The organism is Enterococcus mundtii (genome assembly GCF_002813755.1).
GTDB lineage: Bacteria > Bacillota > Bacilli > Lactobacillales > Enterococcaceae > Enterococcus_B > Enterococcus_B mundtii.
This window is the reverse complement of record NZ_CP018061.1, coordinates 2,246,444-2,304,114: the sequence shown is the minus strand read 5'-3', so window position 1 is coordinate 2,304,114 and position 57,671 is coordinate 2,246,444. Positions and strand designations below refer to the sequence as shown.

Here is a 57,671-nt window from a genome sequence, read left to right as displayed (position 1 = left end):
TGATGGAGGCAGAGGGACGTCCATTCTTTACGGATTCGATCACCGCTGATGTAATGGACGAAATCAAGCAACCGCTAGTAGCAGATGAAGTTTCCAGAAAACATGTCATTGATTATAAAGTCGGTACGACGGGGAATGAAAAGGAACAACAAGCAAACTTGATCGTTGTAAAAAATGAAGCAACGATTTCGACGGATCGCAGTTTTGCAGTCTATGCAAAAGATGTTCGGATGAGTTTATCTGATGCCAATGCGTTGACGTCTCAACAAGAGTTGAATCAACGAACACTGGCACAAGTAATCTTAGCCGATGGCAGTGCGAATCAAGTACCAACGTTGACAGACACAACGTTTTTAGCAATCAAGGATACGACAGAAGCGGAAGTTTTAAAAAATGTTTCAACGACGTATAGCTATCGACTAAATGGAATAACGACAGAAAAAATAGTCAATGTAGCGATTACAGGGACTTTAGAACTTAAAGAAGTCCCAAACACGATGAATTTCGAGACACAAAAAGTTAAGACAACAACTCAAACGTACTGGCCACTGATCGAAGGTGGTTTGATCGTGAAAGATACAAGAGGTTCTGAACGGGACAATTGGCAATTGACAGTTACTGAAAAACAACCTTTGACTTCTGGGACAACCGAACTTTCTAATGCACTTTCATTTACAGACGGTACAACGAACACAGTACTCGGTCCAAATGCAGTGATCGTGGAAGAAAAGACACTAACGACAAATGGGGAATATCTTGTCAATCAAGAGTGGGGACAAGCGAACAACAAAGGAATCAAGTTAACTGTTCCTCCGGAAAAACAAAAAATCGGAAGTTATCAAGGAACGTTATCATGGTCATTGGTTGCAGCACCCGGTAACCCATAGAAAAACACGACGATAGAGAATAGGTGAGAAAGATGAAGAAAAAAAGGTGGAAGATCCTTGTGTTGTTAGGATTTCTTTTTACACAAACGCCAATTGGTTTAGCAGAAGAAGAGCAATCGTTTAAAAGTGAGGGTGTCACAGGATTTTATGGCACCTATGAATATCCTGAAGCTGGAAGTAGCAGTTCTGAAGAAGGAGTGGGCGAACCCACTTTACCCAACTCTACTCAAGACGATCAAACGCCCTCTGGAAAAAATGGAACAACTGTGGATCAGCAAGAGGCGATACAAGGGGATAGTAAACAGTTACCAAAAACTGGAGAATACAGGAGTAAACAATTTACGATCATTGGAAGTTTCCTTCTTTTGATCGTGTTGATAATAATTGGTATAAAAAGGAGAAGAAGAGAAAAATGAAAAAGACAACATTGTTAACAGCTGGAATTATTTTATTTAGTACATTAGTAGGAACAAGCACAGTATTTGCTGCGGATGAAACTGCAAGCTATGAGACAAATGGTGTGATCGCATTTGAAGCAGATACCGATCCAACAGATCCGGTTGATCCAACTGATCCCACAAGTCCGGTAGTACCAGTAGATCCAACTGATCCAAATGGGCCAAATCCAGGCACGAACGGACCATTATCAATTGATTTTGCTTCAAGTTTCCAATTTGGTAAACAAAAAATCACTACTGTTACTAAAGATTACTATGCGCAAGTCCAAACATTCACAAATGGTACAGACGGACCTAACTATGTACAAGTAACAGACAAACGTGGAACACAAGAAGGTTGGAGCTTATCTGTCAAGCAAGATACGCAATTCCAAACTGCCGCAGCAGAAGAGTTATCAGGTGCAGTACTATCCTTAAGTAACGGTGCAAGTGCATCGATCATGGATGATCAATACAAACCAGATCTAGTGACACAAAATACATTGACTCCTGGAAATGAATCAGTCTTGATGACTGCTGATGCAGGTAAAGGGATGGGAACGTGGATCTACAAATTTGGTACAGATGCAACAGAAGGCGCAACTGCTGTAAAACTTAACGTGCCAGGTAAAACGGTCAAATTAGCGAAAGAGTATAGCACCACATTGACATGGAGCCTAAAATCTACTCCAGCGCCATAAAAGAAACATGTGAAAAAGGAATCACTTTGGGGGATCGTATGAAAAAAACAGTAAGTGGTTTAATGATCATTAGTCTTTTGACAGGAGTAACGGGGACCGTCCAAGCCGTCGATCAAGCCAAGTATACAAGTAATGGTACGGTCAATTTTATACCTGATACGGAACCAACCGATCCAGTCAATCCAATTGACCCTGATCCAGATAAACCGGTTCATCCAACTAATCCAGATGGAACGGACCCAGAACCAGGAACAAAAGGACCACTATCAATCGACTTTGCTTCAAGTTTTGATTTCGGCATGAATAAGATATCGAATAAAACAGAAACCTATTATGCTAAAGCACAGACTTATGTAAATGACGATGGCACATTTTCGGATCTAGTTACGCCAGATTATGTCCAAGTATCTGATCACCGAGGCAATAATGCTGGTTGGACATTGAAAGTATGTCAAAACGGTCAATTTAAGAACGATGACACATTAAACAAAACGTTGACTGGCGCGGTAATAAAATTGCAAGATCCGGTAGTCAAATCAAATGCAGAAGGTGTGGCTGCACCGACTGCGACCACTGAAATCAGCTTAGATCCAAACGGTGCAGAATCGATTGTTCTAAGTGCTGGACAAGATGCAGGTTCTGGCACATGGATCGAAGCATGGGGTGACAAAGTGGAGACAATCACAATGAAAGACCAAAAAAATAAAGACGTATCCTCAGTGGTTACGAAAAGTGTTTCATTGACCATCCCAGGTAAAACACCGAAAGATGCAGTTACGTATTCAACAATATTAACTTGGAATCTATCCGATACACCAGGAAATTAAGAATGGAGAAAATAAAAATGAAAAAATCACAAATGATCTTATTATCAACAATGTTATTAGGCGGAGTATTCAGCACAGTTAGCGTAGCGGCAGCTGATGGTGGGGAATATACTTCAAACGGTGTGATCAATTATGTACCGAATACAGAGACGACTGATCCAGTTGATCCACTTGATCCAGAACAACCAGTAACGCCAGTTGATCCAACAAATCCTGATGGTAAGCCAAATCCAGGTACAAATGGTCCATTATCGATCGACTTTGCTTCAAGTCTAGTCTTCGGTGAACAAAAAATCACGTCAAAAACGCAAACATACTATGCTGCAGCACAAAAATATAAAGATGCAAGTGATGTTGAAAAAGAAGGACCAAACTTTGTTCAAGTATCTGACAACCGCGGAACTGAAACAGGTTGGACATTGAAAGTAAAACAAAATGCACAATTCAAAACAGCGGAAGACCAAGAATTGACAGGTGCAAAAATCACATTATCAAATGGTAATGTCGTGACTGGTTCACAATCAGCAAAACCAACAGGCGTTGCAACTTTCAGCTTAGATCCAAGTGGTAGTGAATCATTAGTGATGAGTGCGAAAAATGGTGAAGGTGCTGGAACGTATTTGATGGATTGGGGAAATTCAGTGGATACTGCGAAAAATAGTATTGCATTAGAAGTACCAGGCTCAACGACAAAATACGCAAAAGCTTACCAAACAACGTTCACTTGGACGTTAACAGATGCCCCAGGAAACTAATATAAAACAATCTGGTTAAGGCAAGAGTGAAAGAACTTTTTGTCTTGACCTCAAAAAAATTGGTGCAACGCAGTGATATTGGTTACCTTTGAAGGGATAGAACGCTTCTGTCATAGCCTTGCCAACATCTAATTTATCAGGGAGTTAAAAATATTATGAAAAAAAGATTTATCCTTATTGTCAGCCTCATTGTTGCGATGCTAAGTATGGTTCCAGTCCAATCAACTTTTGCATCAGAATTTAATTTTGCGGTTACCCCAGTCATTCCCGAAAATCAAATCGATAAACAAAAAACATATTTCGATTTATTAATGGAACCGGACAAACAGCAAACAATCGAAGTCCAATTACGCAATGACACAGACAACGACATCACGATCGAAACCACGATCAACAGTGCAACAACTAATTTGAATGGTGTGGTGGAGTATGGTGAAAATAAAATTGAACCCGATAATAGTTTGGTTTACAATTTAAAAGATTATGCGAAAGCAGAGCCAGAAGTGACGTTACCAAAACATGCGGAAGTGACAGTGCCAATCACAGTCACTATGCCAGCAGAAAAATTTGATGGCGTCATGGCAGGTGGGATCACTTTTAAAGAAAAAACGGATGACACCCAGGACTCTTCTTCAGAAGATAAAGGCTTAGCCATCAAAAATGAGTACTCTTACGTAGTTGCATTATTGATCCGTCAAAATATGACAACTATCAAGCCTGATCTCAAAGCAACGAAAGTGGAACCGGCACAAGTCAACGCGAGAAATGTGATCAATGTACATTTGCAAAATCCTCAAGCGGTTTACTTGAATCAATTGAACGTAGCAACAACGATCACGAAAAAAGGATCAGCTGAAGTGCTCTACGACAGCCAAACGGAAAGTATGCAAATGGCCCCTAATTCTCACTTTGCTTACCCCATTTCTTTGAACGGTGAAAAGTTGGAAGCAGGGAAGTATACGATGAAGATGACTGCTTACGGTGAAAAAGCTGCAGATGGGGAATACAAAGTTAAAACTTCTAGTGGCTCTGAAGAAATCTATAAATATAAATGGGAATTTGAAAAAGACTTTGAAATCAAAGGTGAAGTTGCTAGGGAATTAAACGAAAAAGATGTGACGATTGAACAAGACAATACGTGGATGTATCTATTATTCGGTATCCTATTATTATTGATTCTTTTATTTCTACTTATTTTTTGGAAAAGAAAAAAACAAAAAGATGAAGACGAATCTGAAAATAAATAATATCAACCCCTGATAAAACAACGTCTGACTGATCAAATAAATAAGATCAGTCAGACAATTTTTGCTTGGAAACGTAGGGTTTCACTTACTTAAAATGTCTAATCAAAAAAGGGGGAGAAAAGTGAAAAGACAAAAAATCGCTATATTAGGAACACTTCTGTTCGCTGCAGTCTATTTTGAATCCTCCATCTATATATATGCAGAAACGATCATTTATGATCCGTTGAATCCAACAGAAGAAATCCAAATTCAACCAGTTACTCCCCAACGACCAGTAACGGATGAGAAAGAAGCAGAGGTTGGACACACCGAACAATCACAAGATACTGCAATCATAAATAACGAAAAGCAGGAAGTTGAAGAACAAGCACAAGCCAAATTACCTTATCAAGATTCTTCAATGCCTAAAAAAAAGCAACCAAGCAAACCCAAATCATTGGATAATCAGGGCGATATTATTAGCCAGATTGCTAGTACATCACGTAAAATAACCTTAGATGATCAATTTTTTTCTGATGATCACTCTCATAGCCAAGTGATGTTGCCACAGTCGAGTGGTTCTGGTTCTGCTAGTTCAGATAATAGTCAGATGGCAGCAATGAGCTACTTATTTTCAGGTACGATACTCTATGGAGAAAAACCAGAAGGTAGAGGAAATCAAAATGTTCAAACTATTTTTAGATAAGCCAGCGCAACGAAAGTTAGAGTTGCTACGTTATTTGGAAGCAAAGCCACTTTTAATTGAAAATCATGAAAAAGTGGTGGAAGAATTGGATATCTCTTATTTTTTGCTGAATAAGTCAATGGAAGAATTGTCACATGATTTTGTGGACTATGGGCTAACGGATGAATTTCAACTGTTTTTCGAAGGAAATAACGTCCGACTGATTGAGAGTGGTCGAGGGAATTCGACGATTTTAGGTGAAATGTATGTCCGCCATTCCTTTGGTTTTTTAATGTTACAAGAAATATTTTTTGAAACGTTCGAATCTGTCAATGATTATGCGATCAAAAATTATATCAGTCATCCCCTCGTTTACCAAAAGCTGAAAGACATGCGTACGAGATTAGCAGATAAAGAACTGACAGTCACAAAAAAATTCTTACTAAGTGGGGAAGAAGGCTCTGTACGTGGATTGGTGACGTTTTATTTCACCAAATTATACGGACGGGCTTATTCGGTTTATCCAACAGAAATCACAGAGCAAGTAGAAGAATTGATTCGATTCCTTGAACCGAAATTCGCTGCTTCATTTACAGGTTTTAGTGAAACAAAACTCCAACATTTTCTTTCAGTCAGCTTGATTCGAATAAAGCAAGGTTGGCGAATGTCCGAGAATAAAAAAAGTCAATTGACATTCAATAAAAAAATGTTACAAACAAATGATTTCTTTCGAAGCATATTTTCCTGGCTTGAAAAAGAGGCAAAAATCGATACGGAAAAAGAGCTATATAACGAAGCGCAACAGATCTTTGCTTATCTTGTTGTCGAAGGAGCAATCAATGAGCCGGAACTTATTGAGGAAGTGACGCTAAAGGAAGTAATCGCGTTGAATGACTTGTTTCTTGAAGAACTTGGGCAAGCATTCATTCTCTCAGAGAATCAGCTAAAAGAAATCAGGAGACAGCTGACAGTCTTGCATTTGAAGATCAAATATTTCAAAGAAGAAAATATTGATGACAATAACAACCTGGATGTCACTTATTTTTATGAAATGTATCCGGAATACTTTTTGTTTTGCAGAGATTACATCCAAAAACAAAAAAAGAACAAGCAAATTTGGCTCGCAAAAGAATTTTTATTTTTTCATTATGTGCTAGTGATGATGGATATATTACCCATCGATCAGCAATTGAAACCGCTCCGTATTTGTATTGATTTTTCCTTTGGACCACAATTTAATGCGTTGATCAAAAATAATATCCAGAAAATCTCAGACTTGAATATCATCTACCAAACGAAGGCAGATGATGAAACAGATCTACTCTTGACAGATAAGGAAATCTGTTCTTTTGGAGACTTGTTCCAAATCATTTGGTTAGTTCCTCCAAGGGCGGTCGATTGGGCCAATTTTACGAATCAATTATTAAAGATTCGTAGAAATAAAATAACTAAAATGAATCCAAATAATTGAGTGCGGAGGGTGAGTGTAATTATCACTCATAACAAAAATGCTTGAGATCCCATTGGTTTGAATGAAAAAACATGATACACTACAGATATTGTTTTTTTGAAAGGATCAGTGGATATGAAGGGTGCAATATTTGATTTAGATGGACTATTAGTTGATACAGAAAGAACTTATCGTGACGGTTGGCTATGGGGATTCAAGCAATTTGATATCGAAATACCTCAAGAAATCGTTGATACATGGGGTGGGAAAAATTGGAAACAAAGCTATGATTTGTTGATCAAAATGGCGGGAACAGCGGAGATGGTACAAAAGGTTCGTGAAAAACGCGAAGAATATTTTTACCAACAACTGCATAGTGGCGCTATCCAATTGAAACCTCATGCCAAAGAAGTGTTGAAAGAATTGAACGACCAAAAACTCATTCTTGGTCTAGCAACGACGACGGTCACAAAACGAGCAACCAATATCTTGGATCAATTTTCTTTGAAGCCTTATTTCCATACATATACTTTTGGGGATGAAGTGTCTGAAAATAAACCTTCACCAATTCCTTATCTAACTGCGCTAGAGCGGTCGGGATTGACAGCGTCAGAAGCCTTTGCAGTGGAAGATTCTTTGGTTGGTGCGACCGCCGCATCACGAGCAGGAATGGGTGTTGTTTTGATTCCAGATTCAAGCTTTGATCGGGCTTATACCGAAAGGGAAAAAGCAGATTTATCGATCTTAGCGGAAGGTACCGATCTTTTGATCGTGTTGGAGATGTTAGAAAAAGAAAAAGGAAAAAAATAAGCGGCTGGAAATCCAGTGCCACCAACGATTTTTTTATTGATCAATCGACTGAGTGCTTATTTTTTTAAATTTCTTGCTTGACTTTTTGTTTTCAGTTAGATAAAGTGTTCTCAACAACAAAATATGGATTCGTTGATAAGGAAAGTAAACTTGGAAACTTCAAAGAGAGGCTCTGGTTGGTGGAAAGAGTCAAGTAAGAAAAGTTGAAAAATGGCCTTGGAGGATAACTTGTCGATAAGTAGGCAAGTTCGGAAATGTCTGACCGTTAAAACGGACAACCAATCTCTCGTCAAGAGATGTTGGATTGAGGGAAGGAAACTTCCGAATAAAGGTGGTACCACGATACGTCGTCCTTTTATCAGTAGATTTATGCTGATAAAAGGATTTTTTTTATATTTTTTGCGTTGAAATAGTAAGTACAAATACATAAACCTTTAACAGAGAGCTTCGGTAGCTGAGAAGAAGCAAGGCGGCATATTTGGAAAATGGCTATTGAGCAATTCACCCCGAGCAAAATTGTGAGATGGTGACGGTCGCAACCGTTAGCTTGCTAGAGTATGTTTGTACTCGAAGAGGAGTTACATGTAAGTGTAACTTGAACATGAGGTGGTAACACGCAAAAAGGCGTCCTCAAGAAAGTGATGAGTCATTTTCTTGAGGATGCCTTTTTTTATCGTCAAACCGAAGGAGGAGTAAAAATGATTGAATTACAAGCAATAAATGTTTCTTTCCAACAAAAAGAAAAGACGATCCAGGCAGTGAAACAGGTGGATCTTTCGATTGCTAAAGGGGATGTTTACGGTATCGTAGGTTATTCAGGTGCTGGGAAAAGTACGTTGGTTCGTGTCATGAACCTGTTACAAAAACCAACAAGTGGCAAAGTCATCATCAATGGAACAGAGTTAGGGAAACTATCCCCGAAAGAATTACGGAAAGAACGAAAATCGATTGGGATGATTTTTCAACATTTTCACCTAATGGAAAGTCGCACGATTTTTGACAACGTCGATTTCTCGTTGAAATATACGAAAAAATCGAAACAGGAGCGTCGTCAAAAAGTCAATGAGCTTCTAACATTAGTCGGGTTAGAAGAAAAAGCAACTGCTTATCCAAAACAACTTTCAGGAGGACAAAAGCAAAGAGTTGCTATCGCTCGTGCATTAGCTAGTGATCCGCAAGTGTTACTTTGTGATGAAGCAACGAGTGCCTTAGATCCAAAAACGACTCATCAGATTTTAGCTTTGTTGAAAAAATTGAACCAGCAATTAGGGTTGACGATCGTTTTGATCACACACGAGATGCAAGTCGTTAAAGAAATTTGCAACAAAGTAGCCGTGATGGAAAACGGGGAAGTAATCGAACAGGGAAGTAGCGTTCAGATTTTCAGTGCACCAAAAGAAGTTTTGACGCAAGAGTTTATCCGAACAGCCACCCACGTTGACCAAGCATTAGAAACGATTCGCTCGCATCGTGCTTTTGCAGATCAGTTGACCAATAAATGGTTAGTGGAATTGAGTTATGTGGGCACACAAACAAATGAACCGTTGATCGCACAACTTTATAGCAAATACCAAGTGAGTGCGAATATTTTATACGGCAATGTAGAACTATTGCAAGAAACCCCATTAGGACGATTGATCGTTACTTTATCAGGAGAGATCCATCAACGAGAAAAAGCCTTGGCTTATCTCATTGAATCCGGTGTACAAGCAACGATTTTACAAAAAAATGGAGCAAGTAAGGAAATGAAAGTGATTCAAGGAGGACGCTGATATGACCCATTTCTTAGAAACCTATTTACCCAATGTCTATTCGATACCTGATGAATTTATTGAAGCGACGAAGCAAACGTTGTATATGTCTTTTTGGACCGCGTTGATCGGAGGTGCAATCGGTCTCGGTTTTGGGATCATATTGGTTGTGACACGGCCCCAAGGATTGCTTGAAAATCGCTTACTTTATGAAGTGCTAGACAAAGTCATCAATGTTGTCCGCTCGATTCCCTTTATCATTTTACTTTCTTTACTGGCATTGACGACTCGCTTTTTAGTTGGTACTACGATTGGTGCGAAAGCTGCTTTAGTCCCTTTGATCTTTGGCGTTGTGCCATTTTTCGCTCGACAAGTAGAAAATGCGTTGTTAGAAGTAGATCCTGGAGTGATTGAAGCGGCCGAATCAATGGGAACCAGTCCATTAGGGATCGTTTTTAGAGTCTATTTGATCGAAGGATTGCCAGGGATCATTCGTGTCTCTGCATTGACGATCATCAATGTCATTGGCTTGACTGCCATGGCAGGAGCGGTTGGCGCAGGAGGATTAGGAAACCTAGCGATCTCTCGTGGGTACAATCGTTTTCAAACAGACGTGACTATCGTCGCCACTTTGTTGATCTTGATCCTTGTTTTCTTAAGTCAATGGATCAGCAACTTATTGATCAAAAAAATATCACATTAAACTGGAGGAATCATCATGAAAAAAATCATTCGTTATACAGTACTCGCTTTTGTTGCACTTATTTGGTTGGCTGGCTGTAGCCAAGGAAATGCCGAAACAGACACAAACAAACAAACGACAGTAAAACTTGGGATCATTGGAGAGGACACTGACGTTTGGGATGATGTCAAAGCACGTTTAGCAAAAGAAGACATTGACTTAGAATACGTGAAATTTACCGACTATAATCAACCGAATGCTGCATTAGCGGATGGCTCGATCGACCTCAATGCTTTTCAGCATCAATTCTTTTTAGACAATTACAATACGGAACACGGAACGGATCTAGTCTCGATCGGAAACACAGTGAATGCACCTTTAGGAATCTATTCCAATACGATCCAATCCATTGATGATATCAAGGATGGCGCAAAAGTAGCGATTCCTAACGACGTCACAAACGGCGGACGGGCATTGCTATTGCTACAAACAGCTGGTTTGATCAAAGTCGATCCAGCGAAAGATCAAACACCGACTACTTCAGATATTACTGAAAATACAAAGAACCTAGACATTTCTGAACTGGATGCCTCACAGACAGCTCGTGCATTGAATGACGTGGATCTTTCAGTGATCAATAGTGGTGTCGCAGTTGATGCAGGATTGAACCCAACGAGTGATGCGATCTTTTTAGAACCTGTCGATGACAGTGCCAGACCATATGTCAACATCATTGTAGCAAGAAAAGAAGATGAAAATAACGAAATCTATCAAAAGATCGTTGACACTTATCAAACGGAAGAAACAGCAAAAGTGATCGAAGAAACATCAAAAGGATCAAGCGTACCTGCTTGGGAAACATTTGGTAAAAAATAAAAAGCAAAATGGAGGAAGCCAATATGACAACATCTACTTTAACAACACATTCTTTTAAGGAAGCAATCCACCAACGATTGGCTGAATATCAAGAACTAGCACTAGATATCCATGATCATCCAGAGGTCAGTAACTATGAGTTTTATTCGTCAGATGCCTTGATCAAACAATTAGAAAAAGAAGGATTTTCTGTGACAAAAGATGTAGCTGGTCATCGAACAGGATTTGATGCTCGTTACGCTTCAGGAAAATCAGGACCAACGATTGCTTTTTTAGCAGAATTTGACGCTTTACCAGGAATCGGTCATGCTTGTGGACATAACTTGTTTGGTACGTATTCTGTCTTAGCTGCCAGTGTCTTGCGCGAACGAATTGCTGAAATCGGTGGAGAAATCCGGGTATATGGCACACCTGGCGAAGAGGGAGGCGAAAACGGATCAGCTAAAGGAAGTTTTGTACGGGAAGGCTTTTTTGAAGATGTGGATGCTGCCCTTTGTGTCCATCCCGCATACCGTTACGGCAAAACGACAGAATCATTAGCGAACGATCCGGTGGACATCAAGTTCCATGGTGTTGCTTCCCATGCAGCCGCCGCACCAGAAAAAGGAGTGAATGCCTTAGAAGCGTTGCTTCAAGTGTTTAATGGAATCAATGCGTTGCGCCTGCAATTGCCAAAAGACGTTAATATCCATGGCATCATTACGGATGGTGGGGTCGCTGCAAATGTGATTCCTGAATATGCGGCGGGTCGATTTTACTTGCGAGCAAAAAATCGCCAGACATTGAATGCGGTGTATCAAAAAGTCGAAAATATCGTGAAAGGTGCGGCTTTGAGTACGGGAACAAGTTATGAATTTGGGTTGTTCCAAAATTCGGTTGATGATGTGATCGTGACGCCTTCATTTGATGCGCTGTTCTTCCGCCATGCGGATGTAGCAGGTGTACCTGATGAAGAAATCGAAACAAAAGAACAAACAAGTCTAGGCTCTTCTGATGTTGGTAACGTGAGTCATGTGATTCCGACGATCCAACCAACCGTCTCGATTTCTGATGAATATATTGCCGGTCATTCTGAAGAATTTAAAGCAGCTGCTCGCAGTGAAAAAGGACTAGCTTCGATTGCAATTGCTGCTGAACTATTGGCAAATACTGCCTTAGATCTATTTGAAAAACCAGAACTTCTAGATAAAATAAAGCAGGAGCATCAAGCAATCCTTGCAAAAAAATAACGGGAGATGATGGATGGGTGAAAGGATTAGATCGTGATAAATCAAAACATTTGTTTTCAGAAAAAATACATTTAGATTGACAAACTGGACAGATGCAGGTAAACTTCATGAAAGTTCACTTTTCACCCAGTAGTAGTTTTGGTGTTTTGTTCAGAAAGTCGGTGGTTGCTGCGAACCGACCAAGCCAGTTCTATGAATTACAGGAAAAGTTTTAACAATTAAATCATTCAAATCAAAGTGAAAAACAGATCTGTTTTTAATTAAGGTGGTACCGCGGAGAAATTCGTCCTTAGTTGAAAACAGATCTTTTTGTCTTTTTAGGGAGGAAACACAGATGAATTGTGGCGGAGTCATTCGATATCGAAGCTTTTTTAAGACGTAACAAACTTAAAAAAGGAGAATGGATATGGAAAAAATAAAAAAACCTAGTTTTATAGAAGCAGTGAGTGTATTAATAATTATCGTTGCAACGATAGCAGCCGGAGTAGTTGGCTTTAAGATTTCACCGAATATCGCGATTTTGATTGCTATTGGTATGGTCATGGTCTACGCAGTAGTGAAGAAACAGCCAACCGATCGATTACATGAAGGAATCATCAATGGCCTCAAACCGGGGATCATCCCGATCTTTATCTTTATTTTAGTCGGCGCATTGATTGCGGTCTGGATCCAAGCGGGCATCATCCCAACGTTGATGGTTTATGGTTTTAAAATTATTAGTGTCCCGTGGTTTGTGCCTTCAGTTTTTGTTGTGTGTGCCATCGTCGGCAGTGCAGTCGGTAGCGCCTTTACCGTCATGTCAACGATCGGTATCGCCTTTTTCGGTATCGGCACAACGTTGGGATTGAATCCTGCATTAGTTGTCGGTGCCATTGTTTCTGGAGCAGTTTTTGGAGATAAGATGTCGCCATTATCTGAATCGACAAATCTGGCAGCAGCAATTGTTGATGCTGATCTATTCAAACATATCAAACATATGATGTGGTCAACACTTCCGGCATTTATTGTTTCTTTGATTTTGTTTGCATTTTTAGGACATACAGATAAAGGTGCTAGCTTGACAGAAATCCAAAATGTAACAACCATTTTAGAAAACAACTTTACGATTTCAATCTGGTCTCTAATACCTTTATTCTTGATGCTGGTTTGTGCTTGGAAAAAAGTTCCAGCGATCTTAACGATCCTGTTGAATATTGCCGTAGCAGTTGGAATGATATTTATCCAAGATCCAAGCACTTCCTTCTCAGGACTAGCGACAGTCCTCGAATCTGGTTTTCTATCTGAAACAGGAAACGCGCAAATCGATGCGTTACTTAGCCGCGGTGGGATCGAAAGTATGATGCCTACAGTTTCCTTGATTATTCTGACGCTTTCATTAGGTGGTTTATTGATCGAATTTGAGTTGATCTCTACAGTTATGGAAGTGGTATCGAAGAAAATGACGACGACACCTAAACTGATTTTTACGACACTGATGACAAGTATTGGCGTCAATCTGTTTATCGGTGAACAGTTCTTATCTGTGATCTTACCCGGAAATGCGTTCAAAGAAACATACAAAAAAGCAGGACTTGATCCAACTGTTTTGAGTCGTACTTTAGAAGATGGAGGGACAGTCATCAATTACCTTATTCCTTGGGGGATTGCCGGTAGTTTTGTTGCCAGCACGTTTGGGATACCAACGATGACCTACTTACCATTTGTATTCTTTAGTTTGCTTTCTCCCGTCTTTTCGATGGTCAGTGCCATTACTGGTTTAGGTATTGCAAAAAATAAAGAAAAGCAGGAACAATTGAACGTTGCGAAGGAAACGATATAAACTCAAATAAATAGTCACCCGATCAGCGGGGGACTATTTTTTTTGGATAATCAAGGGTTTGACTCATCAATTGAACGTATCGATGAAGTGAAACAACAACTATTCAAGTATCGTTGCAAAAAATGAGGGTGATCTTTTTTGACGAATGGGTCATCCAGGCTCAAAATTCTCTAAAAAGACTAATAAAAACCAGCTAGAAAGCTCAAAGATCTATCAAGTGATCTCGTATTTTCTAGCTGGTTCATGGGGAAGTTTTAGTTATCTATCTTTATCATCAATCAAATCGAAGAAAAAGGCTCATTTTTTATCGCAAAGACATCTTTTTTCTTTTGATAGCTAAAGAAAATCACCGCATATAACAAAGCTGTCAAGACCGTTACACCAATTGAATTTGTCATGAGTATCCCAATCAAGATCAAGCTTAACGCGATCAAAGCAAATAAATTAAAGCTTTTGGCTTGCCAAGTGCCTTTCTTCAATGCTAAACGAAAAGCGGCAGCGCTGATCATTAGCCAAATCACGAGTACCGTATAAGAAAGGGAACCGGCTAAGTAACCAAAAAGTTTGTCACCTACGAAATAGGAAAGAATGACACCTAGATATAGCACGCTGGTACAAAATAATACAGCACGTTGTGGCACATAATGTTTGTTCAACTTTGCCAGTTTCTTGGCGGTGCCTTTTTTGTCTTTCAAACGGAAAAACAATAGACGGGAAGAAGCATAAACGCCAGAATTGATCGATGAAAAGAGTGCCAAGACAATGACGAAGTTCACGATATCACTAGCAAAAGGGATATTCATCTGTTCAAACACCAAGACGAACGGGCTAACTGCAGAACCAGCTAAAGTGTTCCAAGGGAAAAGAATCAGCAATAAGAAAAGCGGAATAATATAGAAGGAAACAATTCGGCCCATGACCCCTTTTATCGCTTTTGGTATGGCTTTTTTAGGATCGTCCGCTTCACTGACGGTGATTGCAATCAATTCCGACCCGCCATATGAATAGATAACGACAAGTAATGAACTAACGACCCCTTTTAATCCATGGGGAGTAAAGCCACCGTGATCAGTCAATTGACTTAATGTAGGAAAAATTCCAGTTCCTAACATTTGTTGTCCGACGAGATATATCCCGAAAAGAATCATCAAGATAATGACACTGATCTTCGCAAAAGCCAACCAATATTCGGTTTCAGCAAACAAGCGGACAGAATAAAGATTGATCAGAGTCGTTAAAATAGCTAAAAGTAAGATGAAACACCATGCAGGTACATGCGGGAACCATAATTGTAAGAAGGAAGCTGCTGCTACAGCCTCGGCGATGATATTGATCATCCACATGGAATAATAGACCCAGTCGACGAAGTCCGCAGAATGATTACCTAAATAAGGGCGAATCAAGCCAGATAATCCATGTTGTGTATCCCCACCGTCTAAAACTAACTTACCTAGACCACTCATAACAATAAATAAAATACCACCACCGATCAAAAAGGCAAGCAAAACTGCAGGACCAGCGATCCCAATTGCTTCACCACTTCCTTTGAATAAACCAGCACCAATTGCACCACCCAGAGCAAGCATCGTGATGTGTCTAGAGCTTAGCTGTTTTTTTAATTTTGTTTGTTCTGTACTTTCCATCAAAAACCCTCTTTTCTAAAAACATAGCTGAAAAAACAAATAGGTTATAAAATAATATTCTCTATAATAACAAATTGTCTGACAATTACAACTATTCTGAAAACTTTTTTGTAATTTTTAATGAAACAATCATAGAACTCTTATCTGTTTTGATAATTATTGTTATATTTCTATAAAAAATAACTTGAAACGAAAGCGTTTCATTCGCTTTTTCCTTTCATGCAGGGCTATTATAAGAGGAAACCCATACTTAATAGGTTTGTTTTGAGTAAGTAAAAATAAGGAGTTGATAACTATGAGCCAACACGAACGATTGCTTATAGCGAAAAATAAGGCGTTATATTTTTTCCCATACGTACAAACAATGGACGTCATCTCAGCAAAAGATTTGATGGATGATTCCTTTATGTCATCGTTCCAACAGCAACTCGATCAATATAAACTAATTATTTTTTTAGATTATGGTTTTGATGTGGCATTTGCTTCTCGCATTCGACCGTACACAAATGCGAAGATCATTCTCTTCTTTTGGAACCATTTCAAAGAAGAACACCTTCAGTTATTGAAGAAAGCAGAAGCAGAACCAGCAATTGATGACATTTACCATTTTGATATTTTAGAAGCAAAAGAGTTAGGGATTAAGCATAATAGTTCGTTTTATTCAAAAGAGATGCAATTACCAAAAGCTGAAGTCACGACTGATCTCTTCTTTGGCGCAACTGATAACGGCAGAAAACAACGAGCAGATGATTATCAAGCCACATTTGAACAGTTAGGTATCTCAACAAATTTTTTTATTTTACCAAGTCGTGGAAATGATCAAGAAGGGTATCTGACCTATACAGAATATTTGCAAAAGACGAATGGTTCGACAGGTATTTTAGAATTGTTGCGAGAAGGTCAAAGTGGTGTGACATTACGAACATTTGAATCGATTTTCTTCCAAAAGAAATTAGTCACTGATAACAAAGCGATTTCCGGGTATCGTTTCTACAATCCACAAAATATTTTCTTGTTGGAAGAAAGGAATTTGGATGAACTTCCTGCATTCTTAAATAGCCCTTATCAAACCGTCGATCGTGAGATCATCGAATTTTTTGATGTAGAAAATTGGTCACAGCGGTTTATCGATTATGATCCTGAAGTATTTTCTATCTATGAATATAGCGGTATTGAAGCACGTTAGATATGATATAGTTAAAGAAAAACACGTTGTTCAATCATCACAGAAAAAGGAGTCTCTAAATGAAATTACTTGCAGCAATCGATTCGTTTAAAGGTAGCGCATCGTCTATTGAACTCAACCAAGCAGCATTGCAAGGCTGGGGGGAGGCGGAACAAACAGTCAATCAACCTATCGCAGATGGTGGCGAAGGAACTGCTGAAGTGATTTACGCTACTTTAGGCGGGGAATGGCGAACACTTTTTTGTCCGGATTTGCTCTTTCGGAAAAAAGCATGTCGTTATTTACTGACACAAAAAAAGAACCGTAAGTTAGCCATCATTGAATCGACGGAAGTTATTGGATTGGACTTGTTGACCGAACCGACAGATCAAACGATCCGGTTAGCTTCAAGTTTTGGTTTAGGAGAGTTGATCAAAGATGCTTTGAATCAGCAAGTAGACGAAGTTATCGTAACATTAGGTGGTAGCGGTTGTTCTGATGGAGGCTTGGGTTTATTGCAGTCATTAGGGGCGAAACTAAATGGTGTGACAGAAGGGAATCCTTTGTTATCCATCGAGACAATCGACGTCTCTCAATTAGAGCGAATCGAGCAACGATTGACGATCGCAGCGGATGTTACGAGTCCTTACACTGGCAAACAAGGTGCGACTCAGCTGTTCGGCAAACAAAAAGGTGGTTCACCAGAAACACTAGCATTTTTGGAAGCACAAGCAGAAAAGGTCGCTGAACAAATCAAAGAACGCACAGCAATCGATTTGAATAAACTCCCTGGCAGTGGCGCAGCTGGTGGAATCGGAGGCGCTTTAGCCATTGTCGGAGCTACGATGAAAGCGGGATTTATGACTGTTTCTGAGTTAGTAGACTTAGAGAATAAAATCAAATCAGCCGATATCGTGATCACAGGAGAAGGACGGATTGATCAACAGACAATTCATGGGAAAGTGCCTTATGGTGTGGCTTCTTTGGCAAAAAAACACAACAAAAAAGTTGTAGCAATCTGTGGGAGTCGGGAAAAAGATTTAGGTCAATTAACGACGATTCTTCCTAGTGTATTTAGTATCCAAACTGGCCCAACTTCTCTTGATAAGGCATTGGATCATCAAGAAACACTAGAGAACGTCAGAATACTTTCACAGGCAATCAGTGGCTTGTTGCAATAATTTATTGGTTGACAGTCTTAAAACACCTATGGTAACCTAGTGGCAAATAAAGACAAAGTGAGGGATCCGCGCATTGAAAAAGTAAGTCAATTTGTTGAAGCTGCATTTTAACTATACCTTGTTCGTTCAAGGGGATAGTATGCAGATTTTCAGAATTGGCTGCTTTCAATGAGTGGGTCTCTTTTTGTACTCATCTTCTTTGACCAGTTCTGAAAATAGGACTGGTCTTTTTTATAACGAGGTGAAGATAAATGTCTAAAATCGAAATCAAACAATTGACGTTTGGCTATGACAGCCAAGACAATCTGTTATTCGATCAAGCAAACCTAAATATTGATTCCACATGGAAATTAGGACTGATTGGTCGAAATGGTCGTGGCAAAACGACGTTATTAACTATTTTGCAAAACAAACTACCTTATCAAGGAAAAGTGACCCATCAACAAGAATTTGTCTATTTTCCACAACAGGTCAGGGAAACGAATCGACTAACCTATGATGTGTTGTTAGAAGTTTCAGATTGTGAGTTATGGGAGATCGAGCGTGAGTTGATGCTGATGCAGGCAGATCCGGAAATTCTCTGGCGCCCTTACGATTCCCTTTCCGGCGGAGAAAAAACAAAAGTATTGCTGGCTCTCTTATTTACCGATGAGCAGCATTTTCCACTGATTGACGAACCAACAAATCACTTAGATGTGGTTGGGCGTCAGCAAGTAGCTGAATACCTGAATAAGAAAAAACAAGGGTTTATTGTTGTCAGTCATGATCGTCAGTTTATTGATGAAGTCGTTGACCATCTTTTGGTCATCGAAAAAAGTCAATTAGTGATTTATCAAGGAAATTATTCCGTCTACGAAGAACAAAAGCGTAGAAAAGATGAATTTGAGTTAGCACAAAACCAAAAAATCAAAAAAGAAGTCGGACGTTTGAAAAAAACCGCAGCTGAAAAAGCGGAGTGGGCTAACTCTCGAGAAGGAGACAAAACAAAAAAACGTGTTGGCTTTATTGATACCGAAGCACGGCGTGTCAATCGTGGCGCAATTGGAGCGGATGCTGCTCGTACAATGAAACGTTCAAAAGCGATCGTCAATCGGATGGAAACTCAAATTAGTGAGAAAGAGAAATTATTGAAAGATCTAGAGTCGATCGATTCATTGAACATGTGCCCAAATCAGTCGCATCATAAACGCTTATTGACAGTAGAAAATCTACAATTAGGCTATGAAGAGATGTTATTCGATCCTATCAGCTTTAGCATCGAGCAACAAGAGTGTGTGGCAATAACTGGACCTAATGGTAGTGGTAAATCATCGATCATCCAGTATTTACTTGGGGAATTTACTGGTCAATCCAAGGGGGATGTCACGCGTCCGGCAACAATCAGCATCAGTTATGTTCGCCAAAACTATGAAGATAACACCGGAACATTAACAGATTTTGCGCAAAAGAATCAGCTAGACTTGGAACTCTTTTTAAATAATCTTCGTAAATTAGGAATGGAAAGAGACGTGTTTCATACCTCCATTGAAAACATGAGTATGGGGCAAAGAAAAAAAGTGGAATTAGCCAAATCATTTGCACAATCCGCAGATCTTTATATCTGGGATGAGCCATTGAATTATCTGGACGTGTTCAATCAAGAACAAATCGAGCAGCTTTTATTACAAGTCAAACCAGCGATGTTGATCGTCGACCATGACCAGCGATTTTTAGAAAAAGTCGCAACGAAAAGAATCGACTTGAGAAGAAGAGAAACACACATTTGAATCACTAAGGCTAATCGAACGTCGTCGATTCCAAGCAGATGATCCATTTGGACTGAAATTGTATGATAAAATTGAAAGAGCATAAAATAAAGGAGAGTTATCTAATGTTATATATTACTAGACATGGCGAAACGACTTGGAATGCTCAAGGCTTAGTTTGTGGCCATGCAGACATCGAATTAACAGAAAAAGGGAAACAACAAGCAGAAAAACTCGCTGAAAAAGTTGCAAACTTGGAAATACCGATCACCAAGATCATTCATTCCCCTTTGCAACGCGCAAGAGATACGGCACAAGCGGTAGCCAAAAAAGTCAATCTACCTATGACAGTGGATGAACGACTGATCGAGATGGATTTTGGGGATTATGATGGGCGTCCTAGCGAAGATGAAGACTTTCAACGTGCACGCCAAAATTTTGCGGTACGTTTTCCAAATGGGGAATCGGTTTTAGATGTGTATGCACGGATCACCCCTTTATTGAAAGAGTGCTTAGAAGATGAGGACAATGTCTACTTGCTTGTTTGCCATAATGCACTGATCCGAATCATCAATGCCTATTTTCATCCAATGCCAAATGACACATTCTTTGACTTTTTTGTTGAAAATACAGAATTAGTTACCTTTGACTAGCTGTTTTTATTCTTGGCGTAACAAGAATAACTAGAGGATGTTATCGTAAATGTTCTGCTATATAAAATATTTTTTCTTTTCATGAAGATTATTTCACATAAGTACGCTTTCATGGTATAATTTCATAGGAATACAAAAAGAGAGGAAGAAATTTAATGTTATCAAAAAAATTATCTTTATTAGGTTTAACAGCAACAGCACTTTTGGCTTTAGGAGCTTGTGGTGCTGACAACAATGATTCAGCTAATTCTAGTTCAGCTTCATCAACAACAGAAGTAAGTACAACAGAAAGTTCAGCAGATGTTGTATCAACAGCTTCAATCAGTGATGATCCAGCTGTTTTAGAAAAAGCAATGTCAGCTGACGGTAACTGGATCGTTGCAGCAACAGGTGATGTGACATTCTCAAATGATGTAACTATCGCAGGCGAATTCCATGACAAAGATGATGCAAGTGCAGACATCTACCGCAAAATTGCTTTGTACTCACAAGACGATGACCGTAACGTAACTGCTGAATACACAATCACTGTTCCAACATTGATCGTTGAATCAGAAAACACAAATATCGTTCACGGAACAATCAAAGGTGACGTACTTGTAAAAGCGAACGGCTTTGTATTAGACGGAGCAAAAGTAGAGGGTAACGTAACATTTGAAAAACAAGAATACCAAGATTCAGCAAAACTTGACGAAAACGACGCATCAGTAACAGGCGACGTAACAGTTAGCGAATAATCTTATAGTCATCAAGACATCTAAAGCAGAAATCCTTCTGTTTTAGATGTCTTTTTTCATTAAAAAACATCCGATATCAATCCTTAGTGATACGTCCATAGGCATAGTGAGAAGTTTTACATAAAAACAATTGAGCGAAAAAACGTATATAACAAAAAAGAGAGTAACCCTATGATAGAAAATAATATGGGGTAAAAGATATTCATAGATAAAGGAGGATATATGAAGAAACGACTTTGGCTAGGTGTATTAGTAGTAATTATTTTAGGAGGAATCGGAGGGAAGAGGTATATGGATAAAAGAGAAGAAGATCGACAAGAATTGTTGGAAATACAGAAAGACTTGGCGAATTATGTGTATAACAATTATCGGTTATATACAACCAATGATGAGGAAACTGATAGGTTTACACAAGAATATAGTAATGGGGGTTTGACAACAGAAGAATATGTAGAAAAAGTTGTAAGTGTTAGGAAATATATAGATATAGACAAAATAGAATTTACTGGATATTCTATTGACCCAATGAATTCATTAATTATCTATTTCACAGTAAATGATGTCTATCGAGAAGAAGTATGGTTAGATACGAGATCGGCAGAAACAGATAAGTTTATTTACAGAATAACTGGTGGTAGAGGTAAAGGACCGTATTTTATTGATGAAAGAAAGGCAGAAAAAAAACTAGATATCTCAGATGAACAAATTGTTTATTATACAGGAGGAATAAATTAATGGATCAAAATAGATACTTATCTAAATTTATATATCAATTAGAAATTGGCAAGGTAAATTATGGCGATAAACCTCTTGGAACAAACCATATCGTTATAGAAACTTTAAATACAGATAAAGACAAAATCGGTAATGAATTTCGACCAAAGAAAAATAGTACGCAAGCAATGGTAGTAGCAGAAATTAAAGATGAATTCAAAAAACTTAGTGATAATGATTTAAGAAAAGTTCTCGGCTTCCCCGATTCCGTCATCACCAGAAACCTTACGATTGCCTATGCTGGCACGACTTCGTTCAAAGATTGGCATACAAATCTTGAGGAAATTGGTGAGAGAAATCAACGGTTATGACGTATTACCTATTCATATAATTATCTTTTATTGTAGAAGTACATAACTATGAAAAAAATATATATTACATAAAAATTCCAGCATAAGCGAGAAGCTTAGTCTGAACATATATAGAACAAGATAGAATCTGAAAGGAGGAGCTATGAAGAAACGACTTTGGTTAGGTGTATTAGTAGTAATTATTTTAGGAGGAATCGGAGGAAAAATGTATATGGATAAAAGAGAAGAAGATCTTCAAGAATTGCTGGAAATACAGAAAGATTTGGCGAATTATGTGTACAATAACTATCGGTTATATACGACGAATGATAAGGAAACTGATAAGTTTACACAACAATATAGTAATGGAGAGTTGACAACAGAAGAATATGTAGAAAAAGTTGTAAGTGTTAGGAAATATATAGATATAAACAAAATAGAATTTACTGGGTATTCGATTAGTCCGATGAATTTTTTAGAAGTACATTTTAATTTGAATAATTCTAACAAGCATATCGCAACTTTGGGAGTAAAATCCGCAGAAACAAATAAATGGCGCTACAATGTCGATATAGGTAGAAAAAAAACTGAAGACAAGTATTTTATAGAAGTAAGAGAATTTCCTAATGGAATAGAAACACCTACTGAAATAATTGAATATTATTACGGAGGTTTATAATTATGGATCAAAATAGAGATTTTTCCAATGAGGTTTATAAAGTTGAGCATGGAGAAATTGAAATGAACACTAAAATTGGAGAAAAACAAGATTATTTAGTTATAAATACCATAGATACCAATAAAGACAAAATCGGCAATGAATCTAAGCCAAAGAAAAATAGTACGCAGGCAATGGTAGTAGCAGAAATTAAAGATGAATTCAAAAAACTTAGTGATAATGAATTAAGAAAAGTACCTGGCTTCCCCGACTCCGTCATCACCAAAAACCTCACGATTGCTTATGCTGGCACGAATTCGCTCAAAGATTGGCATACTAACCTTGAGGAAATTGGTCGAAGTAATAAACACTCAAATGGTGCATTTGCTTCTGCCTTGAACTATGCCCGTGAAATTGAAAAGCAGTATCCCAAATCAGATGGCTATACGATCTCAACGACAGGACACTCATTAGGTGGCGCTAAAGCACTTTTTGTCGCAGCGATCAATGGTTATGATAGTGTGACGTACGGCGCGGCGGGACCAGGGTTTGCACAAGCCTTATTCGATAATCATAACGGTACCCTGATCAATATCTACGACACTTCGGATGTCGTCACGAGTGGGCTTTTCACTGGTGGGAAAGGGATGCTTCCAATCAATAGTTTTGGAATCGATAATTCGGGCTGGGAAACATTTGGCCATTCGCTGGATCAATTCAGAACAGATGAAGAGGGAAATTATATCGATAAGCATGGACAGATCATCGTATACGTCGATGGTAATGGAAGTATCTTGTTAGCCCCAACTTTGTGGCAACAAACACTTTTGGAAAACGAAGCAATGATCAAATTACTAGCAGTCAGTGGCGAGCATACGCTAGATGAAATCAAGCGTTTGAAAGAAGAAAATGAGTGGCTCAAGGTTCAAATCAAAGAATTCTTGACATTAAAAGAGTTACGGCAGAAGCTGACTGCAAGTGGCGGTGGACTTTCTCAATCAGAAAAAATTTATTTAGAGGATAGCCAAGCATTAGCTGTAGTACGGACGGCTGCTAGTAAATTTGACGAGGCAATGGGAAATGTTCGTGTGATTTACCAAAACGGGATCACCGAGTTGGAAGACTTATGGAATGACTGGTTGGGAAGAATACGCAATTATACGCCACATTTGACCTATAACGAGGTGATTGAAACATTAGCCGAAGTTGGTTGTACGAAATGGGAGATTGTCGATGAGCCAACACAAGAATTTAGAGATAAGATCCGCCAGATCGATCAGATGTCGGAACAGTTTCAAACGCTCGCCGATGAAATCACCCGAAAAATCAATGAAATGGTGGCACGTGACAAAGAATTAGCGAATCAATTGTTTGGGGTATAAAAGGAGGAGAGGAAAATTGAGTCAGGAAATACAGCTTTATGAAACATATCAAGCAACGAAACGAGGGTTATCAGAGCAAGAAGAAGCAATGATTGCAACAGAAAGAAAAGTCCATGAGCTAGCGGAAGCGACTTATAAAGATCTCCGATTGATTTTGCAAACTTTTTCTGAACCACAAGAGGCTTTTGACTATGGACGTATCATGATTTCTCGTTTAGAAGAGGATCTGTCGACGAAATTGCGCCATCAACGAAAGAAAATCCAGCTTGACCTAGAAGATAACGAGCAGATCTATCGTAAGAAACTGGCACAATTGGATTAAAAAGAATGGAGGTTTTGAAATGTTTGAAATGTTTGAAATGATTGATCAATGGTGGGAGAAATATCAGAAAGATATGGAAAAATGCTTAACTCGTTCACTTGGAATCGCGCTGAAAAGTGAGAAGGGATTGAAAATAAGAACGACAAATCAATCTGGGAAGAATGAGACAAATAGAGCAAAACACACGATTTCTTCAGCAGGTACAGGATTGAAGGAGACCCTCAAAGGGCAATTTGGCAACAAAGTGTCGCTAGTTTTAGACGAACAAGAAAAAGCCTTAGACAAAGGTTAGTCAAAGAAACACAAAAAACTTATTCTTACATAAATTGATTAAAGGATTCTGTCAGAATTGATCAACTGAATAATCTATAAAAGCCGAAAATAGGTTGGACTATTTTCGGTTTTTTTGGATTAGTTGCTTAGATGAATTCATTGATTCGTTTTTTTTACGCTACCAAGAAATGAAATTTAATATATTTTATATTTGTGTTGAAAAATTATTTCATACGAAGTATAATCAATTTATAAATGAATGCGGATACATGGTGAGGGGGAGAGTACATGTTTGGTTTTTCTGTATTTATGAATCAAGAGTTGTCCGAAGAAACGAAAACGTATATCCATGAAATGGCAGAGAAGGGATTTATTGGCATCTTTACATCCATGCATATTCCAGAAGATGATCCATCAGCTTATAAAAGGCGTTTGACGGAACTTGGCCAAGAAGCAAAAGCAACCGGATTAGAGTTGATGGTAGATATATCGGGTAAGGCATTAGAGTTGGCAGGGTTCTCCTTAGAAAATCTTGAGCCATTAAAAGAGATTGGTGTGACAGGGCTGCGGATGGATTATCACCTGTCGAACCAACAGATTGCGAAGTGGTCTCATCAATTGAAAATCAGTTTGAATGCAAGCACGATCACTGAACAAGATGTGCAAGAATTAAAAGAAGCAGGTGCTGATTTTACTCAGATGGAAGCTTGGCACAATTATTATCCGCGCCCAGAAACAGGGTTAGACAAATCGTGGTACCAAAGAAAAAATCAATGGTTAGCAGAACAAGGATTTAAGATTCAAGGATTTGTACCAGGAGATGAAGTGTTGAGAGGCCCTTTATACAAAGGACTTCCAACATTGGAAGAACATCGCTATCAACATCCTTTGGCAGCAGCGCTAGACTTAGCTTCATGTGAAACTGATCTAATCTATATTGGTGACGGTGGGCTATCGCTGACCACCCAGGAACAATTTTTGTATTATAAAGAAACAGGCGGTATCTTATTACATGTGACATTGTTGGACCCAACATTTGGTCCAATCATTTTAGGTACACATACGAATCGACAAGATGAAGCTAAAGCTGTGGTACGTAGTGCAGATGCACGATTTAGAGAAATCCCTCCTATTCCTGCTCGATTAACTGATGAACGGAAAATAGGTACGGTCACGTTAGATAATGAAGCGTATCTTCGCTATATGGGTGAAATCCAACTAATGAAAGAAGATTTACCAGCAGATGAAAAAGTCAATTGTGTGGCACGAGTGATCTCGGCTGATTTGCCATTGATCCAACAAATCCATGCAGGAATGATTTATAAATTTAAATGTAAAGAAGGAATTGAGAAATGACGATCGATTTAGATAAATTAACAACGGAACGTAGAAATCAAAAGACATTTGGTTTGGATGAGATGAGTGTATCTGAAGCCGCTCGCTTGATGAACCAAGAAGATCATGAAGTGGCGGCAGCTGTCGCAAAAGAACTACCGAGTATTGAACCAGTGATTGAAGCAGCGATTGTTTCTTTCAAAAAAAATGGACGCTTGATCTACATGGGCGCTGGCACAAGTGGACGTTTGGGCGTATTGGATGCAGCGGAGTGTGTTCCTACATTTGGTGTAGAGCCTGAAATGGTCGTTGGTTTGATTGCAGGTGGTGAAGCGGCTATGACTGTCGCAGTTGAAGGTGCAGAGGATTCACTTGAGTTAGGGAAAGAAGATTTGATCCAGTTGAACTTGACGGAAAATGATTTGGTCGTAGGTATCGCGGCTAGCGGTCGCACGCCTTATGTGATTGGTGGCTTGGACTATGCTCGTTCAATCGGCGCAAAGACGGCAACGATTTCTTGTAACAAAGAAGCTGAGATCAGTCAACATGCTGATTTTCCTATTGAGGTAGATGCCGGACCAGAATTTTTAACAGGTTCGACACGTTTAAAATCTGGAACTGCACAGAAATTGATTTTAAATATGATTTCTACAATCAGTATGATCGGTATCGGAAAAGTATTCAATAATCTAATGGTCGATGTCAAGCCAACAAATGACAAATTAGTCGAACGTTCAAAGCGAATCATCATGGAAGCAACCGAAGTGGATTATGAAACAGCAGAAAAATACTTTTATGAAGCGGAACAAAATGTTAAACTAGCCATCGTTATGTTATTGACGAATAGTAACAAAGAGACAGCGAAAAGGAAACTAGCTGAGGCAGACGGCTTTGTAAAACGAACGTTGTAAGGGGGAAAAGGAAATGGCAAAAAATGAATTGACTTTGACAGAACTGGCAAAACAAATTTATGCTGGAGCTGGTGGCATGGGCAACGTAGACAGCGTTGTCCATTGTATGACACGGGTTCGGATGAAGGTCATTGATGAATCGTTGGTCGACGTAGCGAAATTGAAAGCGATACCGGGCGTGTTAGGGGTAGTTGAGGACGAACAGTTACAAGTCATCATCGGACCAGGGAAAGTAAACAAAGTCGCACAAGAAATGGTTGACCAAGCAGGAGTCAAACTAGGTGAAAAAATCCCTGGAAACCCTAATGTTACAACTGGTTTATCAGGGAAAGACAAGGTCAACGAACGTGCCCAAGAGATGAAGAAAGTACAAAAATCAAAACAAAAACCGTCAAAAATCAAATCAATTTTAAAAGATATCTCGAATATATTTGTCCCAATGATTCCAGCTTTTGTTGGTACAGGGATCGTTGCAGGGATCGCCGCAGTATTGACAAACCTTGTGACAGCCGGAACCATCGATGGTGCATCATGGCAACAGTACATCGACATCATGAACATTCTTAAAAATGGGATGTTTAGTTATCTTGTCATCTATACTGGGATCAATGCCGCTCAAGTATTTGGCGCAACGCCAACACTTGGTGGAGTAATCGGTGCGGTTGTCATGTTGACGGGGATGAATCCAGAAGCTCCTTTGACGAACCTGTTTACTGGAACGCCACTTGCTGCCGGACAAGGTGGGATCATCGGAGTGATTTTTGCGGTCTGGTTGCTTTCCATCGTTGAAAAGAAATTACACAAAATCGTTCCTGATGCAGTAGACATCATTGTGACACCAACACTTTCATTGATTGCCATCGGGCTGATCGAGATTTTCTTGATCATGCCATTAGCTGGTTTTATCTCAGATGGTATGGTAGGAGGGATCAATTGGGTACTTAGTGTGGGTGGCGCCTTCTCAGGATTTGTATTAGGTACATTATTCTTACCGATGGTCATGTTTGGTTTGCATCAAATATTGACTCCGATCCATGTGCAAATGATCGATGAAACAGGACGTACATTATTATTGCCTATTTTAGCAATGGCAGGAGCTGGACAAGTTGGTGCTGCGCTTGCTTTATGGGTACGTTGTAAGAAAGACAAAGAATTGACTGAAATGATCAAAGGTGCGTTACCTGTAGGGATTTTAGGGATTGGTGAACCATTGATCTATGGTGTAACATTGCCTTTAGGTCGTCCATTCATTACTGCTTGTATTGGAGGCGGTATCGGTGGTGCGGTGATCGGCTTGATCGGGAATATTGGTGCCATTGCTATTGGTCCTTCTGGCGCAGCGTTGATTCCTTTGATTTCAGATGGCAAATGGTTTGGCTACGTCCTTGGATTATTAGCTGCTTATGCGGGCGGATTCTTAGCTACTTTCTTTTTCGGGATTCCTAAAGAACAATTAGCGAAAGAAGAATTAGCAGAAGAAGCACCTGTTTATACAGCATCAAGTACTGACTCAACAAATCAAACACAAGCCGTTCAATTATGTGCAGTAGCAGATGGTACAGTGCAATCAATCGAACAAGCGAGTGATCCTGTATTTGCTCAAAAGATGATGGGAGAAGGGTATTTTGTTGAACCAACGAATGGTCATATCTATGCGCCAACTTCTGGGATCATCAGCTCTATTTTCCCAACGAAACATGCCATCGGATTAACAACAGCTGATGGGTTAGAGCTATTAATCCACATGGGAGTCAATACTGTGGAACTAGGTGGGACGCCATTTGATATAAAAGTGAGTGAAGGACAAGCTGTCACAAAAGATACGATGATAGCGGACGTGGATCTAGCTGCGATCAAAGAGGCAGGAAAAGAAACCGCTATGATGGTTCTTCTGACAAATATGGAGCATGTCTTAACGTTTGTTTTGACACATACAGGTGAAGTAAGAGCAAAAACACCAGTGATGGATGTTGAAAGTGTAAAATAATAAAAAGCGCAAAATCAAAGGATTTTGCGCTTTTTATTAAGCTCTATATCGTTGAACTAAAGCATGGTAGATTCTTTCAACATCTGTTGGCGTACCACGTAATTCATAATCTTCTACCATAGGGAAGCCGAATTGTTCAGCATATTGTTTCGCTGTCAAACAATATTGATAGTTAAAGTTTTTATTTCCGCTACCGACAACACCAAGACAAAGCGCATGATTTTCTTGATATTCCAAGTATTCTCGCATGGTTTCTGTCAAAATCTCTTGGTCACCACTATCAATGCCATTGCCTCCTTCTAGATAGGTTGGCACAAACACAAAGAAAGGTTTGGTTTCTTTTTCAAAGTCGCTATTTTCATGGATCTCTTTTAGGTGGACTAAGGGAAGTGAAGCATCTTTTTCATGTTGTTCCGTAGCAAAAGCTGCTAATTTTTTGACGAATCCTCGGGTATTACCAGAAATTGAGATATATAAGATATTCATGATATCGTCCTCCAATCATTCTTATCCAGTATAGCATTTTTTTGTTTTTTTGGTAGAGAAGAAGAGGAAGAGAAGCGGTCGCTTTCCTTGTATAATTAGAAAAAAATAGTTACAATTAAATTTCAATTAGAATTTTTTAGAAAAAAATAAATGAAACGAAGTTTTGCTATACTTTGCATAAAAGCGGTTTATTTTGGAGGATGCGTACATGGACACAGAGCAACAGAAAAAAGGTATTGGATTGATCCCACTAGCGGCCTTAGTGATTGGGTCAGCGATTGGAGGTGGCGTTTTCGGTATTATGACCGACATCTCAGGATCGGCTGGTGGCCCAGCATTGTTCAGCTGGGTATTAGTTGGGACGTCCATGATGATGCTCTCTTTGTCAATCAATAATATCAATAAGAAACGTCCAGAATTAGAAGGTGGTATTTTTAGTTATGCCGAAGCTGGCTTTGGTCGATTTTCGGGATTCATCAGTGGGTGGGGCTATTGGCTGACCTGCTGGTTAGGAAACGTGGCATTTGCTACGCTATTGATGAGTGCGTTGGGCTATTTCTTTCCAGTATTCGATGGGGGTCAAAATGTCGCCTCGGTCATCGTCAGTACTATATTTTTATGGGGATATGCTTGGCTCGTCAATCGAGGAGTCGAAAATGCCAGTTACGTCAATGCAATCGTGACAATTTGTAAATTAGTTCCGCTATTTTTATTTATTATTGTTGCTATCAGCACGTTCTCATTGCAACAATTCATCAATAATTTTTCAAGTGATATCATCTTGAATGCCAATGGACAGCCGATTCCTTTCTCAAGTCAAATCCTAAGTTGTATCATGGTGATGCTTTGGGTATTTGTTGGAATTGAAGGTGCATCTGTGGTTGGTTCACGAGCGAAGAAAAAATCAGATGTCGGAAAAGCCACGATCTTAGGGATTTTTGGATTGATCGTGATCTATGTTTTAGTTTCGATGTTGCCTTACGGTACGATGACGATGGAAGAACTCCAAACAATCCAAACGCAACCAGCAATGGGCTATGTGTTTGAGATGATGGTTGGTAAATGGGGAGCTGTCGTGATCAATGGTGGACTGATCATTTCCTTGGTCGGTGTATGGTTATCTTGGACGATTTTACCCATTGAAACGATGCGCAATATGGCGGATGATGGCTTATTGCCAGCGCGTTGGGGGAAAGTCAATAAAAAGGGCGCACCGACATATGCGATCGTATTAACGACTTTATGTACAAATGTCTTTTTGCTTTCGCTACTGTTTACAGATAGCGCCTATAACTTTGCTTATACTTTAGGAACTGCAGCGATCTTCTTTACGTGGTTGTTCTTAGGATTGTATCAAATGAAACTATCTTATCAAAGAAAAGAATGGGTCCAATTCTTGGTTGGCTCATTAGCAAGTGCTTTTCAAATTTGGGCAATGCTATTTGTTGCTTTCAATGAAGTGATGCTCGTTCTTGTATTATTTTTACCAGGTATCCTATTTTATCTCAAAGCAAGAAAAGAAAAACAGCAAGCTGTTCCACAGACAAAACTTGATTATTTATTGCTTTCGTTAGTCTCGATTTTTGGAGTAGTGGCATTGGCATTATTTGCAACTGGGGTATTGCACTTATAAAACTCACAAAAGTTGAAAACCATTCTTTTGTATCACTCAAAAGCATCTAAGAGATCGACCTGATTCAGGTCATTTCTTAGGTGTTTTTTCATGTTGCCTGTTCGGCGTTTCTTCGATGAAAACGATACGTGACTTTCTCACAACGTTTTTCCACGATTGTTCGTTTCATTTCAGTGAAGAGGCATGATTGCATAGTCACATTTTGACACCTTGAGGGAGTTACTGTTTTAATGATGATCCAAACAAACAATTTTGTAAGTGAAAAGGTTGAGAGAAAGATGGTCGAAATAGGTGGCGATTGGCTATACTTATTCCTTGAGGCATAAAAAATGGAGGGAATATATGAGAGTAAAAGGGTTGACGAGCTATCAATTGAAATGGATAGCAATTGTTTTTATGGTCGTTGATCATATCAACAGTTATTTCGGGATGCAATTAGGGTTGCCAAGTTGGGTCTCGTGGTTGGGACGTTTTGTTGCGCCATTATTTGTATTTTTATTAGTTGAAGGTTTCAAGTATACGCATAGTAAATATCAGTATGCGAAGCGATTAGGAATAGCTGCATTCGTAGTAGCGATTGGAAATATCATCTATCAGTTATTAACAGGAAATTACATCAGTGAATATGATCATCAGCCAGACTATTATTTATTTTTAGGTCCACATAATATCTTTTTGACATTATTCTTGCTGTTTTGCTTGATGTGGCTTCTTTCTACAATAAAAGGAAAAACACTTTGGAGAAAAGGAGTGCTCGTAGCAGTAGCACTTTTATTGGTCATGATCACGGTTGCTTTTTCGGAAGGTGGTCTGTATTTAGTTCCAATGTTGTTGCTGATGTATTTCTTCCGCGAGAAAAAAGAACGAGGGAAATTGGTTCTAGGTATTTTTGTTTATACGCTGATTTTATTTTGTCTAGCCATTTTATCCTACACACAAATGCCTGATTATCAATCATTGTATCAATTTTTAACGTTTGATAATGAATTTATGATGGTCACCGTCATCCCATTTATCATTCTTTATAATGGAAAACTAGGTGGAACCGGACGCGCATTCGACAAATACTTCTTTTACTTGTTTTATCCGTTACATCTATGGATCATTTATTTGATTTTATCTTTTATTCATTAAGAAACAACTGACTAGCTTGTTTCAACAAATGAGGCGAGGTCTGGATAGAAGTGTTCAGCCTCAAGAAATAAGGCACCATCCACAAAAATTGTTCTTCAAATTCTTGTGGATGGCGTCTTGTTTTTTCGAAGAGGTTACTTCTGTTCTTGTCGTTTATTCGGTTTTAGGGGAGAGAGGACTAATGTCTCAGAAACGTCTCATTTGTTTTTATGAGTAGTTTCAAACATTACAGTTTTGATCCCTTAGTTAGATGTAAAGAAATGTTATGTAGTTCAAGAAAATCGGCAGTATAAATAAGACTTCAAGTCATTTGTTGTTATGGAATTGACAGAATTTTTAAAATATATTATTTTTTTTGTAAGAATTCTCTATATTTTCAATCAATTTTATTTTATAATGAAAAAATATCATGTAATTTTTAGGAGGAAAACAGATGGAAAATTATCTTAGCCTGTTAGGCGTACTGATTGTTATTCTTGGTTTTGCTTTCAAGTTAGATTCGATCTTGATCGTTATGGTTGCGTTAGTCGTGACCGCATTTACTGGTGGATTAGGACTTGAAGGTATGCTGGAAACTTTAGGTACAAGTTTTGTGAATAACCGAGGAATGGCAATTTTTATTATCATTATGTTAGCAACTGGTACGTTAGAACGCAATGGTCTGAAGGAATCTGCTGCAACGTTGATCAAACGTTTCAAGAAGGTATCCGCTGGAATGATCATCGATATTTATGGTGTTTTCCGAATGATCTTTGCAGCTTTCAATGTCAGCTTTGGTGGGGTGGCCGGCTTTGTCCGTCCAATCATCATGCCAATGGCGTTAGGTACCGTTGAATCAAAAGGATTAACTGTCAATCCGGAACATGAAGAGGAATTAAAAGGAATGTCTTCAGCGATGGAAAATATTTGTTGGTTCTTTGGTCAAGTACTATTTATCGGTGGGGCAGGTGCTTTATTAGTACAATCCACATTGAAAGACTTAGGCTACGAGGTAACTCTTGGTCAGTTGGCATTGGTACAGATACCAGTTGCCATCACTGCTCTAGTCGTTGCGAGTGTCTATTTTTATTTAAAAGAAAAGAAATTAGCGAAGAAATACTATTCAGGAAAGGAGAAATAAGATGGACTTTTTTACAAATTCTGAAGTATTACTCAGTGAAAAATTATTAGAAATCTTATATATCTTGATGGGGCTAGTCTTGATCTACACGGGTCTTCGTAATGCCTTTGATAAAAGCAACCCGCATCGCTTTGGATCAGCCTTTTTCTGGACAGTTTTAGGAGTCGTGATTGCCGCTGGGCGTTGGATATCTCCAACTTACAACGGAATCTTGATTTTCGCGATGACGATCCCAGCAATCACAAAAAGAGTGAGTAAAGGTGCAAGTCGTTTGCCATCAAAAGAATACATGGAAAAAATGTCAGATAAATTAGGGATGAAAATCTTTATTCCGGCGTTGAGTATTGGGATCTTTGCCATTTTATTCGCACTATTCACTGATTTAGGTGCTTTAGTCGGTGTCGGTGTTGGGGTATTTGTCGCGATGTTGATCTTGATGTTCTTTTCAAGAGATAATCGCCCAACGACTTTCTTGGATGATGCTTCAGACATGTTAGGGACAGTTGGACCTTTAAGTATGTTACCGATGCTCTTAGCTTCACTGGGTGCGGTCTTCACGAGCGCAGGTGTAGGTACAGTGATTTCTAGTGCAGTTGGTACGATCGTTCCAGAAGGTAATGTCAATATTGGTATCATCATCTATGCGTTAGGAATGGTTCTATTTACAGTGATCATGGGGAATGCTTTTGCGGCAATCACCGTCATGACAGTCGGAATCGGTGCGCCTTTTGTCTTTAGTCAAGGGGCTAATCCAGCATTGATAGGTATGGTCGCGTTGACATGCGGTTTCTGTGGAACGTTGTTGACACCGATGGCTGCTAACTTTAACGTAGTACCAGTGGCGATGTTAGAAATGAAAGATAAATACGGCGTGATCAAGAATCAACTATTCGTTGCTGTATTCATGCTGGTTTTCCAAATCGTCTATATGATTTTATTTAAATAGTATCTTGAGCGAAAAAGAATCAATGATTTCCATAAAACATGGAGAAGATTGATTCTTTTTCTGAACAGCTAAGCATTTCATTATTGACTGTTTTTTGTTAAAATAGATAGACACTGAGTCCTTTTAATAGGAATGACTCATTGAAAGTGCTAAATACACGAGTGAGAAACAATCAATTGTTAACGTTTAGATAAATCTTTGAAGGATGAATTGAACGCATCATTTTATAGAATAATGGAGGAATGAAAAATGAAAGTACTCGTAACTGGTTTTGATCCATTTGGTGGAGATAAAGTAAATCCTGCCTATGAAGCAGTCAAAAAAATGCCGTCTGAGATTGCCGGTGCAGAAATCATCAAATTAGAAGTTCCCACTGTTTTTGGTAAAAGTGGTCAAGTCGTAAAAGAAGCAATCCAAGAACATCAACCTGAAATCGTGATTTGTGTTGGTCAAGCAGGTGGACGTTCAGCGATTTCTTTTGAACGTGTAGCCATCAATCTAGCTGAAGCACGTATTGCAGATAATGAAGGCAACCAGCCATTTGATACGCCGTTAGAAGCAGACGGCCCAGCTGCTTACTTTACTTCATTACCAATCAAAGCAATGACAAAAAATGTACACGAACATGGTTTACCAGCATATATTTCTTATACAGCGGGTACGTTTGTTTGCAACGACATCATGTATCGATTGTTACACTTGATCGAAACAGAGTTCCCAACGATTCGTGGAGGCTTTATCCATGTGCCATTCTCACCAGATCAAGTCATCGATCGCCCTGTTGGGACACCGGCAATGTCACTTGATGATATTGCGGCTTCATTGACTTATGCGGTAGAAGCAGCAGTCAACAACAAAGAAGATATTTCAGGTAACGCAGGAACAACTCACTGATAGTTAGCTGAAGCGAAGCAAGTGGTAGATGAGGTCTAGGACATTCGTCATCTTGTGCCCCTACAACCAGATAAATGGTGTTCCAGAAGCTGACCTCCAACAGTAAGTGCATGACACTGCTGTCACAACCTCAGCTTCACGTATGAAAAAAGCGAAAAACCGAAAATAGCTCACATTATTTTCGGCTTTTTTGTTGCTCTTTGAACGAATTTATTTTTACTCTCTTAATTTAGAAAGGCAGGTGAAAGGGATGAATGAAAGTTGGCAAGCGATTTTTGACGAATGGTTCCCAAAAGAAATCAAGCAACACTACCCAATAAAAATCTCCAAACAATATACAAGTAGCCAACGATGGGAAATCTATGAACGATTGACGAAACAACAACGAATTGTCATGGATCAACATCGTCGTTATTTGATCCACTCGCGATTTTTGGAAGAAAACTATTTAGCAGCAACGGATTGGATTTTTTCTGACTTTAAGATCAATCCATTTTATCGCACATCACGTAGACAACAAAAACTTTATTGTGAATGTGGCCGTGAACTGAAAGTCCAATATATCGTTCGTTCCCCTAAAACGGGTAAGGAATTAAAACTAGGGATCAATCATTTTGCAGAACACTTGCACGTTAGTCCAACAGTTGCAGCGTCGATCAATCAAGGAATGACTAAAGTGGATCTAGCGCTGGATGAGATCCTCTGGCTGAAACAACAAAATATTGCCTTTCCTGAACGACTCTGGCAAGAATATTGTCTAATGTTGTATCATAATCGCCGGCTGAAACAACCGATTTTACCAGATAAAAAGCGAACTACACGAATCGCCGAATTTCGTCATGCTCAGTTACCGATTTATCTGGCAGACTATCAAGCAATGGAAAAGTACATCCAACAAGTGAGCTATCAGGCAAAAGAAAAGCCGAAAAAAATCCTTGAGAAAAAATCATTGTTTGAGGATTTTTCAGAAGATTTGACTAAAGATGTTGAAGCGTTCTTGACTAACTATCAACTATTTCTCCAAAAAGATTGGTCGTCTGTTTCAATAGCTGAGACAAGCCAACCATCTGTCGCTTTTTTTGAAGAGTTTATCGCGAATCTGCGAGAAGGATCGAAGTATGAAGCTGTAGACGTCGATCGATTAGCAAAAGAACAACGTTTTATCCAACCGCAAATTTATCATTTAGTCTGGCAACACTATCAGCGTTATGGATTTACAACTGGTTTTTTCGATAGTATCCCTCGGGTGATGAGAAATGGGTTTCTAAAGATTTTACGCAAAGAACGCGAAGAAAAACGGCGAGCTACAACAAAAACTGTGACAGAAACTGAATGGCAAGAACTTGCAAAGAAAATCAAAAAGCAATCAGTCGCCTCTTTGATACAAGAATATGAACAAGCAGACTATGTATTTACTTCAGAACAACAGCTTGCATTAAAAAAGTTTCAAGAATTGGAATCAGTGATACAAACGATGGATGAAGACATTAGAATGTTGCTCAAGGATTTGATTTAGTTGACGCGAACCGCTGAGAGAATCTTGATATGACGATACCTAGAAATAAGCGAGAAAAGTCCCATCCTATTCTGGGTGACTTTCTCGCTTTAGTAAGATGTTTGAAAAACAAACCGATTTCTAGTACAAGTTTATTTATTGTTTTCCATTAAGAAACATGATGCGAAAAATATTCTGCTTCCATGCGTTGCATGCGCGCTCTTTCTTTTTTGTTGTACCAAGGAGAGACAGTAAAGGCTAATAAGTCATTGATCAAGTAAACTGAGCTATTGATAAACATCGCTAAACTAGCAGAGCCATGGGTATAGGAAACATACCATAAGACCATTTGTGCAAGACCAGAAGCAAGCCACCAATAATACTGATTGTTGTAGCGAAGGAAGCTAATGATCCCGGCAGAAAGACTGATCGAAAAAGCAATGGCATCGATCCAAGGACGAGGGTCGTCTGTATACGTACCAATCAAATAACCTGAAATCAAGTAAACGAAAACAGTCCCGGTTAATGCAATCAACCAACTTTTTCCACTAAATTCTCGAATTTTAGAAGCCATATTATGATTCCATTCTTTACTTAATAAAACTGGGATATCCAATGTGACCATATAAGCAATTTGTTCGCCGATACTTAAATAGTTTTTGGCAGAAAAGCCAACGACGATAAAACAAATAGCAGACAGAATTCCTAGAATACCGTTGACTGATTTAGCGGCATTGATTGATAAAATGCACAACACCCCTAGATTTGTCCCGATAAAGGTAATGATCGACAACCAAGTGATTGGCTGATTCACAAGTGTCATGACTTGGCAACCTAGGCTAAAATAGAATAGATAATAATTTTGTTGAGGCCAACCTTTCAATTGATGAATCAAAAATCTGAAATAATTACTCATAATAAAAAACTCCTTGAAACACAATATATAGTGCTTGTTTATTTTAGAGACACAAATTATTGTATTCCTTTTAAAATTTATTTCTAGTCTTTCATTTTAAAAAAATATATGTTATTATTCGATTTGATTGTTTTCTGAGAAATATTAATTTTCCAAACGATGAAAAGTAGGAGGCCATTTGATGTGGTCTCTCTTTTTTTGTGCAGCGGGAGAAAAATCTTTGCTATGTCTAAAACTATTGATAAGATAAAGGAAACAATAAGATTGGAAGTGTGAGAATGAATTTAACAACCGTTCACCATGTTGCGATCATTGTGTCGGATTATCAAAAGTCACGTGCATTTTATGTTGATTTGCTAGGTTTTGAAGTTATTCGTGAAAATTATCGAGAAGACCGTGGCGATTATAAGTTAGATTTAAAACTAGGAGATATGGAGCTTGAGATTTTCGGTATCAAAGATGCACCTAAAAGACCGAGCTATCCAGAAGCTTGTGGTTTGAGGCACTTAGCATTCAAAGTGGAACATATCGAAGAAACAGTCGCGGAACTACAAGGATTGGGGATTGAAACTGAACCAGTCCGTATCGATACCTTTACAGGCGAAAAAATGACTTTCTTTTTTGATCCGGACGGATTGCCGTTGGAGTTACACGAATAAAGGTAACAAATTTGTCACTTTTTCTTCCGTTCATTCGATTTTTTTCTTTCCTATTTCTTGTTATTCTAGAAAAAAACAAGGAGAGAATGGAATGAAAAAAATAATCATTGCAGCATCGATTGCTATCATTGTTAGCTTAGCGGCTTCGTTAGGACTATTGGATGCAAACTTTTCTTTTGATGACATCAGTGATCAAGAATATCAAATCTCATTGCAAAAGGCAGTGTCTATTTTGCGAGATGAGTACCATGAAGAGAAAGTCAGTCGTATCCAGTTCAACCAATTAGACGAAGAACAAAGTAATAAAAAGATGTATGAATATATTTTTTATACGCCCAATCGAGTGATCACAGTGAATCCAATCTCAGGAAAGACGATGGTTGTTGATGAAAGCCGCAACGAACCAGGGCAATTCTTTCACTTGAAAACGATCCATCAAGTGAAACATCCACAGGCAGCAATGAAAGAAGCAGTCCATAAAGTCGGAAAACATCACGGGAAAGCAAAAAGTTGGGAAATCACGACAAAAAGTGGTCAATTGTATTATTCTGTAGCCGTCGATGGAACGAATCATTTAGAAGATGTATTGATCAGTGCTTGAAAGAGAAGTGGTTTCACTTCTCTTTTTTTCTAGATAAGAGTAATCTAAAAGTGTAAAACAAAGAAGGGATTGAGGGAATCATGCAAAAAATGGTTTGTCCAAACTGTGGGAAAAAATTCACTTATGAAGAAGTAAATCATATCGTTGAACACGTAAAAAAAGAGATGCCGATCGTTTGCCCCTACTGTCGTTTTGAAGCAAAAACAATCGTTTCGAATGGTTATTTCGTGACACAAAAAATTGAAGATTATTTGAATTAGCTGTTTTGCTCTGAGATTTCATTATGGTAAAATGAAAAAAAGGAGTGTCAGAAATGATTCGTAATGCAAAAAAAGAAGATGCGGCAGCTATTGCTCCGCTTATTTTAGTTATATTGAAAGATATGGACCTACCGTTTCTTTTAAAGTACGGTGAAGAAAAAACATTAGAAGTCTTGGAAGAAGCCATTACAGACCCAGACTATCGTTACAGCTATACAAGAGGGATCGTTGATGAGCGAGAAGGCAAGGTAGCAGGAATCGTTTACGGTTATACAGATGAAGAAGAATCAATCATCGACCAGCCGTTAGAAAAAATCTTACAAAAGCATGGCATTTATGAGCAAGTAAAAATGTTTACGGATAGAGAAACATTCCCTGATGAATGGTATTTAGATTCTATCTGTGTTTCAGAAGAATTTAGAGGACAAGGAATCGGTTCCTCTTTGTTAGAAGCATTGCCACCAATGGTCAAAAAACAAAACCGCGATGTCATTGGACTAAGTTGCGATAAGCAAAACCCGCAAGCTAGAAAATTGTACGAGCGCCATGGGTTCAAAGTAATCGGGGAACGAACGATCAGTGGACATCTGTATGATCATATGCAAAAGAAAATCGTTTAGTGAGTTTTGTTTTGATAAAAATGAATATTTAGAAAAGAAAAGCTGATACGAAATCCGTAAACAGCTTTTTTTTATTGGATGGCGTTCTTTTATATGATATCTCCTCTTTGATTTTAAAAACTAGCATTAATAGGTAGTGTGAACGATTATGATCCTAAAACAACTTTTAGCGACTGATATGATCACTTATTTCGTTTATGTGTTAACTTAATTCTTATAATCAATATCTTTTTACTAGAGGAATATTATATGATGAAAAAATGATTTTAAACGTTATTTTTAATAGGTGTTGTATCTTTAGATATATTTTCTTATCAAACAGAAGTTATAACAGCGACTAAAACAGTTTCCGAATTTTCAGGTAGTTCTATTGAAGGTGAAGGATAATTTGAAAATCAACTAGCTGATGATAATGTTTTAGGTATGCTTAGATCTTCTAATTTTTATCATAGAGATGGTAATCAAAAATACTACAATACGTCAGAAAACTGGCTGTGCGGAAATATAATAGTGCAATGTGTACTGTTATTCGTGACTCTAAATAAGGACGTTTGTATTTAAAGATGCTGTAGTAGATTCGGAAAGAAGGTATTCAAATTTACACTCTGATGAAGAAGCAACTGGTGTAAGAGATCTAGTAAGGGGAAGCTAATACTTATTTAAGAAGTATCGCATGATTTTAAATTACCCAATTTATTTAGTTGGGTAATTTATTTATGTTTAATATTTCCACATATCAAGTTTTTTGAGAAGAGGAAAATTTATTGAAAAAAATACTTTTTTTTATGATAAATCTAATATTTTTGATTGCTACTTTGACAAATGCTTTCTCTCTTTTTTATATTTATAATCAAAGTAATCTAGATTTTGTATCGAACAATTTTTCTTCCAAAGACACAGTACGCCTTATCGCAAATCATAATATAGATTCTGAAAATTGGGGAGAATTATTAGGAGATCAAAAGAATATTTTGGTTGTGAAAAATCTAGAAAGTAACTTTTATTTTAAAGCTATATACACAAATTATGATTGGTATCTTCCGCTTGTTGAAGGAAGAAACTTTGCACGTGACGATTTTTATGATGGGGAAAATAGAGCAATTATTGGTGAAGAATTAGCGAAAACACATACAGATACTATACGTATTGAAGAAAAAAACTACAAAATAATTGGTATATTAGATAGCCGTTATGCAAAAAATTTATCAAAAATGGCTTTGATAAACATAAACTCATTAGAAGAAAATCAAACCAATGGTGTCTACCAAGTAAATTCAAACAAAGCAACGATGGAAAAGTTAAAAAGTGAGTTGATTAATGATATAACAGCTATTACTTATTCCGATGATACAAAAGCATATAATGCACAAAATTTAGAAAACAATAACCAATTGTTAAGGTATTCATTTCAAGTACTATGTTTGTTAGCTATTGGCATGTGTATCTTGTTCTATCTAACCTTAACTCAATCGACAAGGTATTTAAAAAAAACGATAGGAATATCGAGAAATACGGTTCTTCTAGAAGAAGTGAAACACTTATTCTTTTTTTGGTTATTTGAGAGTATTCTTGTTCTTGGTGTAGTATATCTCCCCTTCAAACATTCCATTTTTGATTCGGTGACTGATTTTACTGTTAGTTATATTACCAGTCAAAGTTTTATCCTTGGGTGTTCTGTTACTCTGTTTAGTTTTCTTTTTTTTAGAAATTGGAGGAACATTGATGAAAATAAGTAATCTAACAGTAGAGATTTTCGAATCTTTAAAAAGGAAAAAATATTTACTAATCTTTTATACGCTGTTCTTGTTGTTTTCATTTTTGACACTTTCGGTTTCAGATGTCATGTTGCAAGAGAATAGTAATGAAGAACATAGGGTATCAGTTGGTAATACAAAAACATATAAACTTGTAGACACGCTTATTGGGGAAAAAGAGGAAGTCTTTTTGAGGAATCTTCAAAGTGTCAGTTACCTCAATGCCATGTACAAAGAATTATCAGATAGCCAAAAAGGGAAATACCAGGTAGTAAATAGTCAAAGCATTAACTATTTACAAGAAAAGGATTTACCAACTGAGTTTATCGAACATTATGAGCAGATTGCAGGTTCTGTTAGTAGCTGGACTAAAGAAGAGATTCCTTTTAAATCATTACAAATGAACGATCATGCATTGGAACGCTTCGATCTTAGAATAGCAAGTGGACAATCCTTTTCTCCTAGTGATTATCAATATAATAGAGATAAAATTCCAGTTATCTTAGGGAATAGTTACTCAGACTATTACACCATAGGAGACAAAATACAGCTATCTTATCTTTTCAAACAGTTTGAAGCAGAAGTCATTGGTTTTGTTGAAAAAGGTGAAAGGGTCACTTTTAACGAATACGAAGACTATGTGCTAGATCATTATATTATTTTGCCATTTATAGAAAATGCTCCTCAAAAAATCAGTGAAGAAGAATTTTCTTTTTTTCAAAAACATTTTCTAAATGGGGTCAATGGCTACTTTCAAGTTCCAGAATCTTTTTCACAAGAAAAAGTTTATAAGTTAGTAAATGAAATTTCTTCGACATATGAATTGGGAACAGTCGATTTAATAGGTGAATCAGGATTTCATTTATCAGCACTATTATTCATGATTACTAAAAACAATGAATTGCTAAAATTAGTTGTCTCTTTTTCAATGATTATTTTAGTATTAATGACAATTGTTTTTTGTTGTTTAGAAATGTATCGTGATAAAAAGATATATCAGTTACATTTGCTGTTTGGGGCGACAAAAAAAGAAATCCGGAATTATATCATGGTAGAAAAAACATTGCTTTTATCCTTTATTCTATGTGTGAGTTTGACTTTAACTAACTATTTAGGGGGAATTACACTTGTTCTCTTTATTCGTTTACTCTACTTGTCTTTAGTCTTAATTTTTCTATTCTTTTTAATATCAACTATCATTCTTAGGAAATGGAGAATTACAAATGATTAGTATACAGGATATTTCCCTTAAAATAAGAGATGGTCGGAATAAGAAAGAATTATTTCAACATCTGAATTTGAATATAAACGAGGGACAAAAAATAGCGATCATGGGTAAAAGTGGTAGTGGTAAAACGACTTTACTAAAATTGATTGCTGGACTCATCAAACCGGACACAGGAAATATATTCTTTGAAGATAAGAACCTGAGAGAAATGAGCGCTAACGAAATGAGTGCCAATCGATTAAATAATATTGGCTTTATTTTTCAGAATAATCCTATGATTGAGAGTAAAAATGTATTTGATAATATTGCTTTACCCTTAAAATATTTAGGAATCGAAAAGAAAATCATCAATCAAAAAGTCCGTGATATTTCTAAAAGTCTAGCTGTTGATGATATATTACTAGAGAATCCGATTTATCTATCTGGAGGAGAAAAGCAAAGAGTTGGAATTGCTCGAGCGCTTATTACTGAACCTAAGCTTATCTTAGCAGATGAGCCTACAGGTTCTTTAGATGCGGAAACCGAAGCTATGGTTTTGAATATTTTTCAAAAAATTGAATTAACTAGAACTAGTTTTATTATGGTAACACACGATGTTTCTGTAGCGAATATTTGCGATGAAATATATACATTACAAGACAAAAAACTTTTATTGTCTGAAAAATGATAGGTGTATTTTCAAAAATGACGAAAATACTATTTAAAAGTTAAAAAAATATCCATATTTTAATAGTAAATGATGAACGAGTGTAGCTTTGACAAGTCATGTCAAAGCTACACTCGTTTTTGTTATTTGCAAAAAAGTATAACGAATAAAAAATATTCTAAATGTTTTTTACTAAAAAAGAATATACATGACTATATTATACTCATAAAAAATACTGGATTTAGCCTTTTATACTAAATAAAAAACAGATGAAAAGAGTGATGAATCGAGAATATACAATAAATAATATCTGAACGAATTTTATGTTTTTAGAAAAATTTCAGAAAATTTGTTTATTTAATTATTTTTTAGGACTATAATAGCAAATGTTTTTATGTTATGAAATTTCATATATTGACGAAAAGAGATGAAAAAATGTTTAAAAATAAAGTTGTGAATCTTTCCCTAATGTCTGTTTTGCTTCTCCATTTATTTTTTCCAATCCAAGTAATTGCCGAAACATATCTCCCACAAGATCCAGGCAGTGTCTATGATGATTTGACCGGTGATTATGGGGTGTTAGGGATTGCTTCTCAGTTCCATGTGTTCGCAAAAGATAAAACGACCATCAATGCGCATACAGAGGGCAATGTAGCAACGAGTGTCTTATCAGCAACGAATAACTTCGGTACATCAATCAGTACAGGCGATTTAAATAAAGAGATCAATTATGCACAATCTGTTGAGACGATCATTAGCTCAGCAGAAACTGCGGCTTTTGATAAACGATCGAATAAATTTATTGTCGGATCAAACAATGTGATCACGACGGAAAATGATAAAATAGTTGTCAATGGAACAAGGTTGGATCACTTATCAGTGGATGAGTTCTATCAAGATCGAGAAGATGCTCAATACATTGATTTCAACAAAGAGTTTGAAAATTTAATGCTGACATCAAATATGTTGATGTCTTTAGATCCATTAAAAACTTATACACCAGATGATTTCCCCGATATGAATAATCGTGTGATTGACTGTACAGATCTGGTTGGGGATCAGCCCTATGTCATCAATGTTGCTGCTTCTGTTCTGGCACATAATACCCCCTTACGGATCAACAATCCTGAGGGAAAAGTGCTTATAATGAATGTTGTAGATGCACCGACTAGTTTTTCTGTACAATCCCAAATTCAATATAATAATCGTTCCAATCATCAAACAGAAGATTTTTCTGATGCCAATATTTCTTGGAATTTTGGTAATCTAACAGAAAAACTAGGAATCAATGCGCCTTTCCAAGGAACGATTATTGCACCTTGTGCGGATATTACAGTCAATCAAAGTCAAGATGGAACGATCATAGGAAAAAATGTGATCTTGAATGCCACAACAAATCGGTGGGACCCAAATGAAATTTTTGCTGTACCAAATACGCATGATGACACCACAGATACAACAAGTAGCAGTACAGAGTCAAGCACGAGTGAAAGCAGTACAGAGTCAAGCACGAGTGAAAGCAGTACAGAGTCAAGCACGAGTGAAAGCAGTACAGAGTCAAGCACGAGTGAAAGCAGTACAGAGTCAAGCACAAGCGAGAGCAGTACAGAGCCAAGCACAAGCGCGAGCAGTACAGAGCCAAGCACAAGCGAAAGTAGTACAGAGCCAAGCACAAGCGAAAGCAGTACAGAACCAAGCACAAGTGAAAGTAGTACAGAGCCAAGCACAAGCGAAAGTAGTACAGAACCAAGCACAAGTGAAAGTAGTACAGAACCAAGCACAACTGAGAGCAGTACCTATCCAGGTAAAAATGGAAAGCAATCAGATACAAGTACCACAACTAATACCACAACAAGTAGTTCTAGCAGTGTTTCATCAACAAACAACTCTGACAAGCCTGTGATCAGTGAAGATGGGACAGTTGAAAACGATGGAACAGGTACGATGCAGATGAACGATAGACGTGAAAATAAAGTAGCGCTAGCCGTTGAATCAAACACCAATAATGATGATCCTTCGACCAAGAATGAACAATCACAAAATCAACAGCTTTTCCCTAAAACAAATGGAGAAAGAAATAATTTGTGGATCATGGTAGGTGCAGTGCTTATCTATGTAGTGACACTTCTTTTCTATAGAAGAAAACAGGTATAAAAGAAAAAACGAAGCTGTGACATTAATTGTCTTATCCCCTTAAACTTGAATAAACGGTGTTCCAGAAGTAACTCCTTTAGAAATAAGCCAGAAAACTCCAAAAATTTGAAAGACAATTTTCGGAGTTTTCTGGCTTATTTCTCGGAGCTGGACACTTCTGTCACAACCTTGTTTTTAGTTGACATCAAAGCGATAAGAAAGAGGTGTTTCTTTGTCTTTGTTTTTTCGATAGAGCCAATAATCAAGGACAGCAGCAATACAGATACAGATAGGCGCATTTTCTTCACAAGGGATATCAAGAACATAATAATCACCGGTAAAGAGGGTTGCTTTGTCCATCTCCATGATTAGTTCATTGAAATGCTGGATCTGATAACGATGATTATAGATATCTCCTTGAACAGTCCAATGTAATCGGCGAATATAATAAAAATCTCCTGGCCAATTGAAAATCTTTTGCATCGTACCGACTTTTTCGAAATCTTTGTAAAGTTCAAAGCGTGTACCAAATGTCAGACTGATTTGTTTGATATGTGCGACTAGATCACCATTCATGGCATAAAGAGACAAGGCATCTCCTTTCGTTCCCCAGCGGCCGACCATCAAAAAAAGTGATTTACCTTTTTCGTCTTTGACGATCGTCCGAGTCGCACGACTCAGCTGTTTTTCCTGAATGAAAAATTCTGACATATTTGTTCCCCTCTTTCTTCAAACAACTATAGGTTTTCGTTGATTGCGCGTAAGATGGCTTTGCCAACACCTGATTCAAGATTTGTGTCTGTTAAGTATTTAGCGTAATCTTTGACTTCAATCTCTGCATTTCCCATGGCGAAACTAACGCCGGCGGTTTGCAACATACTGACATCATTGAAATTATCACCGATCGTCATGACTTCATCTAAAGTAATCCCTCGTTCATGAGCGACATGAGCAACTGCGATTCCTTTTTGAGCATTTTTATGGTTGACTTCAAGATTGTTTTGACCAGAAGAGGTCACTGCCAGTTCGCCTAAATTACTGATTTCTTTCCCTACAGGGCCTAAAATACGTGGGCCTTCAGTATGGAAACAGATGATTTTTAGGACTTCAAGTTTATCATCAAGTAGTAATTCGCGAATGCTATCAACATAAGTGATGTGTAAGAGTTCAAGATTAGCTGAAGCCATGGCGATCGCCATTTTGTAAGTCAAATGGGGCATATGGGTCGCAATGGAAGAAGCAAAGCTTTCGATTCTTTTTGGTTGGCTTTCCGAATACAATCCTTGGTTTGTCGCTACCTCGTAATAAATACCATTTGCATCTAAAATATCCATGACTGTCATGGCTTGGGGACTTGGAATTGGCACTGTAAAAAGCGACTTACCGGATCTGTCAAAAACTTGCGCGCCATTCAAAGTGATCATCGCACAATCGATTCCTGCTTCATCTAAGGCTGCTCGTGCTTCTTGTGCGTTACGTCCAGTAGCGACCATAAATTCAATCCCCAGCTCATTTGCCATGCGGATTGCTTCAGTATTTTCTGTTGAGATACTCATATGTGCATCGAGTAAAGTGCCGTCCATATCAGAGGCAATTAATTTGATCATGTGATTACCGTTCCTTTCCTTTTCTCCCTCCTAGTTTAACATACTAATGCGAGATAAGATGGAAGATTTTGACTTGTTAACAAATAATTTGTGAGTTATTCTGGAAAATAGGAGGTGGGAAATTTGAAGAAAATCATCCACAATAGTTGGCAAGAAGTATTAGCTGATGAATTTGAAAAAGACTACTATCAGCAGTTGAGAATATTTTTAAAAAATGAGTACGCAACTCAAAAAATCCATCCGGATATGTATCATGTTTATGAAGCGTTAGAGCTGACTCCCTATGAAGAAGTCAAAGTCGTGATTCTAGGACAAGACCCTTATCATGGGGCAAATCAAGCGCATGGGCTTTCTTTTTCCGTACAACCAGGAGTAAAAACACCACCGTCTCTGGTCAATATCTACAAGGAATTGAAGAATGACTTAGGGATCGAACCAGTTCCTCATGGGAATTTAGTGACTTGGGCCAAACAAGGTGTTCTGCTTTTGAATACTGTACTAACTGTCAGAGAAGGGCAAGCTTATTCTCATCGCGGAAAAGGCTGGGAACAATTGACGGATGCGATCATTGAGAAGCTGAATGAACGAGACAAACCGATCGTGTTTATTCTTTGGGGCAAACCTGCACAAGAAAAAATGAAAATGATCGATAAAAGTCGACACATTATAATAACAGCTCCACATCCAAGCCCATTATCGGCACATCGTGGCTTTTTTGGCTCAAAACCATTTTCAAAAACGAATGATGCTTTGCTTGCTCTGGGTGAAACACCGATTGATTGGCAACTGCCTAAAACAGTGTAATGATACAGCGCTTTCCTGTTATAGTGCAGTTTTGCCAAATTATGTGAAAAACTTAATTATTATCCATAATCTGACTGATACAGAAATTTAAAACTGTTCTTTTTTTTGATAATAGTGTATCATGGTAGTTAATAAAAATAACTGGGGGTCATCTTGTGGAATTGTTTGATAGTTTAAGATTTAAAATTGTACGTCGCGGCATCAAAATCGTGTTTCCAGAAGCAACGGATGCAAGAATTTTAGGAGCAGCAGCACGTTTAAAAGCAGAAGAATTAGTTGAACCGATTTTGATCGGTAGCAAAGAAGAAATTGAAGCAGCAGCGAATGCACGTGGTATCCAAACATCTAACTTCACGATCATCAATCCAAATGATTATGAAAAATGGGATGAAATGGTCGAAGCTTTTGTTGAACGCCGTAATGGAAAAGCAACAAAAGAACAAGCAGAAAAAATCTTAAAAGATGTCAATTACTTTGGAACAATGCTTACATATATGGGCATTGCTGATGGTATGGTTTCTGGAGCGATCCATTCAACCGGAGATACAGTACGTCCAGCACTACAAATCATCAAAACAAAACCAGGTGTAAGTCGTACAAGTGGTGCTATGATCATGGTTCGCGGTAGAGATCAAGAAAAATATGTCTTTTCTGACTGTGCGATCAACGTGAATCCAAACGCACAAGAATTAGCTGAAATTGCTGTGGAATCAGCAAAAACAGCTGAACTATTCGATATCGATCCAAAAATCGCATTGATGAGCTTTTCAACAAAAGGTTCTGCAGCAGCTCCTGAAGTAGATAAAGTGGTTGAAGCAACAAGAATCGCGAAAGAATTAGCGCCTCAATATACGATCGATGGCGAATTACAATTTGATGCTTCTTACGTTCCAGCAGTCGCACAATTAAAAGCCCCTGATTCTAAAGTGGCAGGTCAAGCAACAGTCTTTGTCTTCCCTGAATTACAATCAGGAAACATTGGCTACAAGATCGCTCAACGTTTTGGTAACTTTGAAGCAATCGGACCAATCTTACAAGGATTGAACAAACCAGTAAGTGACCTTTCTCGTGGTGCTAATGAAGAAGATGTCTACAAATTAGCGATCATTACAGGTGCACAAACATTATTAGATTAATCGAACAGTAGATCTAAAAAGAAAAGGGCTAGGGAGCTGAGGATTCCTGACTCTTTTCTTTTTTTTTGTTGGATTACACGTTATACTGACAAAAAAGAATGAGGAGAAATGATGATGATTGAATTAACAAGTGTGGCGATGACAGACCAATTAGCAGAAATCATTGGAAAAGTCGCTCATCCGGGAGATAATCTAGTGTTGACTGGTGATCTAGGTGCTGGTAAAACGACTTTGACAAAAGGAATTGCAAAAGGATTAGGCATCGATCAAATGATCAAGAGTCCGACCTATACGATCATTCGTGAATATACACAAGGAAAAATGCCTTTGTACCATATGGATATCTATCGTGTCGCTGCTAGCGGTGCTGATTTGGGATTAGATGAATATTTTGAAGGTGATGGACTTTCAGTCATTGAGTGGGGAAATCTATTAGAAGATGCTTTACCTGAAGATTATTTGGAACTGATTATTGAAAAAAGTGATACAGAATCAGAAAAAAGGTATGTGAAATTCCAATCATACGGGCCGAATAGTCAAGAGTTTGAAAAACGTATCTATGAAGCATGGGCGGATTCTCATGGCTAATGATGTTGAACTGACGTTAAAAGAAGCGGAGAAATCAGATGCTCAAGGATTGTTAGTGATGCTACGCCAAGCGAGACAAGAAACGGATTATTTTGTTGTTGAGGAGCGTTCACTTAATAAAAGTAAAGAGGTACTTGCAACTGAATTGTCTCGAATAAAAGAAAGTGCAGAACACTTATTATTTTTAGCCTGTGTCAAAAAACAGGTGGTAGGTGTTGTTTCTGTTGCTCCCAAACCTGGTTTGCCCCGACATGGCGAAATAGGGATCAGTATCTTGAAAGAATATTGGGGGATGGGGTTAGGCACGATTCTTTTAGAAGAGGCAATTATTTGGGCTACAGAAAATACGCGATTTAGTACGTTGGTTCTTGACGTATTGGCGGGCAATCAACGAGCCGTCCATCTTTATCAAAAAATGGGGTTTCAAGAGGAAACCCAAAGTGTTGACTCTTCGAGAAGACAAGGTCAATCATTGGCGATAATCAAGATGAAACGAACGATTGAGCATGAAATAAACTGATTTCAAAAACAAAGAACCTGAAAAGTAGTTGACCACTTTTCAGGTTCTTTGTTTATCGTCATCGTTGATTCTTTCGTACGAGGGAATCAACAAGTAGAAATGAAAGAATTAGCTTATTTTAGCTAATTGAACTATTTCACTGTGACTAATTTTTTCAATGGGTCTGTCCCAAAAAATTTTTCCTGATATAACAAGATTTCCGCGCATGCTCGACTATCTTCTAACGCATCATGGTGATTTTTCAACGTGATATCCAAATTTTCACAAACTGTATTCAAGCGATGATTTGGCATCTCCGGAAACAAGCGGCGACTTGTTTTGACGGTACACAATGAGAGATAGTTCGGTTGAGGCAACTGATAATAATCTAAACAACCAGCCAATACTTTTGTATCAAATGCGGCGTTATGCGCAACGACTAATCGGTTTTTTTGGAAATACTTTTCGATTTTCTGCCAAACATCTGGAAATTTAGGTGCCTGTTGGACATCTTCGGGTCGGATGCCATGGATCTGGATGTTACGCCAGAAAAACGGCGTTTCCGGTTGGATCAAGGTATAAAATTCATCGACAATCTGACTGTTCTCCACTTTGACAAGGGCTAAGGAACACGCACTATGAGATTGGTGGTTCGCAGTTTCAAAGTCCATCGCGATAAAATTCATTTTCAAATAAGCCTCCTTTAAAAAATAAACCATAACATAGATTTGTATGAAAAGAAATAGTTTTTTTCAGACTATGTAACAAGTAAATATGGTGTCAGTGAAGGATCAAGGGAAGAAAATCGGGACAACCCAATTTCTTCCGTTGCTATCCTTACTATTCGATAATTAATTCGACAGGGCAGTGGTCACTACCTAGAATCGATGTATGGATTTTTGCATCAACCAAACGAGGTGTCAAATCTTCACTCGTCAAGAAGTAATCGATACGCCAACCTGCATTGTTTTTTCGAGCATTGAAACGATAACTCCACCAAGAATAGACGCCTTCTAACTCTGGATAGAAGTAACGGAAAGTATCTACAAAACCATTATCAAGTAAATGAGACAATGCGTTTCGTTCTTCGATTGAGAAACCGGCACTTTTTTGATTCGTTTTCCAATTCTTCAAATCGATGTTTTCATGGGCGACATTTAGATCCCCACAAACGATCACCGGTTTTTGTTTTTTCAACTCTTCTAAATAATCATAAAAAGCAGATTCCCATTCTAAACGGTAATCGAGGCGTTTCAATTCATTTTGTGAATTTGGTGTATAGCAAGTGACTAAGTAAAATTCAGGATATTCTAACGTGATCAAACGACCTTCTTGATCATGGACATCAATGCCCATTCCATAAGAAACGTTCAATGCAGGTTCTTTGGCGAAGATCGCTGTACCTGAATAGCCTTTTTTGACCGCATAATTCCAATATTGATGGTAACCTGGTAAATCCAAGTCGATTTGACCTTCTTGTAGCTTTGTTTCTTGAAGACAGAAGAAATCTGCATCAAATTCCTTAAATGTTTCTAGAAAATTTTTATTGACGATGGCTCTTAAACCATTGACATTCCACGAAATCAGTTTCAAAAAAACACGCTCCTTTTTCTATCAAGTCTGTGCGATTATATTGTACCTCATTTTTATTAAAAATAGTGTAAGATAAGAGTAATAACAGATAGCAGGAGGGAAACCATGAAAATTGGCGTAGTAGGAGTAGGTAATATTGCCGAAAAAGCATATTTACCCACATATGCAGAGAAACAAGGAATGGTTGATTTTTATTTTGCGACACGTAATCAGGTAACGAAAGATCGTCTGAAGAAAACCTATGGATTTGCTCATTTGTATGAGTCGCTGGATGACTTAATTGAAGAGGAAATCGAAGCATGTATGATCCATGCGGCAACAAGCGTTCATTTTCAATTAGCTAAAAAATGTTTGGAACATAATATCCATGTTTATATCGACAAGCCTTTAAGTGTTGACCTAAAAGAAATCCAAGAGTTACAAGAATTGGCAGAACAACATCATGTGATTTTAATGGTGGGCTTCAACCGACGATTCGCTCCAATGGTCGAAGAATTAAAAGCGATTCCAGAAAAACGGTTGATCCAGTTACAAAAAAATCGCATTGCGGCAAAAGAAACGACTGCTTTTGTCATTTACGATCTGTTCTTGCATCTAGTGGACACGGCTGTTTATTTATTAGACGAACCAGTGATCAAAACAACTTCTCATATCCGAGAAAAGGAAGGTCTTATGGAAGTAGCGATGTTGCAACTTGAAACTGCGAACCAAATGGCAATCGTGACGATGGATCTTGGAAGTGGTGCGAATACTGAAACCTATCAAGTGACGAGCAAACAAGGAACCTATGAATTGAGTGATCTGACAGAATTAGTCATCCGTAAACCAGATACGGTGGAAATAAAGAAATTTGGTGATTGGGAAACAACATTGAGCAAGCGTGGTTTTGTGCCGATGGTGGAACGATTTTTTGAAGAGGTGCAAGAAACGACACCTGACAAAGAAAAGTTGAAACAAGCTGGAGTATACGACAGCCATGCGCTTTGTGAGGAAATGTTGAATAATATTTATCGTCATCAGCTTTGAGCAAAACTGGCAAGATTGTTTTAAGCGTGATAGAATGATGGGGACGTTTGAAAAGAAAGGAAAGTCCTCAGTGAATAAAGAAGATATCGTTAAAAAAAATCCAGAGTTGAATCTGTTGCTTGATGAACCGTTAAGTCATTATACATTTACCAAAACCGGTGGACCGGTAGATGTTTTAGCTTTTCCCAAAACCAAATCAGAAGTCAAACAGTTAGTTGATTATTGTCGAGAAAACCAAGTGCCATGGTTGGTACTAGGAAATGCAAGTAACTTGATCGTCCAAGATGGTGGGATTCGCGGCGTGGTCATCATGTTGACAGAGATGAACCAAATCAGCGTTGAAGGCACGATGGTGATTGCAGAAGCAGGTGCAAAACTGATCGATACGACGTATGCAGCCTTGGCAGAATCTTTGACAGGATTCGAATTTGCCTGTGGGATTCCTGGAAGTATCGGCGGTGCAGTCTACATGAATGCAGGAGCTTACGGTGGGGAGATCAAAGACGTGTTTGCAGAAGTCGACTTATTATTAAGTGATGGGACGATCCAAACCCTGTCAAATGAAGAAATGGCCTTTTCTTATCGCCATAGTGAATTACAGAAGATGGATGCTATCGTCTTAGAAGCTCGTTTCCAATTAACACCTGGTGATCATGAGATGATCAAAGGTCGGATGGACGAATTGACGGAATTGCGTGAAGCAAAACAACCATTGGAATACCCTTCATGCGGTAGTGTCTTCAAACGACCTGAAGGACACTTCACAGGACAACTGATCCAAGAAGCAGGGTTACAAGGCTTGAAATGGGGCGGCGCACAGATTTCGGAAAAACATGCCGGCTTTATCGTCAATATCGACCATGCAACAGCAACTGATTATACAGAGTTGATTGCCCATATCCAAGAGGTAATCAAAGAGAAGTTTGATGTTACATTAGAGACGGAAGTACGGATCATTGGTGAAAAAAGAAGCTAAAGGAAAGTAGGTGGTGTGATGTTGGATAAGCAATTGCCCTATGCAGAGATTTGGATGACACGCCCACTCAATGAAGAATTGCCTTCTTATCCCTTGAATCAGCAGTATCGCTTTGAAAAGTATCAACCAGGAGCAGAGCAGGATTGGGCAATCATTGAAACAGCAGTCGGTGAATTTGACACCGTGGAGCAGGCATTGGCTTACTTTGACCAAGCTTTTGCCCCTTATCCAGAAGAGCTGGCAAAGCGTATGTATTTTGTGGTCAACGAACAAGGTGAACGCATTGCCACATGCACTGCTTGGTGGAAGCTTCGTGAGAAAGAATATCCGCTTTTTCATTGGTTAGCGGTCAAGCCAGAACATCAAGGAAAAGGAATCGCCAGAAGTTTGACGATCGAAGTGCTCCGTTGTTTTCAGCAAATAACGACACAAAGCCCAATCTATTTACACACACAGACATGGAGTCACCCAGCGATCAAACTTTATCAAAGTTTAGGTTTCACGTTCATCCCTGATAAATTTGATGGTAGTGAAAATCCTGATTATGAAATAGTGATGGATATTTTATCATCGAAAATAAAAAAAGCACCTAAAAAATAGGTGGTGACAGAAGTATTCAGCTCCGAGAAATAGGCGGTGAAACCCGAAAATTGTTCTTCAAATTTTTGGGTTTCACCGCTTATTTCTGGCGGAGCTGGCTTGCGAATACCGTATACACGATTTTAAGGATAGAAATAAAAAGGAATTTCATTTTTGTTCCAAACGATTCAAATTGCTTCAATGTTAGAGAATTATTAGGTTGATCGCTAAGCGGGAAAACCTTCACTAAGATATTAAAGTTATTAGTTCATATACCAATGTTATTTAAATATCAAGAAATAATAGGTCAACTTAGAAATAGGTTTGTGTGTATAATCAGGTCAATAGAAAAAACAACAAAACGTCCAGATGATTTAGTAATAAAAGTCAACTAGATATTCGAGATAGTTGAATCACCCGTATTTATTTTTTATTTCTTGAAGAAATGAAAGTTGAGTTTTCAAATCTATCTTGAAAATTTGAAAACAAACCGTTAAAAAACTCGTAATACTTAGATTTATCTGTCCTATTTAGTAATCAGATACGTGTTTCATAGTGGTGAAATCGATAATCAGTCAGAATGTGTCAAGAATAATAGAGAAAGATAAACCCATTGTTTTCGTTTGTTATGACCTAAAATAATCGGGGCTTTGATAGTAGTCATTTCGCAACACCTAAAGTTGATAAACATACTTATTCTATAAGCAAAATTGATTGACCACAAGGAGCTAAAAATAGGGAATTATTATCTGTTTTTGTCGCTTATTTCTAGGTGTTGAATACTTCTATCTCAACCACGTTTACATAGTTAGCTAGCTATCTCATTTTAGCGAAGGAGTGATCAAAATGCCACAAGATGATTTTAGAAGAGAAAGCGGTCTGTTCAACAACAAACGCAATGATGAAATGAATGAAAAACACGCGCAACAAGTTTTAAATTTTATCGCATCAAATTCTGGACATACCTTAACAGAGCAAGGAATCCGACACCCAGTAGGATGGTTGTATACATGGATGACCTTGGGTGCGATCGTTCCACCAGTTGATCGTCTCAATCAAAGAAGTTCTCCTACTACAGCTTTCGAAGCAGACACCCGTATTGATCTGAGAAGTGAAGGTAATCAGACAAGGATCCATTCCTTTCACTCAAGTTCTACCGTCAATCCTAACCTAATCCACCACCGAAGCCAAGTACCCTTGATAGAGAATATCCCCCCCAGTTTCCTAGCTGATCCACAGATAGAACCGACCATCAATACTACAAATAATTCTTCTACTCAAACCCTCCCTTTTTACCCGCGCCAAAATTTAGAACTAAAAGCCGATATTGCGGAAGTAGCGCATGAATTCAGCCTTTCTATTCACAAAATCGCGCATGATATCGAAGAACTGATGAATTGTACGGTCACGAAAAGAGCCACGCAAATGAAAAAATGGATTTTCTGGGGAGAAGAGATTGAACAAACACAGTTAAGAACGGTTTGTAAAGTAGCCGTCGCAAAAGCAAAGAGAGAAAATGAGGAAAGACCAACGCAAAGAAGTCAACACCGACATTTTTCTTTTCACCGCATGTCAAATAACTCCACTCCTGAGGCCAATCAATTTAAAGCAAATGAAAAGCTCGAAAAGCTAAGAGAGATCTTTCAAACTTCCTTAGAAAATAAGCAGAGCCAACATGGGAATACAACTGACAAAAAAAGTCAATCAACAGATAAAATGAGCAATGAAACAGACCATTTTTGGGATGGATTAAGCGAGACGTTTTCTCAGTTTTTCCGTGAATACGAACATACGAATTATACGAAAGAACAGGCAGGAGCAAATGGTGGATCGGTGATGTCACATTTTCTTGACTTGTTGTTGCGTACTTTTTCTGTGGACTATGGGAAACATGGTCCAGATGAGCCTCAAACACAAAAGAATATGAACCTTTCAATGAAAACTCATCCCAATGATAATGTCCTTTCACATAAGACTTTCATAAAGAAAGTAAATCAGAAAAAACCAGAAAATAGCTATCAGGAAAAAATATCAAACCTAAAATCAGAAACACAACCAGCATTGAAATCGGAAGAAAGGCGTGTTTTGACACAGATACATCAGTTGGCAAGTGACTTTTTAGGAAGGATAGATAGATTTGTCCAGAAAACGGTAGGACTTCAATTTTTAGCAGCCGAAGCTAAACCCATTCCTACTGATCGACAAATGCAAAGCGATCATTCTGTTTCTAACGATCCAGAGATGAAGTCTTATCAAGTATTGTCTAGGGAGACATTAATGAAATTAAATTATATCATTATGGCTTACCTTGATAATTCACCCTCACCAGAATCTACAGCTAGCCAACTTGAACCGTTTTGGTATGATTATGAGGTCTATGAAAAGCGAGGCGAAATAGCAAAAGTTAATCAAGCGCTGACGAAATTCTTATGTGAGCAAAGTATCCCTTGTGAAGGGCTGTCTACACTTCAATTATTTAATGCAGTAAAGAACTGGATAAGGAAAGCGGGAGAAAACAATAAATTAGCTAGAAAACTACAAGTTGCACAATTGATTTTGAAGACTCTGGGATTGTCCAGTCAAGGGTTATCCGACAAAAGAGGCGAAGAGATTATTATTCAATGGAGAAACAATAATATTTTTAAAGATTACACGTTTGCATTGCCGCCAAAATCAACTGCAAAAGAAGAAGACAATCATGAAGCCACGAACCTTCCACTAAAAACAACTACTTCGTTACCACCAGTAATGCTTGATCCACAATTACAATCAACCGAAGAAATACCTCTAGAGACACGAATAAAATTACAAATGGTTTTTACGAAATATATGTATGGTCAAATGCTTGATGGGATGTTGAAGGGGCAGATACCAGAAAATTTACCACCTTTGTGGTATGATCGTGCGCTTTTTGAAAGGCGAGATGCAATTGACAAAGTGAACGATTCAGTGAATGTTTTTATCTGTCAAAAAAAACGACGGTGTTCAACTATGTCTGGGCAAGAATTGCTTCTTGAAATACAACATTGGGAAAGAGTAGATGATGTGGAAACGGAGAGAAGTAAAAGAAAACAAGTTGCAGAGATTATTCTGCGTGTTTCAGGATTACCTCCTCGCAAATTGACCGATGAGACGGTAGCTAGCATT

Annotated in this window: 57 protein-coding genes and 2 other annotated features (2 of these 59 running past the window's edge); of the genes, 50 read left to right on the top strand and 7 right to left on the bottom strand. The window is 38.1% G+C overall.

Annotation, left to right across the window (positions count from 1 at the left end):
- The 14 genes from EM4838_RS10885 to nhaC form a co-directional block, all read left to right on the top strand.
- On the top strand, positions 1–887 hold the final stretch of the coding sequence (locus EM4838_RS10885) for a WxL domain-containing protein (protein ID WP_081367444.1). The gene continues 3,958 nt to the left of window position 1, outside the view; the window shows 887 of its 4,845 coding nt (coding positions 3,959–4,845); its start codon lies beyond the left edge, outside the window; the stop codon is at positions 885–887.
- 32 nt (positions 888–919) lie between these two features.
- Positions 920–1,303: an LPXTG cell wall anchor domain-containing protein gene (locus EM4838_RS10880; protein ID WP_071867179.1), complete on the top strand. Its 384-nt coding sequence runs from the start codon at positions 920–922 to the stop codon at positions 1,301–1,303.
- Positions 1,300–2,025: a WxL domain-containing protein gene (locus EM4838_RS10875; protein WP_071867178.1), complete on the top strand. Its 726-nt coding sequence runs from the start codon at positions 1,300–1,302 to the stop codon at positions 2,023–2,025. Before EM4838_RS10880 ends, EM4838_RS10875 begins: the two co-directional genes overlap by 4 nt.
- 38 nt (positions 2,026–2,063) lie before the next feature.
- Positions 2,064–2,852 carry a WxL domain-containing protein gene (locus EM4838_RS10870; protein WP_071867177.1) on the top strand — a complete coding sequence of 263 codons (789 nt, stop codon included), beginning with the start codon at positions 2,064–2,066 and terminating at the stop codon, positions 2,850–2,852.
- Positions 2,853–2,869: 17 nt separating this feature from the next.
- Complete coding sequence (locus EM4838_RS10865; RefSeq protein WP_019724077.1) at positions 2,870–3,607, top strand: WxL domain-containing protein; 738 nt, start codon at positions 2,870–2,872, stop codon at positions 3,605–3,607.
- Between the two features lie 155 nt (positions 3,608–3,762).
- Positions 3,763–4,854: a WxLIP family cell surface protein gene (locus tag EM4838_RS10860; RefSeq protein ID WP_071867176.1), complete on the top strand. Its 1,092-nt coding sequence runs from the start codon at positions 3,763–3,765 to the stop codon at positions 4,852–4,854.
- A 121-nt stretch (positions 4,855–4,975) separates the two neighbouring features.
- Positions 4,976–5,539, top strand: a complete 564-nt coding sequence (locus EM4838_RS10855; protein ID WP_071867175.1) for a hypothetical protein — start codon at positions 4,976–4,978, stop codon at positions 5,537–5,539.
- Positions 5,517–6,989 (top strand): helix-turn-helix domain-containing protein, encoded by a 1,473-nt coding sequence (locus EM4838_RS10850; RefSeq protein WP_071867174.1) that lies wholly within the window; start codon positions 5,517–5,519, stop codon positions 6,987–6,989. The genes EM4838_RS10855 and EM4838_RS10850 overlap by 23 nt, the downstream gene beginning before the upstream one ends.
- A gap of 114 nt (positions 6,990–7,103) precedes the next feature.
- Complete coding sequence (locus EM4838_RS10845; RefSeq protein WP_071867173.1) at positions 7,104–7,778, top strand: HAD family hydrolase; 675 nt, start codon at positions 7,104–7,106, stop codon at positions 7,776–7,778.
- A gap of 123 nt (positions 7,779–7,901) precedes the next feature.
- Positions 7,902–8,136, top strand: a binding site (T-box leader).
- Positions 8,137–8,173: 37 nt separating this feature from the next.
- Positions 8,174–8,413, top strand: a binding site (T-box leader).
- Between the two features lie 63 nt (positions 8,414–8,476).
- The gene (locus EM4838_RS10835) at positions 8,477–9,550 is read left to right on the top strand and encodes a methionine ABC transporter ATP-binding protein (RefSeq protein ID WP_010734726.1); all 1,074 of its coding nucleotides are present in this window, start codon (positions 8,477–8,479) and stop codon (positions 9,548–9,550) included.
- Position 9,551: 1 nt separating this feature from the next.
- The gene (locus tag EM4838_RS10830; protein ID WP_071867172.1) at positions 9,552–10,232 is read left to right on the top strand and encodes a methionine ABC transporter permease; all 681 of its coding nucleotides are present in this window, start codon (positions 9,552–9,554) and stop codon (positions 10,230–10,232) included.
- Between the two features lie 15 nt (positions 10,233–10,247).
- Positions 10,248–11,087: a MetQ/NlpA family ABC transporter substrate-binding protein gene (locus EM4838_RS10825; protein WP_071867171.1), complete on the top strand. Its 840-nt coding sequence runs from the start codon at positions 10,248–10,250 to the stop codon at positions 11,085–11,087.
- Positions 11,088–11,110: 23 nt separating this feature from the next.
- A complete protein-coding gene (locus EM4838_RS10820; RefSeq protein ID WP_071867170.1) occupies positions 11,111–12,316 on the top strand; it encodes a M20 family metallopeptidase in 1,206 nt (401 codons plus the stop codon).
- Between the two features lie 406 nt (positions 12,317–12,722).
- Complete coding sequence (gene nhaC, locus EM4838_RS10815; protein ID WP_071867169.1) at positions 12,723–14,135, top strand: Na+/H+ antiporter NhaC; 1,413 nt, start codon at positions 12,723–12,725, stop codon at positions 14,133–14,135.
- A gap of 278 nt (positions 14,136–14,413) precedes the next feature.
- Here nhaC and EM4838_RS10810 read toward each other — a convergent pair whose 3' ends face one another.
- The gene (locus EM4838_RS10810) at positions 14,414–15,778 is read right to left on the bottom strand and encodes an amino acid permease (protein WP_071867168.1); all 1,365 of its coding nucleotides are present in this window, start codon (positions 15,776–15,778) and stop codon (positions 14,414–14,416) included.
- Between the two features lie 295 nt (positions 15,779–16,073).
- On the opposite strand from EM4838_RS10810, the gene EM4838_RS10805 reads away from it, so the two are divergent.
- The 14 genes from EM4838_RS10805 to EM4838_RS10740 all read left to right on the top strand — a co-directional run bounded on the left by EM4838_RS10805 (position 16,074) and on the right by EM4838_RS10740 (position 29,191).
- Positions 16,074–16,964, top strand: a complete 891-nt coding sequence (locus EM4838_RS10805) for a WaaS/CpsH family glycosyltransferase (RefSeq protein ID WP_071867167.1) — start codon at positions 16,074–16,076, stop codon at positions 16,962–16,964.
- Positions 16,965–17,023: 59 nt separating this feature from the next.
- On the top strand, positions 17,024–18,124 hold the full coding sequence (locus EM4838_RS10800; RefSeq protein WP_071867166.1) for a glycerate kinase family protein: 1,101 nt from the start codon (positions 17,024–17,026) through the stop codon (positions 18,122–18,124).
- A 251-nt stretch (positions 18,125–18,375) separates the two neighbouring features.
- Positions 18,376–19,890 (top strand): Lsa family ABC-F type ribosomal protection protein, encoded by a 1,515-nt coding sequence (locus EM4838_RS10795; RefSeq protein WP_071867165.1) that lies wholly within the window; start codon positions 18,376–18,378, stop codon positions 19,888–19,890.
- A 104-nt stretch (positions 19,891–19,994) separates the two neighbouring features.
- Positions 19,995–20,522, top strand: a complete 528-nt coding sequence (locus tag EM4838_RS10790) for a histidine phosphatase family protein (RefSeq protein ID WP_071867164.1) — start codon at positions 19,995–19,997, stop codon at positions 20,520–20,522.
- A 155-nt stretch (positions 20,523–20,677) separates the two neighbouring features.
- Entirely contained in the window at positions 20,678–21,259 is a 582-nt protein-coding gene (locus EM4838_RS10785) for a polymer-forming cytoskeletal protein (RefSeq protein WP_071867163.1), read from the top strand.
- Positions 21,260–21,481: 222 nt separating this feature from the next.
- Complete coding sequence (locus EM4838_RS10780) at positions 21,482–21,994, top strand: hypothetical protein (RefSeq protein WP_086335022.1); 513 nt, start codon at positions 21,482–21,484, stop codon at positions 21,992–21,994.
- Positions 21,994–22,344: a hypothetical protein gene (locus EM4838_RS10775; protein WP_086335021.1), complete on the top strand. Its 351-nt coding sequence runs from the start codon at positions 21,994–21,996 to the stop codon at positions 22,342–22,344. The genes EM4838_RS10780 and EM4838_RS10775 overlap by 1 nt, the downstream gene beginning before the upstream one ends.
- Positions 22,345–22,486: 142 nt before the next feature.
- Positions 22,487–23,002 (top strand): hypothetical protein, encoded by a 516-nt coding sequence (locus EM4838_RS10770; protein ID WP_071867805.1) that lies wholly within the window; start codon positions 22,487–22,489, stop codon positions 23,000–23,002.
- 2 nt (positions 23,003–23,004) lie between these two features.
- Positions 23,005–24,363: a Tle-like phospholipase domain-containing protein gene (locus tag EM4838_RS10765; protein WP_071867804.1), complete on the top strand. Its 1,359-nt coding sequence runs from the start codon at positions 23,005–23,007 to the stop codon at positions 24,361–24,363.
- A gap of 16 nt (positions 24,364–24,379) precedes the next feature.
- A complete protein-coding gene (locus EM4838_RS10760) occupies positions 24,380–24,685 on the top strand; it encodes a hypothetical protein (protein ID WP_071867803.1) in 306 nt (101 codons plus the stop codon).
- 19 nt (positions 24,686–24,704) lie between these two features.
- The gene (locus tag EM4838_RS10755; RefSeq protein ID WP_071867802.1) at positions 24,705–24,977 is read left to right on the top strand and encodes a hypothetical protein; all 273 of its coding nucleotides are present in this window, start codon (positions 24,705–24,707) and stop codon (positions 24,975–24,977) included.
- 269 nt (positions 24,978–25,246) lie between these two features.
- A complete protein-coding gene (locus EM4838_RS10750; RefSeq protein ID WP_071867801.1) occupies positions 25,247–26,314 on the top strand; it encodes a DUF871 domain-containing protein in 1,068 nt (355 codons plus the stop codon).
- Positions 26,311–27,204, top strand: a complete 894-nt coding sequence (murQ, locus tag EM4838_RS10745) for an N-acetylmuramic acid 6-phosphate etherase (protein ID WP_071867800.1) — start codon at positions 26,311–26,313, stop codon at positions 27,202–27,204. Before EM4838_RS10750 ends, murQ begins: the two co-directional genes overlap by 4 nt.
- Positions 27,205–27,217: 13 nt before the next feature.
- Positions 27,218–29,191, top strand: a complete 1,974-nt coding sequence (locus EM4838_RS10740) for a glucose PTS transporter subunit IIA (protein WP_071867799.1) — start codon at positions 27,218–27,220, stop codon at positions 29,189–29,191.
- 36 nt (positions 29,192–29,227) lie between these two features.
- On the opposite strand, the gene nrdI is transcribed toward EM4838_RS10740, so the two are convergent.
- Complete coding sequence (gene nrdI / locus EM4838_RS10735; protein ID WP_071867798.1) at positions 29,228–29,677, bottom strand: class Ib ribonucleoside-diphosphate reductase assembly flavoprotein NrdI; 450 nt, start codon at positions 29,675–29,677, stop codon at positions 29,228–29,230.
- Positions 29,678–29,885: 208 nt separating this feature from the next.
- Here nrdI and EM4838_RS10730 point away from each other — a divergent pair, with 208 nt between their 5' ends.
- The 6 genes from EM4838_RS10730 to EM4838_RS10705 all read left to right on the top strand — a co-directional run bounded on the left by EM4838_RS10730 (position 29,886) and on the right by EM4838_RS10705 (position 36,920).
- The gene (locus EM4838_RS10730; protein WP_023520116.1) at positions 29,886–31,310 is read left to right on the top strand and encodes a basic amino acid/polyamine antiporter; all 1,425 of its coding nucleotides are present in this window, start codon (positions 29,886–29,888) and stop codon (positions 31,308–31,310) included.
- Positions 31,311–31,652: 342 nt separating this feature from the next.
- On the top strand, positions 31,653–32,444 hold the full coding sequence (locus tag EM4838_RS10725) for a TraX family protein (RefSeq protein ID WP_071867797.1): 792 nt from the start codon (positions 31,653–31,655) through the stop codon (positions 32,442–32,444).
- Positions 32,445–32,877: 433 nt separating this feature from the next.
- Entirely contained in the window at positions 32,878–33,564 is a 687-nt protein-coding gene (locus EM4838_RS10720; protein ID WP_023520114.1) for a DUF969 domain-containing protein, read from the top strand.
- Position 33,565: 1 nt separating this feature from the next.
- Positions 33,566–34,510, top strand: a complete 945-nt coding sequence (locus EM4838_RS10715; protein WP_071867796.1) for a DUF979 domain-containing protein — start codon at positions 33,566–33,568, stop codon at positions 34,508–34,510.
- A gap of 249 nt (positions 34,511–34,759) precedes the next feature.
- Positions 34,760–35,404 carry a pyroglutamyl-peptidase I gene (gene pcp / locus EM4838_RS10710; RefSeq protein ID WP_010734749.1) on the top strand — a complete coding sequence of 215 codons (645 nt, stop codon included), beginning with the start codon at positions 34,760–34,762 and terminating at the stop codon, positions 35,402–35,404.
- Positions 35,405–35,654: 250 nt separating this feature from the next.
- Positions 35,655–36,920 (top strand): hypothetical protein, encoded by a 1,266-nt coding sequence (locus tag EM4838_RS10705; protein ID WP_071867795.1) that lies wholly within the window; start codon positions 35,655–35,657, stop codon positions 36,918–36,920.
- 148 nt (positions 36,921–37,068) lie between these two features.
- Here the strand turns inward: EM4838_RS10705 and pnuC are convergent, their stop codons facing one another.
- Positions 37,069–37,815, bottom strand: coding sequence for a nicotinamide riboside transporter PnuC (gene pnuC / locus EM4838_RS10700; protein ID WP_010734751.1), 747 nt, complete (start codon positions 37,813–37,815; stop codon positions 37,069–37,071).
- Between the two features lie 278 nt (positions 37,816–38,093).
- Here pnuC and gloA2 point away from each other — a divergent pair, with 278 nt between their 5' ends.
- The 8 genes from gloA2 (at position 38,094) to EM4838_RS10660 (ending at position 45,737) form a co-directional block, all read left to right on the top strand.
- Positions 38,094–38,474, top strand: a complete 381-nt coding sequence (gene gloA2, locus EM4838_RS10695) for an SMU1112c/YaeR family gloxylase I-like metalloprotein (RefSeq protein ID WP_010734753.1) — start codon at positions 38,094–38,096, stop codon at positions 38,472–38,474.
- A 91-nt stretch (positions 38,475–38,565) separates the two neighbouring features.
- Positions 38,566–39,075 (top strand): hypothetical protein, encoded by a 510-nt coding sequence (locus EM4838_RS10690; RefSeq protein WP_010734754.1) that lies wholly within the window; start codon positions 38,566–38,568, stop codon positions 39,073–39,075.
- Positions 39,076–39,155: 80 nt separating this feature from the next.
- Complete coding sequence (locus EM4838_RS10685) at positions 39,156–39,335, top strand: hypothetical protein (RefSeq protein ID WP_010734755.1); 180 nt, start codon at positions 39,156–39,158, stop codon at positions 39,333–39,335.
- Between the two features lie 53 nt (positions 39,336–39,388).
- Positions 39,389–39,955 carry a GNAT family N-acetyltransferase gene (locus EM4838_RS10680; protein WP_071867794.1) on the top strand — a complete coding sequence of 189 codons (567 nt, stop codon included), beginning with the start codon at positions 39,389–39,391 and terminating at the stop codon, positions 39,953–39,955.
- 764 nt (positions 39,956–40,719) lie between these two features.
- A complete protein-coding gene (locus EM4838_RS10675) occupies positions 40,720–41,691 on the top strand; it encodes an ABC transporter permease (protein WP_065096417.1) in 972 nt (323 codons plus the stop codon).
- On the top strand, positions 41,678–42,940 hold the full coding sequence (locus tag EM4838_RS10670) for an ABC transporter permease family protein (RefSeq protein ID WP_071867793.1): 1,263 nt from the start codon (positions 41,678–41,680) through the stop codon (positions 42,938–42,940). Before EM4838_RS10675 ends, EM4838_RS10670 begins: the two co-directional genes overlap by 14 nt.
- Positions 42,933–43,604 carry an ABC transporter ATP-binding protein gene (locus EM4838_RS10665; RefSeq protein ID WP_071867792.1) on the top strand — a complete coding sequence of 224 codons (672 nt, stop codon included), beginning with the start codon at positions 42,933–42,935 and terminating at the stop codon, positions 43,602–43,604. Before EM4838_RS10670 ends, EM4838_RS10665 begins: the two co-directional genes overlap by 8 nt.
- A gap of 414 nt (positions 43,605–44,018) precedes the next feature.
- On the top strand, positions 44,019–45,737 hold the full coding sequence (locus EM4838_RS10660; RefSeq protein ID WP_100917277.1) for a hypothetical protein: 1,719 nt from the start codon (positions 44,019–44,021) through the stop codon (positions 45,735–45,737).
- A 174-nt stretch (positions 45,738–45,911) separates the two neighbouring features.
- On the opposite strand, the gene EM4838_RS10655 is transcribed toward EM4838_RS10660, so the two are convergent.
- Together EM4838_RS10655 and EM4838_RS10650 are read right to left on the bottom strand one after the other, a co-directional pair.
- Positions 45,912–46,427: an LURP-one-related/scramblase family protein gene (locus tag EM4838_RS10655; RefSeq protein WP_071867790.1), complete on the bottom strand. Its 516-nt coding sequence runs from the start codon at positions 46,425–46,427 to the stop codon at positions 45,912–45,914.
- A 26-nt stretch (positions 46,428–46,453) separates the two neighbouring features.
- Positions 46,454–47,323, bottom strand: a complete 870-nt coding sequence (locus tag EM4838_RS10650; RefSeq protein ID WP_023520110.1) for a Cof-type HAD-IIB family hydrolase — start codon at positions 47,321–47,323, stop codon at positions 46,454–46,456.
- Positions 47,324–47,446: 123 nt separating this feature from the next.
- On the opposite strand from EM4838_RS10650, the gene EM4838_RS10645 reads away from it, so the two are divergent.
- From EM4838_RS10645 to EM4838_RS10630, 4 genes are all read left to right on the top strand, one after another.
- On the top strand, positions 47,447–48,127 hold the full coding sequence (locus EM4838_RS10645) for a uracil-DNA glycosylase (RefSeq protein ID WP_071867789.1): 681 nt from the start codon (positions 47,447–47,449) through the stop codon (positions 48,125–48,127).
- A 155-nt stretch (positions 48,128–48,282) separates the two neighbouring features.
- Positions 48,283–49,263: a phosphate acetyltransferase gene (pta, locus tag EM4838_RS10640; protein ID WP_010734762.1), complete on the top strand. Its 981-nt coding sequence runs from the start codon at positions 48,283–48,285 to the stop codon at positions 49,261–49,263.
- Positions 49,264–49,377: 114 nt separating this feature from the next.
- Positions 49,378–49,851, top strand: coding sequence for a tRNA (adenosine(37)-N6)-threonylcarbamoyltransferase complex ATPase subunit type 1 TsaE (gene tsaE, locus EM4838_RS10635; protein ID WP_071867788.1), 474 nt, complete (start codon positions 49,378–49,380; stop codon positions 49,849–49,851).
- Positions 49,844–50,371 carry a GNAT family N-acetyltransferase gene (locus tag EM4838_RS10630; RefSeq protein ID WP_071867787.1) on the top strand — a complete coding sequence of 176 codons (528 nt, stop codon included), beginning with the start codon at positions 49,844–49,846 and terminating at the stop codon, positions 50,369–50,371. Before tsaE ends, EM4838_RS10630 begins: the two co-directional genes overlap by 8 nt.
- A 131-nt stretch (positions 50,372–50,502) precedes the next feature.
- Here EM4838_RS10630 and EM4838_RS10625 read toward each other — a convergent pair whose 3' ends face one another.
- Together EM4838_RS10625 and EM4838_RS10620 are read right to left on the bottom strand one after the other, a co-directional pair.
- Positions 50,503–51,036, bottom strand: a complete 534-nt coding sequence (locus EM4838_RS10625; RefSeq protein WP_071867786.1) for a 3'-5' exonuclease — start codon at positions 51,034–51,036, stop codon at positions 50,503–50,505.
- 154 nt (positions 51,037–51,190) lie between these two features.
- Positions 51,191–51,943: an exodeoxyribonuclease III gene (locus EM4838_RS10620; RefSeq protein WP_023520106.1), complete on the bottom strand. Its 753-nt coding sequence runs from the start codon at positions 51,941–51,943 to the stop codon at positions 51,191–51,193.
- Between the two features lie 105 nt (positions 51,944–52,048).
- Between EM4838_RS10620 and EM4838_RS10615 the strand changes: the two genes are divergently transcribed.
- The 4 genes from EM4838_RS10615 to EM4838_RS10600 all read left to right on the top strand — a co-directional run.
- The gene (locus EM4838_RS10615; RefSeq protein ID WP_071867785.1) at positions 52,049–52,969 is read left to right on the top strand and encodes a Gfo/Idh/MocA family protein; all 921 of its coding nucleotides are present in this window, start codon (positions 52,049–52,051) and stop codon (positions 52,967–52,969) included.
- Between the two features lie 70 nt (positions 52,970–53,039).
- Positions 53,040–53,945 (top strand): UDP-N-acetylmuramate dehydrogenase, encoded by a 906-nt coding sequence (gene murB / locus EM4838_RS10610; RefSeq protein WP_066026226.1) that lies wholly within the window; start codon positions 53,040–53,042, stop codon positions 53,943–53,945.
- 18 nt (positions 53,946–53,963) lie between these two features.
- The gene (locus EM4838_RS10605; RefSeq protein ID WP_071867784.1) at positions 53,964–54,545 is read left to right on the top strand and encodes a GNAT family N-acetyltransferase; all 582 of its coding nucleotides are present in this window, start codon (positions 53,964–53,966) and stop codon (positions 54,543–54,545) included.
- A gap of 825 nt (positions 54,546–55,370) precedes the next feature.
- Positions 55,371–57,671, top strand: partial view of a QWxxN domain gene (locus EM4838_RS10600; protein WP_071867783.1) — the beginning only. It continues 7,197 nt past the right edge of the window; the window shows 2,301 of its 9,498 coding nt (coding positions 1–2,301); the start codon lies at positions 55,371–55,373; its stop codon lies beyond the right edge, outside the window.

What these genes read in the sequence shown, in the direction of transcription:
- EM4838_RS10810 (WP_071867168.1), bottom strand. Translation starts at nt 15,778, where the DNA reads ATGGAAAGTACAGAACAAACAAAATTAAAAAAACAGCTAAGCTCTAGA.
- EM4838_RS10615 (WP_071867785.1), top strand. Translation starts at nt 52,049, where the DNA reads ATGAAAATTGGCGTAGTAGGAGTAGGTAATATTGCCGAAAAAGCATAT.
- EM4838_RS10860 (WP_071867176.1), top strand. Translation starts at nt 3,763, where the DNA reads ATGAAAAAAAGATTTATCCTTATTGTCAGCCTCATTGTTGCGATGCTA.
- EM4838_RS10850 (WP_071867174.1), top strand. Translation starts at nt 5,517, where the DNA reads ATGTTCAAACTATTTTTAGATAAGCCAGCGCAACGAAAGTTAGAGTTG.
- nrdI (WP_071867798.1), bottom strand. Translation starts at nt 29,677, where the DNA reads ATGAATATCTTATATATCTCAATTTCTGGTAATACCCGAGGATTCGTC.
- EM4838_RS10690 (WP_010734754.1), top strand. Translation starts at nt 38,566, where the DNA reads ATGAAAAAAATAATCATTGCAGCATCGATTGCTATCATTGTTAGCTTA.
- EM4838_RS10820 (WP_071867170.1), top strand. Translation starts at nt 11,111, where the DNA reads ATGACAACATCTACTTTAACAACACATTCTTTTAAGGAAGCAATCCAC.
- EM4838_RS10705 (WP_071867795.1), top strand. Translation starts at nt 35,655, where the DNA reads ATGAATGAAAGTTGGCAAGCGATTTTTGACGAATGGTTCCCAAAAGAA.
- EM4838_RS10750 (WP_071867801.1), top strand. Translation starts at nt 25,247, where the DNA reads ATGTTTGGTTTTTCTGTATTTATGAATCAAGAGTTGTCCGAAGAAACG.
- EM4838_RS10830 (WP_071867172.1), top strand. Translation starts at nt 9,552, where the DNA reads ATGACCCATTTCTTAGAAACCTATTTACCCAATGTCTATTCGATACCT.
- EM4838_RS10775 (WP_086335021.1), top strand. Translation starts at nt 21,994, where the DNA reads ATGGATCAAAATAGATACTTATCTAAATTTATATATCAATTAGAAATT.
- nhaC (WP_071867169.1), top strand. Translation starts at nt 12,723, where the DNA reads ATGGAAAAAATAAAAAAACCTAGTTTTATAGAAGCAGTGAGTGTATTA.
- EM4838_RS10655 (WP_071867790.1), bottom strand. Translation starts at nt 46,427, where the DNA reads ATGTCAGAATTTTTCATTCAGGAAAAACAGCTGAGTCGTGCGACTCGG.
- EM4838_RS10835 (WP_010734726.1), top strand. Translation starts at nt 8,477, where the DNA reads ATGATTGAATTACAAGCAATAAATGTTTCTTTCCAACAAAAAGAAAAG.
- EM4838_RS10805 (WP_071867167.1), top strand. Translation starts at nt 16,074, where the DNA reads ATGAGCCAACACGAACGATTGCTTATAGCGAAAAATAAGGCGTTATAT.
- EM4838_RS10875 (WP_071867178.1), top strand. Translation starts at nt 1,300, where the DNA reads ATGAAAAAGACAACATTGTTAACAGCTGGAATTATTTTATTTAGTACA.
- EM4838_RS10795 (WP_071867165.1), top strand. Translation starts at nt 18,376, where the DNA reads ATGTCTAAAATCGAAATCAAACAATTGACGTTTGGCTATGACAGCCAA.
- EM4838_RS10770 (WP_071867805.1), top strand. Translation starts at nt 22,487, where the DNA reads ATGAAGAAACGACTTTGGTTAGGTGTATTAGTAGTAATTATTTTAGGA.
- EM4838_RS10670 (WP_071867793.1), top strand. Translation starts at nt 41,678, where the DNA reads ATGAAAATAAGTAATCTAACAGTAGAGATTTTCGAATCTTTAAAAAGG.
- pcp (WP_010734749.1), top strand. Translation starts at nt 34,760, where the DNA reads ATGAAAGTACTCGTAACTGGTTTTGATCCATTTGGTGGAGATAAAGTA.
- EM4838_RS10785 (WP_071867163.1), top strand. Translation starts at nt 20,678, where the DNA reads ATGTTATCAAAAAAATTATCTTTATTAGGTTTAACAGCAACAGCACTT.
- EM4838_RS10630 (WP_071867787.1), top strand. Translation starts at nt 49,844, where the DNA reads ATGGCTAATGATGTTGAACTGACGTTAAAAGAAGCGGAGAAATCAGAT.
- EM4838_RS10740 (WP_071867799.1), top strand. Translation starts at nt 27,218, where the DNA reads ATGGCAAAAAATGAATTGACTTTGACAGAACTGGCAAAACAAATTTAT.
- EM4838_RS10730 (WP_023520116.1), top strand. Translation starts at nt 29,886, where the DNA reads ATGGACACAGAGCAACAGAAAAAAGGTATTGGATTGATCCCACTAGCG.
- pnuC (WP_010734751.1), bottom strand. Translation starts at nt 37,815, where the DNA reads ATGAGTAATTATTTCAGATTTTTGATTCATCAATTGAAAGGTTGGCCT.
- EM4838_RS10625 (WP_071867786.1), bottom strand. Translation starts at nt 51,036, where the DNA reads ATGAATTTTATCGCGATGGACTTTGAAACTGCGAACCACCAATCTCAT.
- EM4838_RS10780 (WP_086335022.1), top strand. Translation starts at nt 21,482, where the DNA reads ATGAAGAAACGACTTTGGCTAGGTGTATTAGTAGTAATTATTTTAGGA.
- EM4838_RS10665 (WP_071867792.1), top strand. Translation starts at nt 42,933, where the DNA reads ATGATTAGTATACAGGATATTTCCCTTAAAATAAGAGATGGTCGGAAT.
- EM4838_RS10605 (WP_071867784.1), top strand. Translation starts at nt 53,964, where the DNA reads ATGTTGGATAAGCAATTGCCCTATGCAGAGATTTGGATGACACGCCCA.
- EM4838_RS10765 (WP_071867804.1), top strand. Translation starts at nt 23,005, where the DNA reads ATGGATCAAAATAGAGATTTTTCCAATGAGGTTTATAAAGTTGAGCAT.
- murQ (WP_071867800.1), top strand. Translation starts at nt 26,311, where the DNA reads ATGACGATCGATTTAGATAAATTAACAACGGAACGTAGAAATCAAAAG.
- EM4838_RS10790 (WP_071867164.1), top strand. Translation starts at nt 19,995, where the DNA reads ATGTTATATATTACTAGACATGGCGAAACGACTTGGAATGCTCAAGGC.
- EM4838_RS10685 (WP_010734755.1), top strand. Translation starts at nt 39,156, where the DNA reads ATGCAAAAAATGGTTTGTCCAAACTGTGGGAAAAAATTCACTTATGAA.
- EM4838_RS10825 (WP_071867171.1), top strand. Translation starts at nt 10,248, where the DNA reads ATGAAAAAAATCATTCGTTATACAGTACTCGCTTTTGTTGCACTTATT.
- tsaE (WP_071867788.1), top strand. Translation starts at nt 49,378, where the DNA reads ATGATTGAATTAACAAGTGTGGCGATGACAGACCAATTAGCAGAAATC.
- EM4838_RS10660 (WP_100917277.1), top strand. Translation starts at nt 44,019, where the DNA reads ATGTTTAAAAATAAAGTTGTGAATCTTTCCCTAATGTCTGTTTTGCTT.
- gloA2 (WP_010734753.1), top strand. Translation starts at nt 38,094, where the DNA reads ATGAATTTAACAACCGTTCACCATGTTGCGATCATTGTGTCGGATTAT.
- EM4838_RS10650 (WP_023520110.1), bottom strand. Translation starts at nt 47,323, where the DNA reads ATGATCAAATTAATTGCCTCTGATATGGACGGCACTTTACTCGATGCA.
- EM4838_RS10870 (WP_071867177.1), top strand. Translation starts at nt 2,064, where the DNA reads ATGAAAAAAACAGTAAGTGGTTTAATGATCATTAGTCTTTTGACAGGA.
- EM4838_RS10845 (WP_071867173.1), top strand. Translation starts at nt 7,104, where the DNA reads ATGAAGGGTGCAATATTTGATTTAGATGGACTATTAGTTGATACAGAA.
- EM4838_RS10755 (WP_071867802.1), top strand. Translation starts at nt 24,705, where the DNA reads ATGTTTGAAATGTTTGAAATGATTGATCAATGGTGGGAGAAATATCAG.
- EM4838_RS10715 (WP_071867796.1), top strand. Translation starts at nt 33,566, where the DNA reads ATGGACTTTTTTACAAATTCTGAAGTATTACTCAGTGAAAAATTATTA.
- EM4838_RS10880 (WP_071867179.1), top strand. Translation starts at nt 920, where the DNA reads ATGAAGAAAAAAAGGTGGAAGATCCTTGTGTTGTTAGGATTTCTTTTT.
- EM4838_RS10865 (WP_019724077.1), top strand. Translation starts at nt 2,870, where the DNA reads ATGAAAAAATCACAAATGATCTTATTATCAACAATGTTATTAGGCGGA.
- EM4838_RS10725 (WP_071867797.1), top strand. Translation starts at nt 31,653, where the DNA reads ATGAGAGTAAAAGGGTTGACGAGCTATCAATTGAAATGGATAGCAATT.
- EM4838_RS10680 (WP_071867794.1), top strand. Translation starts at nt 39,389, where the DNA reads ATGATTCGTAATGCAAAAAAAGAAGATGCGGCAGCTATTGCTCCGCTT.
- EM4838_RS10720 (WP_023520114.1), top strand. Translation starts at nt 32,878, where the DNA reads ATGGAAAATTATCTTAGCCTGTTAGGCGTACTGATTGTTATTCTTGGT.
- EM4838_RS10800 (WP_071867166.1), top strand. Translation starts at nt 17,024, where the DNA reads ATGAAATTACTTGCAGCAATCGATTCGTTTAAAGGTAGCGCATCGTCT.